The sequence below is a fragment of the Rhizobium sp. BK112 genome (assembly GCF_014193215.1).
Lineage (GTDB): Bacteria > Pseudomonadota > Alphaproteobacteria > Rhizobiales > Rhizobiaceae > Rhizobium > Rhizobium anhuiense.
On record NZ_JACHYZ010000011.1, the window covers coordinates 228,795 to 284,551 of the forward strand.

57 protein-coding genes and 3 pseudogenes (2 of these 60 cut by a window edge) are annotated in these 55,757 nt (G+C 60.1%); 35 read left to right on the forward strand and 25 right to left on the reverse strand.

The window, feature by feature from the left end; all coding sequences use genetic code 11:
* A protein-coding gene (locus FHT75_RS27165; protein ID WP_063474036.1) for a ProQ/FINO family protein crosses the window boundary here: on the reverse strand, window positions 1-341 show its 5' portion. Its footprint begins 133 nt before the window's first position; 341 of the gene's 474 nt are visible here — the first part of the coding sequence; the start codon lies at window positions 339-341; its stop codon lies beyond the left edge, outside the window.
* Window positions 342-618: 277 nt separating this feature from the next.
* On the opposite strand from FHT75_RS27165, the gene panC reads away from it, so the two are divergent.
* A complete protein-coding gene (panC, locus tag FHT75_RS27170) occupies window positions 619-1,548 on the forward strand; it encodes a pantoate--beta-alanine ligase (protein ID WP_063474035.1) in 930 nt (309 codons plus the stop codon).
* A complete protein-coding gene (panB, locus tag FHT75_RS27175) occupies window positions 1,545-2,366 on the forward strand; it encodes a 3-methyl-2-oxobutanoate hydroxymethyltransferase (protein WP_047616670.1) in 822 nt (273 codons plus the stop codon). Before panC ends, panB begins: the two co-directional genes overlap by 4 nt.
* A gap of 18 nt (window positions 2,367-2,384) precedes the next feature.
* On the opposite strand, the gene FHT75_RS27180 is transcribed toward panB, so the two are convergent.
* A complete protein-coding gene (locus tag FHT75_RS27180) occupies window positions 2,385-3,299 on the reverse strand; it encodes a hydrogen peroxide-inducible genes activator (RefSeq protein WP_063474034.1) in 915 nt (304 codons plus the stop codon).
* A 144-nt stretch (window positions 3,300-3,443) separates the two neighbouring features.
* Here FHT75_RS27180 and katG point away from each other — a divergent pair, with 144 nt between their 5' ends.
* Window positions 3,444-5,633 (forward strand): catalase/peroxidase HPI, encoded by a 2,190-nt coding sequence (gene katG, locus FHT75_RS27185; protein WP_063474033.1) that lies wholly within the window; start codon window positions 3,444-3,446, stop codon window positions 5,631-5,633.
* 227 nt (window positions 5,634-5,860) lie between these two features.
* Here katG and FHT75_RS27190 read toward each other — a convergent pair whose 3' ends face one another.
* Both FHT75_RS27190 and FHT75_RS27195 read right to left on the reverse strand, forming a co-directional pair.
* Window positions 5,861-6,418 (reverse strand): DUF3299 domain-containing protein, encoded by a 558-nt coding sequence (locus FHT75_RS27190; protein ID WP_063474032.1) that lies wholly within the window; start codon window positions 6,416-6,418, stop codon window positions 5,861-5,863.
* A 242-nt stretch (window positions 6,419-6,660) separates the two neighbouring features.
* Entirely contained in the window at window positions 6,661-7,119 is a 459-nt protein-coding gene (locus FHT75_RS27195) for an SgcJ/EcaC family oxidoreductase (RefSeq protein WP_063474031.1), read from the reverse strand.
* Between the two features lie 144 nt (window positions 7,120-7,263).
* Here FHT75_RS27195 and FHT75_RS27200 point away from each other — a divergent pair, with 144 nt between their 5' ends.
* The 4 genes from FHT75_RS27200 to FHT75_RS27215 all read left to right on the forward strand — a co-directional run bounded on the left by FHT75_RS27200 (window position 7,264) and on the right by FHT75_RS27215 (window position 11,573).
* Window positions 7,264-8,439, forward strand: a complete 1,176-nt coding sequence (locus FHT75_RS27200) for a sensor histidine kinase (protein WP_245294546.1) — start codon at window positions 7,264-7,266, stop codon at window positions 8,437-8,439.
* Window positions 8,436-9,098: a response regulator gene (locus FHT75_RS27205; RefSeq protein ID WP_063474029.1), complete on the forward strand. Its 663-nt coding sequence runs from the start codon at window positions 8,436-8,438 to the stop codon at window positions 9,096-9,098. Before FHT75_RS27200 ends, FHT75_RS27205 begins: the two co-directional genes overlap by 4 nt.
* Window positions 9,095-11,035: an ATP-binding protein gene (locus tag FHT75_RS27210; RefSeq protein ID WP_063474028.1), complete on the forward strand. Its 1,941-nt coding sequence runs from the start codon at window positions 9,095-9,097 to the stop codon at window positions 11,033-11,035. Before FHT75_RS27205 ends, FHT75_RS27210 begins: the two co-directional genes overlap by 4 nt.
* Window positions 11,036-11,105: 70 nt before the next feature.
* Window positions 11,106-11,573, forward strand: coding sequence for a response regulator (locus FHT75_RS27215; protein ID WP_047616656.1), 468 nt, complete (start codon window positions 11,106-11,108; stop codon window positions 11,571-11,573).
* Between the two features lie 158 nt (window positions 11,574-11,731).
* Here the strand turns inward: FHT75_RS27215 and FHT75_RS27220 are convergent, their stop codons facing one another.
* Window positions 11,732-12,199 (reverse strand): nuclear transport factor 2 family protein, encoded by a 468-nt coding sequence (locus FHT75_RS27220; RefSeq protein WP_183845262.1) that lies wholly within the window; start codon window positions 12,197-12,199, stop codon window positions 11,732-11,734.
* Window positions 12,200-12,336: 137 nt separating this feature from the next.
* Here FHT75_RS27220 and FHT75_RS27225 point away from each other — a divergent pair, with 137 nt between their 5' ends.
* Window positions 12,337-12,708 carry a winged helix-turn-helix transcriptional regulator gene (locus FHT75_RS27225; RefSeq protein ID WP_063474026.1) on the forward strand — a complete coding sequence of 124 codons (372 nt, stop codon included), beginning with the start codon at window positions 12,337-12,339 and terminating at the stop codon, window positions 12,706-12,708.
* A gap of 13 nt (window positions 12,709-12,721) precedes the next feature.
* On the opposite strand, the gene FHT75_RS27230 is transcribed toward FHT75_RS27225, so the two are convergent.
* Window positions 12,722-13,690 (reverse strand): zinc-dependent alcohol dehydrogenase family protein, encoded by a 969-nt coding sequence (locus FHT75_RS27230; protein ID WP_063474025.1) that lies wholly within the window; start codon window positions 13,688-13,690, stop codon window positions 12,722-12,724.
* Between the two features lie 53 nt (window positions 13,691-13,743).
* Here FHT75_RS27230 and FHT75_RS27235 point away from each other — a divergent pair, with 53 nt between their 5' ends.
* From FHT75_RS27235 to FHT75_RS27250, 4 genes are all read left to right on the forward strand, one after another.
* A complete protein-coding gene (locus FHT75_RS27235) occupies window positions 13,744-14,160 on the forward strand; it encodes an acyl-CoA thioesterase (RefSeq protein ID WP_047616650.1) in 417 nt (138 codons plus the stop codon).
* Window positions 14,161-14,190: 30 nt separating this feature from the next.
* The gene (locus tag FHT75_RS27240) at window positions 14,191-15,714 is read left to right on the forward strand and encodes a class I adenylate-forming enzyme family protein (protein WP_063474024.1); all 1,524 of its coding nucleotides are present in this window, start codon (window positions 14,191-14,193) and stop codon (window positions 15,712-15,714) included.
* The gene (locus FHT75_RS27245; protein WP_063474023.1) at window positions 15,692-16,897 is read left to right on the forward strand and encodes a thiolase family protein; all 1,206 of its coding nucleotides are present in this window, start codon (window positions 15,692-15,694) and stop codon (window positions 16,895-16,897) included. The genes FHT75_RS27240 and FHT75_RS27245 overlap by 23 nt, the downstream gene beginning before the upstream one ends.
* Before the next feature lie 151 nt (window positions 16,898-17,048).
* A complete protein-coding gene (locus tag FHT75_RS27250) occupies window positions 17,049-17,798 on the forward strand; it encodes a sensor histidine kinase (protein WP_063474022.1) in 750 nt (249 codons plus the stop codon).
* A 99-nt stretch (window positions 17,799-17,897) separates the two neighbouring features.
* On the opposite strand, the gene FHT75_RS27255 is transcribed toward FHT75_RS27250, so the two are convergent.
* A complete protein-coding gene (locus FHT75_RS27255; protein WP_047616642.1) occupies window positions 17,898-18,356 on the reverse strand; it encodes a carboxymuconolactone decarboxylase family protein in 459 nt (152 codons plus the stop codon).
* Between the two features lie 397 nt (window positions 18,357-18,753).
* Between FHT75_RS27255 and FHT75_RS27260 the strand changes: the two genes are divergently transcribed.
* Window positions 18,754-19,518 (forward strand): SDR family oxidoreductase, encoded by a 765-nt coding sequence (locus FHT75_RS27260; protein WP_063474021.1) that lies wholly within the window; start codon window positions 18,754-18,756, stop codon window positions 19,516-19,518.
* Between the two features lie 43 nt (window positions 19,519-19,561).
* On the forward strand, window positions 19,562-19,975 hold the full coding sequence (locus FHT75_RS27265) for a cupin domain-containing protein (protein ID WP_063474020.1): 414 nt from the start codon (window positions 19,562-19,564) through the stop codon (window positions 19,973-19,975).
* Between the two features lie 49 nt (window positions 19,976-20,024).
* Here the strand turns inward: FHT75_RS27265 and FHT75_RS27270 are convergent, their stop codons facing one another.
* The 6 genes from FHT75_RS27270 to cysE all read right to left on the reverse strand — a co-directional run bounded on the left by FHT75_RS27270 (window position 20,025) and on the right by cysE (window position 27,528).
* Complete coding sequence (locus FHT75_RS27270) at window positions 20,025-21,308, reverse strand: cystathionine gamma-synthase family protein (protein ID WP_063474019.1); 1,284 nt, start codon at window positions 21,306-21,308, stop codon at window positions 20,025-20,027.
* Window positions 21,309-21,381: 73 nt separating this feature from the next.
* Window positions 21,382-22,461, reverse strand: a complete 1,080-nt coding sequence (locus FHT75_RS27275; RefSeq protein WP_063474018.1) for a YihY/virulence factor BrkB family protein — start codon at window positions 22,459-22,461, stop codon at window positions 21,382-21,384.
* A gap of 1,259 nt (window positions 22,462-23,720) precedes the next feature.
* A complete protein-coding gene (locus FHT75_RS27280) occupies window positions 23,721-24,017 on the reverse strand; it encodes a hypothetical protein (RefSeq protein WP_125853679.1) in 297 nt (98 codons plus the stop codon).
* A gap of 41 nt (window positions 24,018-24,058) precedes the next feature.
* Window positions 24,059-24,328 (reverse strand): hypothetical protein, encoded by a 270-nt coding sequence (locus FHT75_RS27285; RefSeq protein ID WP_125853677.1) that lies wholly within the window; start codon window positions 24,326-24,328, stop codon window positions 24,059-24,061.
* Window positions 24,329-25,372: 1,044 nt separating this feature from the next.
* Window positions 25,373-26,284: a protein-L-isoaspartate O-methyltransferase family protein gene (locus FHT75_RS27290; RefSeq protein WP_063474017.1), complete on the reverse strand. Its 912-nt coding sequence runs from the start codon at window positions 26,282-26,284 to the stop codon at window positions 25,373-25,375.
* 395 nt (window positions 26,285-26,679) lie between these two features.
* Window positions 26,680-27,528: a serine O-acetyltransferase gene (gene cysE / locus FHT75_RS27295; RefSeq protein ID WP_063474016.1), complete on the reverse strand. Its 849-nt coding sequence runs from the start codon at window positions 27,526-27,528 to the stop codon at window positions 26,680-26,682.
* Between the two features lie 369 nt (window positions 27,529-27,897).
* Between cysE and FHT75_RS27300 the strand changes: the two genes are divergently transcribed.
* From FHT75_RS27300 to FHT75_RS27320, 5 genes are all read left to right on the forward strand, one after another.
* On the forward strand, window positions 27,898-29,283 hold the full coding sequence (locus tag FHT75_RS27300; protein WP_063474015.1) for an FAD/NAD(P)-binding protein: 1,386 nt from the start codon (window positions 27,898-27,900) through the stop codon (window positions 29,281-29,283).
* A gap of 594 nt (window positions 29,284-29,877) precedes the next feature.
* Window positions 29,878-30,717 (forward strand): transporter substrate-binding domain-containing protein, encoded by an 840-nt coding sequence (locus tag FHT75_RS27305; protein WP_028758973.1) that lies wholly within the window; start codon window positions 29,878-29,880, stop codon window positions 30,715-30,717.
* 118 nt (window positions 30,718-30,835) lie between these two features.
* Window positions 30,836-31,498, forward strand: coding sequence for an amino acid ABC transporter permease (locus tag FHT75_RS27310; RefSeq protein ID WP_047613797.1), 663 nt, complete (start codon window positions 30,836-30,838; stop codon window positions 31,496-31,498).
* 6 nt (window positions 31,499-31,504) lie between these two features.
* Window positions 31,505-32,164 (forward strand): amino acid ABC transporter permease, encoded by a 660-nt coding sequence (locus FHT75_RS27315; protein WP_028758971.1) that lies wholly within the window; start codon window positions 31,505-31,507, stop codon window positions 32,162-32,164.
* 12 nt (window positions 32,165-32,176) lie between these two features.
* Entirely contained in the window at window positions 32,177-32,947 is a 771-nt protein-coding gene (locus FHT75_RS27320) for an amino acid ABC transporter ATP-binding protein (protein ID WP_063474013.1), read from the forward strand.
* Between the two features lie 190 nt (window positions 32,948-33,137).
* On the opposite strand, the pseudogene FHT75_RS35965 reads toward FHT75_RS27320, so the two are convergent.
* Both FHT75_RS35965 and FHT75_RS35970 read right to left on the reverse strand, forming a co-directional pair.
* A pseudogene (locus FHT75_RS35965) lies at window positions 33,138-33,530 on the reverse strand (PIN domain-containing protein).
* A pseudogene (locus FHT75_RS35970) lies at window positions 33,527-33,658 on the reverse strand (prevent-host-death protein); the annotation flags it as partial. The pseudogenes FHT75_RS35970 and FHT75_RS35965, both read right to left, overlap by 4 nt.
* Before the next feature lie 211 nt (window positions 33,659-33,869).
* On the opposite strand from FHT75_RS35970, the gene FHT75_RS27325 reads away from it, so the two are divergent.
* From FHT75_RS27325 to FHT75_RS27345, 5 genes are all read left to right on the forward strand, one after another.
* Window positions 33,870-34,613 carry a GntR family transcriptional regulator gene (locus tag FHT75_RS27325; protein ID WP_063474012.1) on the forward strand — a complete coding sequence of 248 codons (744 nt, stop codon included), beginning with the start codon at window positions 33,870-33,872 and terminating at the stop codon, window positions 34,611-34,613.
* Window positions 34,614-34,616: 3 nt separating this feature from the next.
* On the forward strand, window positions 34,617-35,402 hold the full coding sequence (locus FHT75_RS27330) for a transporter substrate-binding domain-containing protein (RefSeq protein ID WP_063474011.1): 786 nt from the start codon (window positions 34,617-34,619) through the stop codon (window positions 35,400-35,402).
* A gap of 80 nt (window positions 35,403-35,482) precedes the next feature.
* Window positions 35,483-36,154: an amino acid ABC transporter permease gene (locus tag FHT75_RS27335; protein ID WP_047616948.1), complete on the forward strand. Its 672-nt coding sequence runs from the start codon at window positions 35,483-35,485 to the stop codon at window positions 36,152-36,154.
* Entirely contained in the window at window positions 36,151-36,810 is a 660-nt protein-coding gene (locus FHT75_RS27340) for an amino acid ABC transporter permease (protein ID WP_063474010.1), read from the forward strand. The genes FHT75_RS27335 and FHT75_RS27340 overlap by 4 nt, the downstream gene beginning before the upstream one ends.
* Complete coding sequence (locus FHT75_RS27345; RefSeq protein WP_047613813.1) at window positions 36,788-37,513, forward strand: amino acid ABC transporter ATP-binding protein; 726 nt, start codon at window positions 36,788-36,790, stop codon at window positions 37,511-37,513. The genes FHT75_RS27340 and FHT75_RS27345 overlap by 23 nt, the downstream gene beginning before the upstream one ends.
* Before the next feature lie 70 nt (window positions 37,514-37,583).
* Here the strand turns inward: FHT75_RS27345 and FHT75_RS27350 are convergent, their stop codons facing one another.
* A complete protein-coding gene (locus FHT75_RS27350) occupies window positions 37,584-37,757 on the reverse strand; it encodes a hypothetical protein (protein WP_244604819.1) in 174 nt (57 codons plus the stop codon).
* Between the two features lie 48 nt (window positions 37,758-37,805).
* On the opposite strand from FHT75_RS27350, the gene FHT75_RS27355 reads away from it, so the two are divergent.
* From FHT75_RS27355 to FHT75_RS27380, 7 genes and pseudogenes are all read left to right on the forward strand, one after another.
* Window positions 37,806-38,687, forward strand: coding sequence for an alpha/beta hydrolase (locus FHT75_RS27355; protein WP_097543285.1), 882 nt, complete (start codon window positions 37,806-37,808; stop codon window positions 38,685-38,687).
* Between the two features lie 127 nt (window positions 38,688-38,814).
* Window positions 38,815-39,480 carry a class I SAM-dependent methyltransferase gene (locus FHT75_RS27360; protein ID WP_183845261.1) on the forward strand — a complete coding sequence of 222 codons (666 nt, stop codon included), beginning with the start codon at window positions 38,815-38,817 and terminating at the stop codon, window positions 39,478-39,480.
* A gap of 465 nt (window positions 39,481-39,945) precedes the next feature.
* Window positions 39,946-40,392 carry a 3-hydroxyacyl-ACP dehydratase FabZ gene (fabZ, locus tag FHT75_RS27365; protein ID WP_174824469.1) on the forward strand — a complete coding sequence of 149 codons (447 nt, stop codon included), beginning with the start codon at window positions 39,946-39,948 and terminating at the stop codon, window positions 40,390-40,392.
* Window positions 40,392-40,517 (forward strand): annotated as a pseudogene (locus FHT75_RS36300) (FAD-dependent oxidoreductase); the annotation flags it as partial. The gene fabZ and the pseudogene FHT75_RS36300, both read left to right, overlap by 1 nt.
* 198 nt (window positions 40,518-40,715) lie before the next feature.
* Window positions 40,716-41,984, forward strand: a complete 1,269-nt coding sequence (locus FHT75_RS27370; RefSeq protein WP_246712971.1) for a GMC oxidoreductase — start codon at window positions 40,716-40,718, stop codon at window positions 41,982-41,984.
* 73 nt (window positions 41,985-42,057) lie between these two features.
* Window positions 42,058-42,363 (forward strand): hypothetical protein, encoded by a 306-nt coding sequence (locus FHT75_RS27375; RefSeq protein WP_246713320.1) that lies wholly within the window; start codon window positions 42,058-42,060, stop codon window positions 42,361-42,363.
* Window positions 42,347-43,072 (forward strand): SDR family NAD(P)-dependent oxidoreductase, encoded by a 726-nt coding sequence (locus tag FHT75_RS27380; protein ID WP_183845259.1) that lies wholly within the window; start codon window positions 42,347-42,349, stop codon window positions 43,070-43,072. The genes FHT75_RS27375 and FHT75_RS27380 overlap by 17 nt, the downstream gene beginning before the upstream one ends.
* A gap of 17 nt (window positions 43,073-43,089) precedes the next feature.
* Here FHT75_RS27380 and FHT75_RS27385 read toward each other — a convergent pair whose 3' ends face one another.
* From FHT75_RS27385 to FHT75_RS27395, 3 genes are read right to left on the reverse strand one after another with little or no spacing between them, the layout of a single operon-like run.
* Window positions 43,090-44,343, reverse strand: coding sequence for an acyl-CoA reductase (locus FHT75_RS27385; protein ID WP_183845258.1), 1,254 nt, complete (start codon window positions 44,341-44,343; stop codon window positions 43,090-43,092).
* Window positions 44,327-45,367 (reverse strand): long-chain fatty acid--CoA ligase, encoded by a 1,041-nt coding sequence (locus tag FHT75_RS27390; RefSeq protein WP_183845257.1) that lies wholly within the window; start codon window positions 45,365-45,367, stop codon window positions 44,327-44,329. The genes FHT75_RS27385 and FHT75_RS27390 overlap by 17 nt, the downstream gene beginning before the upstream one ends.
* 6 nt (window positions 45,368-45,373) lie before the next feature.
* On the reverse strand, window positions 45,374-46,570 hold the full coding sequence (locus FHT75_RS27395; RefSeq protein WP_183845256.1) for a DegT/DnrJ/EryC1/StrS family aminotransferase: 1,197 nt from the start codon (window positions 46,568-46,570) through the stop codon (window positions 45,374-45,376).
* A 492-nt stretch (window positions 46,571-47,062) separates the two neighbouring features.
* Between FHT75_RS27395 and FHT75_RS27400 the strand changes: the two genes are divergently transcribed.
* Complete coding sequence (locus FHT75_RS27400; RefSeq protein WP_028758662.1) at window positions 47,063-47,947, forward strand: glycosyltransferase family 2 protein; 885 nt, start codon at window positions 47,063-47,065, stop codon at window positions 47,945-47,947.
* 60 nt (window positions 47,948-48,007) lie between these two features.
* Here the strand turns inward: FHT75_RS27400 and FHT75_RS27405 are convergent, their stop codons facing one another.
* From FHT75_RS27405 to FHT75_RS27425, 5 genes are read right to left on the reverse strand one after another with little or no spacing between them, the layout of a single operon-like run.
* Window positions 48,008-49,390: an AMP-binding protein gene (locus FHT75_RS27405; protein WP_183845255.1), complete on the reverse strand. Its 1,383-nt coding sequence runs from the start codon at window positions 49,388-49,390 to the stop codon at window positions 48,008-48,010.
* The gene (locus tag FHT75_RS27410; protein WP_007637453.1) at window positions 49,391-49,630 is read right to left on the reverse strand and encodes a hypothetical protein; all 240 of its coding nucleotides are present in this window, start codon (window positions 49,628-49,630) and stop codon (window positions 49,391-49,393) included. It lies immediately after the preceding gene.
* Window positions 49,631-49,639: 9 nt separating this feature from the next.
* Window positions 49,640-50,293 carry an acyl-ACP--UDP-N- acetylglucosamine O-acyltransferase gene (locus FHT75_RS27415; protein WP_183845254.1) on the reverse strand — a complete coding sequence of 218 codons (654 nt, stop codon included), beginning with the start codon at window positions 50,291-50,293 and terminating at the stop codon, window positions 49,640-49,642.
* An 11-nt stretch (window positions 50,294-50,304) separates the two neighbouring features.
* A complete protein-coding gene (locus FHT75_RS27420) occupies window positions 50,305-51,279 on the reverse strand; it encodes a transketolase family protein (RefSeq protein ID WP_183845253.1) in 975 nt (324 codons plus the stop codon).
* Window positions 51,272-52,177 carry a transketolase gene (locus FHT75_RS27425; RefSeq protein WP_244604821.1) on the reverse strand — a complete coding sequence of 302 codons (906 nt, stop codon included), beginning with the start codon at window positions 52,175-52,177 and terminating at the stop codon, window positions 51,272-51,274. Before FHT75_RS27425 ends, FHT75_RS27420 begins: the two co-directional genes overlap by 8 nt.
* Before the next feature lie 264 nt (window positions 52,178-52,441).
* Between FHT75_RS27425 and FHT75_RS27430 the strand changes: the two genes are divergently transcribed.
* On the forward strand, window positions 52,442-54,586 hold the full coding sequence (locus tag FHT75_RS27430) for a TonB-dependent siderophore receptor (RefSeq protein WP_183845252.1): 2,145 nt from the start codon (window positions 52,442-52,444) through the stop codon (window positions 54,584-54,586).
* A 246-nt stretch (window positions 54,587-54,832) separates the two neighbouring features.
* On the opposite strand, the gene FHT75_RS27435 is transcribed toward FHT75_RS27430, so the two are convergent.
* A complete protein-coding gene (locus FHT75_RS27435; protein ID WP_183845251.1) occupies window positions 54,833-55,003 on the reverse strand; it encodes a hypothetical protein in 171 nt (56 codons plus the stop codon).
* A gap of 268 nt (window positions 55,004-55,271) precedes the next feature.
* Here FHT75_RS27435 and FHT75_RS27440 point away from each other — a divergent pair, with 268 nt between their 5' ends.
* Window positions 55,272-55,580, forward strand: coding sequence for a hypothetical protein (locus tag FHT75_RS27440; RefSeq protein ID WP_183845250.1), 309 nt, complete (start codon window positions 55,272-55,274; stop codon window positions 55,578-55,580).
* Between the two features lie 163 nt (window positions 55,581-55,743).
* Window positions 55,744-55,757 carry the start of a transcriptional regulator GcvA gene (gcvA, locus tag FHT75_RS27445; protein ID WP_183845249.1) on the forward strand. It continues 958 nt past the right edge of the window, so the window shows 14 of its 972 coding nt (coding positions 1-14); its start codon is at window positions 55,744-55,746; the stop codon falls past the right edge of the window.

Below are 55,757 nucleotides of genomic sequence, written 5' to 3' on the forward strand. Positions count from 1 at the left end.
CGTTTTTGCGCGACCAGCCGGTCTTCGGGCGACAGTGGCTCGACGGGTTCGCCGTCAAGGCCATGGCGCATGGAATCGGGCTGGGCGCTGGCGAAATAGTAGCGCCGGCAGTGGACATAGGCCGCGGTCGCCCGCCGCAGGGTCGTGACGCCGGCATCGGGCTTCAGGAGCGGACGGAACTCGTTGAAAAGACCGACGGCAAAGGGACGGATCGCATCTCCCGACTTGGCCGGAAGGACGCCGACCGGCCGGATCAACAGCATGTTGATCGCGTTTGCCTTCTCCACGTCGAGCTCGGTTGCCGCAATCGGTCCGCGGCTGATCTTCCAGGGCTTGTCCATGCGTCCTCCATGTAACGTCCATAGCGACCGACTGTGATGGTATCTTGACGGACAGGGCGAGTAACGGAAGTCGCACATCGTCGGTTCCACTGCAAGCCGGTGAGGAGCGGTATGGGAGCCCGTGTGGTGAAATGGCGTTTCCGGGGTCGATATCGCCTGGTGTCATCGGCTGCCGTTGCATCTAATCGTTTTTATCGAGAAATATGCATTGACCTGTCACATCGATTACACTTCATATCCGCGCCCAAGATGGAGTGACCGGCCGCGGGGAGGATATATGCGGGTTTTCTCGAGTATTGACGAGCTGCGCCACACGCTCGATGCACTGAAGCGGCAGGGGCGAACCGTCGGCCTCGTTCCGACGATGGGCTATCTCCATGCCGGTCATATGGAGCTCGTCGCGCGTGCGCGCGCTGAGAACGACATCGTCGTCGTCTCGATTTTCGTCAATCCACTGCAGTTCGCCCCGGCGGAAGACCTCAGCAAATATCCGCGCGATCTGGAACGCGATGCCGCCATGCTGAAACAGGCCGGCGTCAATTTCCTCTTTTCGCCTGGCGTCGAGGACATGTATCCCCGCCCGATGCTGACTGTCGTCGACGTTCCCGATCTCGGCTGCGAACTCGAGGGGGCGGTACGCCCCGGGCATTTTGCCGGCGTCGCCACTGTCGTCTGCAAGCTTTTCAACATCGTGCAGCCGCAGACCGCCTATTTCGGAGAGAAGGATTACCAGCAAGTCGTCATCATCAAGCGCATGGTGGACGATCTGGCCGTGCCGGTGCGGGTAATATCGGTGCCGACGGTCAGGGACGCCGACGGCCTCGCCTTGTCGTCGCGCAACGTCTATCTCAGCGCAGCGGAGCGGCGTGCCGCCGTAATCGTTCCTCAGACCCTCGACGAGGCGGAGCGTCTGGTCGCCGGCGGCCTTACCGATCCGGGGAAGCTCGAGGCCAAGCTCACGGCGTTTCTCAATCGCGAGCCTCTGGCAAAGCCGGAGGTCGTCGCCGTCAGGGATGCCTCGACACTGCAGCCGGTCACGTCGATTGCGGAACCCGTCGTCATCGCACTCTTCGTTCGGGTCGGCTCGACACGGCTTCTCGACAACAGGGTTATCGGTGACAACAGGATTGCCGGGGGCAACAGGGTCGCCGGGGGCAACCGCATTATCGGCGGGCGGAGCTTGCCGGGAAAGGGAGTGGCCAGATGAGCGCCGCCGGAATTCAGAAGCGCCTTACGCCAGCCCGAATCTTGGCGATGAAGGGCGGCAAGCCGATCGTCTGCCTGACCGCCTATACGACGCCGATGGCGCGGCTGCTCGATGAGCATTGCGATCTCCTGCTGGTCGGGGATTCACTCGGCATGGTGCTCTACGGCATGGAGACCACCATCGGCGTCACGCTCGACATGATGATCGCGCACGGCAAGGCGGTGATGCGCGGCGTCGGCAAGGCCTGCGTCGTCGTCGACATGCCGTTCGGCAGTTATCAGGAATCGAAGGAGGTCGCCTTCCGCAATGCCGTCCGAATCCTGCAGGAAACCGGCTGCGATGCCGTCAAGCTGGAGGGCGGCGAGGAGATGGCTGAGACCATCGCCTTTCTGACGAAGCGAGGGGTCCCGGTCATGGGGCATATCGGTCTGATGCCGCAGCAGGTCCAGACCGCAGGTGGCTATCGTTCCGTCGGCCATTCCGAACACGAGACGTCGAAGATCCGGCGCGACGCACACGCCATCGGCGGCTCGGGCGCCTTTGCCGTCGTCATCGAGGGCACGGTGGAGCCGCTCGCCCGCGAGGTAACGGCCGCCATGCACATACCGAGCATCGGTATCGGCGCCTCTTCGGCCTGCGACGGCCAGGTTCTGGTCTCCGACGACATTCTCGGGCTCTTCAACGATTTCACCCCGCGTTTCGTCAAGCGCTACGACGAACTGGGCAAGAGGATCGCGGCGGCCGCCGCTGCTTATGCGGACGAGGTCCGGTCGCGACAGTTTCCGGCAGCCGAGCATACATTCAAGCGGCGGCCCTGAAGCGAGCCGCCCGGCCCATCACCGGACGATAGACTGTTGGCGCATCGTCTCGGCCGACCGGCGGACCGCCTCGGAAACCTGCAGCAGCTGTTTGGCCATCGGTGTCGAATTGCGCCAGACCATGCCGATCGTGCGCGACGGCTGCGGAGACGGGAATCGGGAAATCGACACACGCGCCGAGCGTGTTTCCACCGGAACGGCCATCTCCGGAATCAAGGTGATGCCGATGCCGGCGCTGACCATCTGCACCAGAGTGGAGAGCGAACTGCCTTCCATGACTTCGCGGGGCCGAGCCGGCCCTATCTTGCAGAAAGACAGGGCCTGATCGCGGAAACAGTGGCCTTCCTCGAGCAGCAGCAACCGCATTTCGCGCAGCGCCTCGCGTTCCGGCACCGGTTTGCCCTCGTCCTCATGTCGCCTGACCAGCACGAACTCTTCCTTGAAGAGCTCGAGTTCCGTGAGGGAGGGTTCCGACACCGGCAGCGCAACGATCGCCATATCCAGCTGACCCTGTGCCAGTTCCTGAACCAGCTTCGCCGTCTGCGTCTCGCGCACCTCGATCTGGATGCCGGCGAAGGTCCTGTTCAGGTCGTTGATGATGACAGGCAGCAGATAAGGTGCGATCGTCGGTATGATGCCGATGCGCAGGCGCGTCAGGAAGGAATTGCGCGAGGCGCGCGCCAGCTCCCCCAGTTCGTCCACAGCGCGTAGGATATCGCGGACCCTTAGCGCGAAGGTCTGGCCGAACGGAGTGAGCTTCACCTCGCGCGCACTGCGCTCGAAGAGCTCGTTGCCCAACTCTTGCTCAAGTTCTTTGATCTGCATTGAGAGCGCAGGCTGGGAGATGGCACAGGCGTCGGCAGCACGTCGGAAGCGGCCATCCCTTGCCAGGGCTTCAAAATAACGCAGCTGTTTCAGGGTAAGATTCTTCATAAGCTCAGCTTATCGCAACGATCAGTAAATCCAACTTAAAATTATTAAACGCTTCCGATATGAAGACTGCAGGGGAGAGAGCGGGCGCCGGCTCGGCTCATCTTTTTCGACGGGCAGACAAATCAAGCAATGAAGGAGACGATTATGGACAACCCCACTGACAGCGCAGGCAAATGTCCTGTTGCACATACGCATAAGGCTCCGACTGCCAGGACGAATCGTGACTGGTGGCCGAACCAGCTGAATGTTCAGATTCTTCATCACAATTCCGGCCGCGCCGATCCGTTGGGCCAGGCCTTCGATTATGCCGAAGAGTTCAAGAAGCTCGATCTCGACGGCCTGAAGAAGGATCTTCAAGCACTGATGACGGATTCGCAGGACTGGTGGCCGGCTGATTTCGGTCACTACGGCGGTCTTTTCATCCGCATGGCCTGGCACAGCGCGGGCACCTACCGCATCACCGACGGCCGCGGTGGCGCCGGCCAGGGCCAGCAGCGTTTCGCGCCGCTCAACAGCTGGCCTGATAATGCCAACCTCGACAAGGCCCGCCGCCTGCTCTGGCCGATCAAGCAGAAATACGGCAACCGCATCTCCTGGGCCGACCTTCTGATCCTCACCGGCAACGTCGCGCTCGAATCCATGGGCTTCAAGACCTTCGGTTTCGCCGGCGGCCGCGCCGACGTCTGGGAGCCGGAAGAACTCTACTGGGGTCCTGAAGGCACCTGGCTCGGCGACGAACGCTACAGTGGCGAGCGCGAGCTGGCCGAACCGCTCGGCGCCGTGCAGATGGGCCTCATCTATGTCAACCCCGAAGGCCCGGGCGGCAATTCCGATCCGCTGTCTTCCGCCCGCGACATCCGCGAAACCTTTGCCCGCATGGCGATGAACGACGAAGAGACCGTGGCGCTGATCGCCGGCGGCCACACCTTCGGCAAGACGCATGGCGCCGGCGACCCGTCCCTGATCGGCCCCGAGCCGGAAGGCGGCGCGATCGAGGATCAGGGCCTCGGCTGGAAGAGCTCGTTCGGCACCGGTGTCGGCAAGGATGCCATCACCGCCGGCCTCGAGGTCACCTGGTCGCAGACGCCAACCAAGTGGAGTAACTACTTCTTCGAAAACCTCTTCGCCTTCGAATGGGAACTGACGACGAGCCCGGCCGGCGCGAAGCAGTGGCAGGCCAAGAACGCCGAAGCCTCCATTCCGGATGCCTACGACGCCTCGAAGAGGCACCTGCCGACCATGCTGACGAGCGATCTGGCACTGCGTTTCGATCCGGCCTACGAGAAGATCTCGCGCCGCTTCCTCGAGAATCCAGACCAGTTTGCCGACGCTTTCGCCCGCGCCTGGTTCAAGCTGACCCATCGCGACATGGGACCGAAGGTACGCTATCTCGGCCCGGAAGTTCCGGCCGAAGACCTGATCTGGCAGGATGTGATCCCGGCCGTCGACCATCCGCTCGTCGACGACAAGGACATTGCCGACCTCAAGGAAAAGGTTCTCGCCACCGGCCTCACCGTGCAGGAACTGGTCTCGACCGCCTGGGCGTCAGCCTCGACCTTCCGCGGCTCCGACAAGCGCGGCGGCGCCAATGGCGCGCGCATCCGCCTTGCCCCGCAGAAGGACTGGGACGCCAACCAGCCGGCGCAGCTCGCCAAGGTGCTCGGCGTTCTCGAAGGCATCCAGAAGGACTTCAACGCCGCCCAGACCGGGGCTAAGAAGATCTCGCTCGCCGACCTGATCGTTCTCGCCGGTGCAGCAGGTGTCGAGAAGGCGGCAGCGGCCGGCGGCAACGCCGTCAGCGTGCCCTTCACGCCGGGCCGCATGGATGCCTCCGAAGCCCAGACCGACGCGCATTCCTTCGCAGCGCTCGAGCCGCGTATCGACGGCTTCCGCAACTACGTGAACGACAAGCGCCATCAGTTCATGAAGCCGGAAGAAGCACTCGTCGACCGCGCCCAGCTCCTGACGCTGACCGGACCTGAGATGACCGTCCTCGTCGGCGGTCTGCGCGTCCTGAAGGCAGGCAGCCCCGAGCACGGCGTCTTCACCTCGCGTCCCGAGACGCTGACGAACGACTTCTTCGTCAACCTGCTCGACATGGGCACGCAGTGGGTTCCCCTCGCCGGCAAGGAAGGCGTCTATGAAGGCCGCGACCGCAAGACCGGCGCTGCCAAGTGGACCGGCACCCGCGTCGACCTGATCTTCGGCTCGCACTCGCAGCTTCGCGCCTTCGCCGAAGTCTACGGCCAGGCCGACGCCAAGGGGAAGTTCGTCGGGGACTTCGTCGCCGCTTGGACCAAGGTCATGAATGCCGACCGCTTCGACCTCGTCTGATCGGTAGCATTTTGCCCGGGCGCAGTTTCGGCTGCGCCCAGGCATTTCTTTTTTGGGTCGGTTTGCGCTTCCACTGCAGCCCTTCTTCTCCCTCATCTCTGTGCTCGGGCTCGACCCGAGTGATGTCACGGAGATCCACTGCGCCCAAGTCCTTAGGCGCGCGAGACGTCCTTGCTTTGATTGGAGTCATTCACCGCGCAGACGCGGGGTGGCGCCACATGTGCGTTTTAGCGAGGCAGAATGCCGAAAGGCGAGAGTGACAGCAGATCGGGATCGGTCGTGGCCGTCGCCGTCGCTACCTGGGCATAGCTCATGCTGTAACCGTAGGTGAGGACGCGGTTACCGTCGATCATGAAGAATTGCGCCTCATCCAGGCCGGGCTGCAGGGCACCCGTCACGGTGACGGTCTCGTACATTCTTGTAAGGTGCAAAGGCGCTTGCGGAACGACCCGAACCAGTTGGTTGGGCGGAGGGGAAGGCATGTGGCTGCAGGCTCCGGCCCAAGGCACCAGCATGAATTCGTAGACAAGATCGCCATCCTGGTCGATCGGCAGAACGAAGCCCGTCAATTCGATCGGATGTTCCTCGCCGTGCCAGGCGAGTGTTTCGCCCTGCGGACCGCTCACCGGCTTACCCGACAGCGGCACCGTCGCCTTGGGCTGATCGGCCGGCCGTAAAGCGCTCCAGAAGATAGGCTGCGCAGCAGCGAAGGCGTCAGAAATCGGCCATGCGGAACAAAATGCGAGCGCCGCGAACGTCAGGAGGAAAGGCCTGTGTTTCATCATTGCATCTCCACCGCCGGCCGCTTTGACCACCTTGCCGCTGCCGCGTGGATGCTACTCCCGATCCCGCTTAGCCGTCAAAGCTTCGGGCGCGGATTACTCAGGCTTTGCAAGGAATAAGGAGAGGGCGTGCCGTGGCCACCCTCCGCCGTTTCGTCGCACTGCGATGCCAATTGTTTTGGGGAAACTGGTGCGTCGGGCCGATCTCACAGCTGTGGGGGAGATGACCGGCAGGCCATGAGGCCTTACTTCTCCGGCATCATCGAGGAGTGGTGCGAGGTGATCAGCCAGTTCCCGTCCTTGAACTCATAGGTATAGGTGTAGCGGGCGGGAACCTTCGAGCCGTCCTTCATGGTGAAGGTGTAGGTGCCGAGGTCGACGGCCCAGTTGCAACCGATCTTGATGTCGCGACTGTCGACATGGCCCTTGGGCTCATTCGCCAGGAAGTGTTCGAAATAATCGATCCGTTCGGCCTGGGTCAGGCGAGGTTTGTTCGACAGCGTCGCGAGAAGCACGGAATCTTCGCTGTAGTTCTTAGCGACCTCCTGAGGGCTCAGCGTCGCAAGCGAGGTATTCCAGCGATCGAAGAGCTTGGCGATTTCCGCCTCGCTTGTCGGCGCACAGGCTGCGGTTTCGGCAGCCGCCGCGGCCGACTGGACCTGAACGAAACCGAGAACGAGAGCGGCAGCAATGATGGTACGCATTTTGACTTTCCTATGTGGCGGCTCCGGCGGACATCGCATCGGTCGACCGCATGACCAGCAATTTAAGTATCCTGTGCTGCCGCCTCATCTGCCGGATGGCTTCGATCCGATCTGCCGAACGGCATAGATGACATTCCCGCCGGAATGACTATCGTGCCGGCGTCATTCATCTTCGGAGCAGTCCTGTTGGGCATGGAGCACGATACAAGTCCGACGCATTCGCCAAACGTTGCGGAACTGCGAGCCCTTTACCGGGCCGCGGAAGCGCGGGCGGCGCGTCTGCGTTTCATCATCGAAGTGCAGAACCTGCTCGATGCCGCGGCATTCGAAACGGCTGCCCGGGACGTTCTGTCCCGGCTTGCCGACTTCGCGGGAGGATCGCTCGCCAGGCTCGTGTTCCCCTCATTGCAGGGAGAGGCGCCCGTGCAGCTGACGGTGGGCAAGTCGACGAGCCCGGAAAGCGACACCATCCTGTTTGCCTCGCAGGACGGCTCCGATCTCTGTTTGACGATTGTCGGCTCGTCGAAGGCGCGCGCCATCGATGCCGATGACCGGCAGACATTGGAGGTGGCGGCCGGGCAGCTCGCCGACGCCTACAATCTCAATCGGCAGGCAGCGGAAAATCAGGCGCTTCTCGGCGATCTCCAGCGGCAGCGAAGTGAACTCGCCGCCCTCGTCGCCCAACTGATCCAGGCGCAGGAACAGGAGCGGCAGCGGGTGGCGCTCGATCTTCACGACGGCTCGGCGCAGCTGGCCACCGGCCTCAGCTACCGCCTGCAGGACCTTGCGGCCCGCATCGGCGAAGCGCATGCCCTGAAGCCGGAGATCGACCAGCTCGCTGCATTGGCGCGCCATTCCGTTGCCGATCTGAGGGCTGCTATCGCCGATCTTCGCCCGCCCGAACTCGATGATCTCGGTGTCGCCGCGGCGCTGCGCACGCGTCTCGATGCGATCGACGGTCTCGAAGTGATCGCCGACCTCGATGCCGCCTCCGACCGCTGGCCGACATCGACCGGGATCATCTTCTACCGCGTCGCGCAGGAAGCGATCACCAATGTGATCAAGCACGCCGAGGCGAGCCGCTTGGTCGTGCGTCTCTTCGAGGACGATAAGGGCGAAGCGCATCTCGAAGTGATCGACGATGGCAAAGGCATCGGCGCGTTGCGCCATCCCCAGATGCGGGGCGGGCGGCTCGGCATCGTCGGCATGCGTGAACGGCTGGCGCTGCTCGGCGGCCGGATCGAGATCGGAGCCGGGTCTTCGGGCGGCACGCATGTCCACGCCGCTGCCCCCCTTGCGCAGGGGACGCCATCAGCATGACGGCATCGATCCTTGTCGCCGACGATCACGACATCGCCCGCGCCGGCCTTATCGCCATGATCGGCGGCCAGGATGATTTCCATGTCGCCTGGGATGTACGCGACGGCGTCGAAGCGGTGGAAGCAGCAGCTCAGCACAAGCCGGATCTGGCACTCCTCGACATCCGCATGCCGCGTATGGACGGCCTTGCCGCGACGAGGGAGATCCGGCGCGTGTCGCCCGGCACACGCGTCATGATCATCACGATGCATGACAGCCTCGACTACCTGGAAGCGGCGATCGAAGCCGGCGCCACAGGTTACCTGCTCAAGGATGCCAGCCGGGAAGACATTCTCCGCACGATCCGGTGTGTCCTTCAGGGGGACGCCTTCTTCGACGGTCCGCTCGTCGCCAAGCTGCTGCGCCGCGCCGCCACCAAGCCGCAGACCAACAGCAGCGCTTTGGAGACGCTGACGATCCGGGAGCGCGAAGTCCTGGCGAAAGTGGCCGAGGGCCTGACCAACAAGGAAATCGCCAGGGCGCTGAAGATCTCGCCCGGCACCGTGAAGATCCACGTCGAGCGCATCATCGGCAAGCTGGATGCCGGGGACCGGACGCAGGCCGCGGTCATGGCCGTGCGCGGCGGGCTCGTCGCAACATCCCGGGAAGAGCAGCCATGACCGCTACGCGCCGGCGGGCGTTGCGTTTCGCCGACCTTCCGCTCAGAGCAAAGGGCATCGTCATCATCACGGTGCCGCTGGCGCTGCTGCTGGCGGCGCTGGCCTCGGTCTTCGTGGCCGACCGGCAAAGCCGGATTGCCGAGGATCAGGTGCGGGTGACGCTGGAGATCCAATCGGGCATTCAGGAGATCCACGCCTCGATCGCCGAAGCCGCCACCGCGATGCGCGGTTATCTGCTGACCGGCAGAAGTGATTTTCTCGATCCTTTCGACCGCGCCGAGGATAGGCTGCCCGTCGTGCTCGACGAGGTCGGCGGCCGATTGCGGGATGGGGAGCAAAAGATGCGCCTCGACCGCATCCGCGCCCTGGTCGACGCGAAAGTCGACCGTCTCCAACTCCTGAAACAGGCCGATACCCTGCGCGCCGGCGGACGCGAGGACCTTGCGGCCAAGCTCATCGAGGGCAAGCAGGTCCTCGATGAGCTGAGACAGGAGATCGACGCGATGAGCCGGCGGGAGGCGGATCTGCTTCACTCGAGAACCGAGGCCGCGGACCGGGTTCGCACTCTGTCGCGAAGCCTGATGATCGCCGCCGGCTTTCTTGGTTTTGCCGGCGCGCTCGTCGCCGTCTTCCTGTTTTCGGCAAGCATCGTGCGCCGTGTGCATGCGCTGAAAGCCGAGGCGCATCGGCTGTCGCAAGGCGAGGTCGTGACGGTGGCGGACCCCTTCCGCGATGAACTGGGGAGCCTCGGACAGGCGCTCGAAGATGCGAGCGTCCTTCTGAAAAGACGCGAGGCCGATCTGACCGAGAGCGAGGAGCGCTTCCGGCAACTGGTCGAAGGCGTCAGCGACTACGGCATCTTCGGGCTCGATACGACAGGGCGGGTGGTGAGCTGGAATGCCGGCGCCGAGCGGATCACCGGTTATGGCGCCGAGGAGATCGTCGGTCAGCATTTTTCCCGCTTCTATCCCACCGAAACCAGAGATAGTTTTCCGGCAGAAGAGCTTGCCAAAGCGACCCGTCATGGGCGCACCGAAGCGGAAGGCTGGCGCGTGCGCAAGGACGGGTCACAATTCTGGTCGCACGTCGTCGTGACCGCACTCCATGACGAGGCGGGCCGGTTGCGTGGCTTTTCCAAGATCACGCGTGACATTACCGAGCGCAAGCAAATCGAAGAGGCCCTGCTTGCCGCCCGCGAGGATGCGATCCGCGCGAGCAATGCCAAGAGCGAATTCCTGTCGCGCATGAGCCACGAGCTGCGCACGCCGCTGAACTCCGTGCTCGGTTTCGCGCAGCTTCTGGAAATGGACGTCACCGATACCGAGTCCAAAGAGAGCGTCGCGCAGATCTTGAGGGCCGGCCGACATTTGCTCAGCCTGATCGACGAGGTTCTCGACATGGCGAGGATCGAGGCCGGGCGCATGGATCTCGCGGTCGAAGCACAGTCCGTCGCCGAGGTGATCGACGAAGCCGTGTCGCTTGCAAGACCGCTCTGCGGCAAGCAGCAGATCACGATCGAGGTCGTCGAGCCGGCCGAGCCGGATCTTTCGGTGCTCGCCGACCGACGGCGGCTGCTGCAGGTGTTCCTCAACCTTCTCTCCAATGCGGTGAAATACAATCGTCCCCAGGGAAGCGTAACCGTCAGCCACCGCGCGATGGATGGCGGCTATATCCGCATCGAGGTCAGCGATACCGGCCCCGGCATTCCGGCCGAACGGGTCTCCCGGCTGTTCACCCCGTTCGATCGGCTGGGAGCCGAACGGATCAGCCAGGAGGGAACCGGTCTCGGACTGGCGCTGTCGAAACATCTGACGGATGCCATGGGCGGAACGCTCGGCTTCAGCAACCGGGAAGGCGGCGCCACGTTCCATATCGATCTGCCGCGCGTGCCGGCGTCGGTAGAGGCAAGGCAGGCTGCGATGCGAAGCCCACCTTAATGGCATCGCCTTTGATTTGGCCGCGCCGCTTGATATCAGTTCGGCATCGCTTCAACGAAATATTGGGTCCATGACAGATTCCACCGATATCGTGCGAGGATCGACGATCCTGATCGTCGACGACGAGCCCGCCAATGTCTCGCTGCTGGAGCGCATCCTCAAGCGCGAAGGCTTTACCGCGCTGATCAGCACCACCGAACCGCGCGAGGCCTTGCGGCTTTTCCGCGAACATCCTGTCGATCTCGTTCTTCTCGATCTGATGATGCCCGATCTCGACGGCTTCGCCCTGCTGGAGACCTTTGCGAGGCTCATTCCCGAAAACAGCTATCTGCCGATCCTGGTGCTCACTGCGGATGCGACCCTGCCGACGCGCAGACGGGCGCTTTCGCTCGGTGCGAAGGATTTTCTGACGAAGCCCTTCGATGCGATCGAGGCGGTGCTGCGCATCTTCAACCTTCTCGAAACACGTATCCTGACACTGGAACTCGCCAAACACGGACTGGCGACGCCGAAATCGGAGCGTCCGCGGATTGATTGATCGGAATCGATTGATGGTGCCAGTTATCTTGGCGTATGGGCGTCAGGCCATTGGCGAATGTTGACCCAGCAGCGCAGCGGAAATCGGCAGCAATGAAACGGCTGAACCAGGCGCGTGGCGCCAATGACGGGGCCGGCCGCAAGCCGGCCCCCTAGAATTCAGAACATCGTGTTCTTGTTGGCAGCCTCGCTCGGAACCGCCTGGATCACGTCCCAGTGCTCGACGATCTTGCTGTCCTTGACGCGGAAAATATCGACGATGGCCTGGCCGCGGTCGTCGGCGCCGTTCGTCGCATGCACATGCAGCCAGACGAGATCGCCATCGGCGGCGCTGCGGACGATCTCCGCCTTCGATTGGGCATTGTCCTTGAAAAAGCCGAAGAAGAAGGAAATCAAAGGTTTCTTGCCGTCGGGAACCTGCGGATTGTGCTGCCGGTAGTCGTCGGCGACGACCGAGGCGGCTTCCAGATCGTGCTTGTTGAAGAAGCGGTCGTAGAACTCCACCACCAGCTTCCGGTTGGCTTCCTCGACCTTCAAATCCCGCGAGGCCGATTCAGCAAAAGCGCCGGCCGGCGCGGCGACGCCCGCCAGAATGACGAGTGCGAAAAGCAATTTCCCGAGTGTCATGTATCAAGCTCCTTGGTATGGATCGGCGATCTGGTCTAGAAAGCAGACTATGAGAACTGGTCTATGAAACCTCGACATGTCGAGCAAGGAGGCAGGTTTTGGTGGCAAGGTCAGCCGATAGTGACCGAGGAGGCAGCATGCCCAGGGAAACGGACGAGCCGAAACAGCGGCCTGGGGCGGGATGCCCGATCAGAGGCGTGCTCGATCGTATCGGCGATCAATGGAGCCTGCTCACCCTCGAGGCGTTGGAAGACGAGAAGAAGCGTTTCAACCAGCTGCTGCGTGAGATCGGGGACATCTCGAAACAGATGCTCTCCAAGACGTTGAGGCATCTGGAGCAGGACGGCTTCATCAGGCGCACCGTCTATCCGGAGGTGCCGCCGCGCGTGGAATATGAGCTGACGGAGCTGGGGCAATCCTTTCTCATCCCCATGAAAGCCCTGATCGGATGGGCTGAGCAGAACCGCACGGCAATCAAGAGCGCGCGGCAGCGATACGAAACCCCTTAGCGGGGAAATCCTGTCAGGCGAGCAGAACCTTTCCGCCGGTCCGGAACGGAAGGGCGGATTGCAGCGCCTGGCCGACCTTTTCCAGAGGAAACACCTCCCGCACCTCGGTCGCGATGACCTTCGAGGCGATCTGCGCAGCGATCTCGGAATAGGCGCGCTGGACCTCGCTCATCGCTTCGGAATGGACCCATTCCCGCAGATGACAATAGGAAAAGACGATATCGGGATGGGAGGCCCAGAAGGAAGCTGGGATGCTCTGGCCCGAAAGCAGGCCGTAATGCACGAAATGCCCGCCCGGCCTCAGCGCATCGGCGAGGAGGGAGGCGCGCGCGCCGCCGACGCAATCGAGCACCGCGTCGAGCCCGTGTCGACCGGTGAGACCGGCAGCGAGGTCGCTGTCCGCCCTGTCGACGATGACCGTCTCGAGGCGGCCGCGCAGGCGCGAGAGCGAGGCTTCGCTGCGAACGATTGCCACCGGCTCCACGCCCGCGGCATTGGCGAGCCCGATCAATACCGATCCGATCGAAGAGGCGGCGGCATTGATGGCGATGCGCATGCCGGATCTCAGCCCGATCTTATTGTGCAGCATCAGCCAGGCCGTCATCGGGTTGACGTAGCTGGTCGCCGCCTCGAAGTCGGTGAGCTCATCCGGAACGCGAAGGCACCAGCCGGAATCGGTATCCTTGAACTCCTGCCATCCGCCGGCGCTGCGAACCGGCAGCACGCGTGTTCCCGGTGAAAGCCCATGAACCTCCTCGCCGCACTGTTCGACCACCCCGAACGCCTCGAAGCCCGGAATGAAGGGCAAGGTCGTGCGCCCGGCATAAGCGCCTGAGATGGTGATGATATCGGAGGGATTGATCGACCGCGCCAGCAGGCGCACCCGGACCTGGTCGCGCCGCAGCGGCGCCAGTGCTACCCGCTCGAGCTCAACGACCTCCTGAGCCGGCCCGAATTTTCGCACGACCGCCTGATATTGCATTGCATCCCCCACACACTCCCGGTTAGATCACGCCTTCGAATTTGGGTGATCGAATGAGTGTTGACGACAGGCCTTTAGCATCCTTCCGGGTCTCGATGCGAGACATCGACATTTATGGCCATGTCCACAACTCCGTCTATCTCGATTATTGCGAGGATGCGGTCGTCGAGTTCCTGCGGCACCGGCAAATTCTCAGCCATTTCCGCCATACCTCCTCCGGCGTTGCCTATCACGTGAAGAAGGCGGAGATCACCTTCCACAACCCGATCGACGTCGATGACGTCGTCGAAGCGAAGGTCAGCATCGAGAAAATCGGGCGATCGAGCCTCTCATTTGCAATCGAACTCTTTCGCCAGCGCGACGGCGCCCATTGCGCATCGGCTTGCCTCGTCTGGGTATGCGTCAGTCTTTCCGACAGCCGCCCGACACCAATACCGGACGCGACCAAAACCGCTTTGTCTCTGGGTTAGTCGCCGATCAATCAAGCCCAGTGGGTATTTATGCCGATCCATGCGCAGCTTCTTCGACATGTAACGGAGACACCGGACAAGCCGGCGCTGGTGATTGACGGGCATTCCCTGAGCTACGGCGAGCTTTATTCCCGCGCCAAGGCAATCTATCGGTTTCTCCAGAAGCTCCCCCGCTCGAACCGCCGCATGCTCGATCTACCCGGTGTGGACAAGCTTGCCGCTCTCAGCCTCGGCAACCATATCGGCTTTGCCGAATATTTTGCAGCTGCTACCGCCTTCCCGACTGCTTGCGCGGTGATCGATCCGATGATGCCGCCGGAAAGGATCGAACGCATTGTCGAGCGCCTGGCGCCGGACGTGCTTGTTGTCGACGATGCTGCAGGCCCAAGCGCCGAAATCGGCCGCAGGTTCGGCATACCGGTGATCACGGCCAGTGCGGAGCCCTTCGACCTCGCCGCGACGGGAGACGACCTGCCTGTCGATACCGACGGAATCTTCCTGATCGGTTTTACCTCGGGCACCACCGCCGAGCCGAAAGCCTATTATCGCTCACGCGAGCAGTGGCGCCGAAGCCTCGACCGGGGGCGCGTCGTTTTCCAACTGGAAGACGCACCCTCCACCATGTGCCCGGGAGCCCTCGCGCATGGGCTGGCGCTTTACGCCCTGGTCGAAGCCTTGGATGCCGGGGCGACCTTCCATTCGGTCAGGAAATGGGAACCCGGCACGGTCGCGCGTATTCTCTCTTCCGCGCAGATAGAACGGATGGTTGCCGTGCCGACGCATATAGCGGGCATCGCTCGGGCCTGGTCGACGGAGCCCGCTTTGACATCGCTGCGCGACGTGCTGACCGCCGGCGCAAAACTCGATGTGAACGGCGTCGACTCCATGCGCCGCCTCTTTCCGAAGGCGCGCATTCGCGAATATTACGGCGCCTCCGAGATCGGCTTCATGACGGTCTCGACCCTCGTTGGCGGCGCAGTCGATTTTCCGATCGACCGGGTTGGACAAGCCTATCCCGGCGTCGAAATCTCCATTCGTGATCCGAATGAAAACGACGTCGGGAGCGACGTGCCGGGCACCATTTTCGTCAGAAGCGACCTGATCGCCGATGGCTATCTCTGGGGCGACGACGGTCAGGCGTTCCGGGTCACGGAAGCCGGAGCGACGGTCGGAGATCTCGGCGAACTCGATGCAAACGGCATGTTGCGGGTGATCGGCCGGGCGGGCGGCATGATGATATCAGGCGGCAACAACGTTTATCCTGCCGAAGTCGAGAGCGCGTTGAAAGCCTGCCCAGGGGTCGAAGATGCCGTTGTCTTCGCGCTACCGGACGCCTATCTGGGTCAGCGGATCATTGCTGTCGTCTCGGGAGAGATGAAGGACGCGAAAATCCTGGCCGATCATTGCGCGCGAGAGCTCGCCAGGTACAAGATCCCCAAGCAATTCTACCATATCGGAACCTGGCCGATGACGAGCAGCGGCAAGATCTCGAGGGGGCAAGTGGAGACATCAGTGGTTTCTGGAGGCGATCTTGTCTTACGCCTATCAGCCTGACGATGATTGGCAGCCGGTCGTGGTTGCCGCTTACCGCACCCCGATCGGCCGGGCTTTCGGATCGCTTGCGACCGTCGCGGCGGAAGACCTGCTTGCGCCGATCATCCGTCGCATTGTTGCCGAAACGGGAATTGCGCCCGAAACCATAGACGACGTGCTGGTCGGCAATGCCGCAGGCGGCGGCGGAAACATCGCGCGGCTGGCAGCCCTCACCGCCGGCCTGCCCATGGTGGTTCCGGGTATGACGATCGACCGGCAATGCGGCTCGGGCCTGGAAGCGATCATCATGGCAGCCCGGCTGATCCAGGCGAAAGCGGGCTCGTGTTTTCTGGCCGGCGGCGTGGAGAGCGTCAGCACCGCGCCATGGCGCGTCGAAAGACCAAAGGCGAATGGGGCGCTGCCGCGCTTTTACGGCCGCGCCCGGTTTTCGCCTGAAACGATCGGCGACCCGGAAATGGGAATTGCCGCCGAAAACGTCGCACGTCAGTTCGGCATATCGCGCCAGCGACAGGATGAATTCGCCCTGCGCAGCCACCGGCTCGCCGTGCAGGCGGCCGAGGCGGGCATCTTTCGACCCGAGATCGTTGAAATTTCCACCAGCCACGGCCTGATAGAACGGGACGAGTGCCCCCGCGCCGCGACATCTCCTGAGGCGCTTGCAAACCTCCGGCCAGTCTTCCTGCCGGATGGTTCGGTGACGGCAGGCAATGCCTGTCCGCTGAACGACGGCGCCTGCCTGGTGCTTGTGATGAGCCGCGGAATGGCAAGAAGCATGGGCATCGACGAGGGCCTGGCCTTCATCGACAGTGCCGCTGCCGGTGTGGATCCCAATCTGCTCGGCATCGGGCCGGTCGCCTCGACCAGGAAACTCATGCAGCGTCAGCCCGGGCTCTTGCTCGCGGGCATCGATGCCATCGAATTCAACGAGGCCTTCGCGGCCCAGGTTCTGGCGTCGCTGGATCAGCTCGAAATCCCGGCCGACGCGGTCAACAGGAGCGGCGGCGCCATTGCCTTGGGCCATCCATTCGGGGCCTCCGGCGCCGTCCTCGTGACCCGTCTATACAGCCAGATGATCCGCGACACCGGGGGAACCTTGATGACAGGCGCGACCGGGCTTGCGATGATCGGTATTGGCGGCGGCATCGGACTGACTGCCATGTTTGAGGCTGTCGAGCTTTCCTGAACCCAAGGGGCAACAGCGTCCGGCGCGAGACCATACGACGGTATTGCCTGCCCTCACCCTTGAACCAATCGACTACAGCCCGGCTCGTATCATAGCCTCCATCTGCTCGGGAACGACATGTCTGTCGATGGAGCGGATGAGGAGCAAAAGCATGTCGGATTCAGATACGAATATCCTCGCCGGTGAAGCTTACTTTTCTCACACGCGACCGGAAGCGATCTCCCTCAATGCAAATCCTGCGGATGCGATACTCGGCATCGTCCACGACTTGGGTAACCTGATCCAGGTCGCCACCTCCGCGCTGAACATGATGTCGCGCAGTCCCGACATCGAGATGGGCTCGACCCTGGTGCCGGTCTTCGCCAGTGCCAGGATCTCGCTTCAGCGGGCGGGAACGCTCGTTCAGCAGACGATGCGCCTTGCGAGTGACGGCAATGCCGCGGCCGAGCCAATCGACATCCGGGCTTGCCTGATGGAAATCGAAGCCCTGGCGAGAGCCACCTGGGACCGTGATATCGCGTTCGAGATATATGCGAGCGAGACACTTCCCATGCTCAGATGCAGCCGCGTGGGGTTGCAAAGCGCCATCATGAACCTGCTGCTCAACGCGCGCGACGCCATGCCGGATGGCGGTGTGATTTCGATCGCAGCCGCCGCCATCGACGGCGAAGGCGAAGGCGCCGGGATTGAATTGCGGATTTCGGACAACGGTCTCGGGATGACAGAAGATGTGCTGCACCGGGCGACCGATCCTTTCTTCACGACGAAAGCATCGGGGCTTGGAGGCTTCGGCCTGCCGATGGTCAAACGCTTCGCCCAGGAAGCACGGGGAAATCTCCATCTGGAAAGCGAGCCAGGCCGAGGCACGGTCGTGACGCTGCGATTGCCCGTCGAACGCTGATCCATCACTTTATTCCGGCAGATCCCGGCGAGCTGGAAAGAAACCAGTCAAATAGCCGGACGAAGTCTTTCGCCCGGCTCATTCGTCGTTCAGCTGCTATCAGGCGGCGGCGCGTTTGTGATCCGCCGGATGCTGAAGCCGGAAGCCGATCGCCAGCCTATTCCAGGCATTGATCATCGCGACGCCGATCGAAAGCGCCAGAAACTCGTCATCCGAGAAGTTGGCGTGCGCCTCTTCATAAATATCATCCGGCGCATGGCTTTTGGTGATCTCGGTGAGAGCCTCGGCCCAGACGAGCGCGGCCCGCTCCCGAGTGGTGAAGAGCTGCGACTCCCGCCAGGCGTTCAGAAGCAGCAGCCGGTCGTCCGTTTCGCCGAGCTTCAGCGCGTCTTGGCGGTGCATATGCAGGCAGTGAGCGCATCCGTTCATTTGGGACACGCGCACTTTGACGAGCTCGAGCAACTTCGGATCGAAGCTCTTGGCAATCCAGGCTTCAACCGCCACGAGACCATCGATGCCGCTATTTCTATAAGCCATGAAGTTCAGACGCTTGATCATTCTTGTCTCCATCGTGAGAGGATTGATGGTGCAAGCCAAGGTTTGCAGGCCAGTGAATACGCCTTGCCCTCCAGGTCGGCTAGCTGCCCCGACGGTAAGTTCGGCCGATGCCTGTCGACGTGACACGTTCCTCCATTTCGGCCGGATGCATGGACCGCAGAGCCAGCTGCCCTACTGCGTTCGCATAGGGTGACAGCGACCGAGGGAGAATGGTTTGGGACTGCGATCAGGCGCATTCTCCAATCCATCGGTTTACCGGCCGCACCGGAGATCTTGCGTGCGACGGCGCCGACGAAGTCGCTTCGCTCATCGAGGACGCGGTGGGCACGCCGAGCAGCTGCCTGCTCACCTTCAAGTCACCAGAGGATTATCCTCACCAAGGACAAGGAGACTACCCATGAAAATCGTCGTTATCGGCGGCACCGGCCTGATCGGCTCGAAGACCGTGGAAAGATTGCGCAACAAAGGGCACGAGGTGTTGGCGGCTTCGCCGAATTCGGGCGTCGACACGATCACCGGCAAAGGCCTGACGGAAGCGCTCGCAGGCGCACAGGTGGTGCTCGATCTCGCAAATTCACCCTCCTTCGAGGACAAGGCCGTTCTGGAATTCTTCCAGACCTCGGGCCGCAACCTGCTCAAGGCGGGGGCTGCTGCCGGCGTGAAGCATCACATCGCTCTGTCGATCGTCGGCATGGAACGGCTGCAGGGCAGCGGCTATATGCGCGCCAAGATGGCCCAGGAAGAGCTGATCAAGAGCTCCGGGCTACCCTACACCATCGTGCACTCCACACAGTTCCATGAATTCATGGCTGGCATCGCTCAGTCGAACACCGTCGGCCAGGCGGCGCATCTGTCGCCGGCCTATCTGCAGCCGATCGCCTCTGACGACGTCGCCGACGTCATGGCCGAGGTGGCGCTCGCCCCGCCTGTCAACGGCACGATCGAAATCGGCGGGCCGGAGAAAATCCGCCTTACCGACATCGTAACGCGTCTGTTCAAGGCGACGAACGATCCGCGCCAGGTGATCGCCGATCCGCACGCCCGCTACTTCGGCGTGGAGCTCGAGGACAATTCGCTCGTGACCGGCCCCAAGGCGCGGCTCGGCCGGATCCGCTTCGACGACTGGCTCAGCCGTCAGCCGGCCCAGAAAAAGAGCGCCTGATACCGGGCGTCCGACCCATTCCCATCAACGTAGGAGACCAGACATGCTCACCAAAATGATCTCGGCGGCGGCGCTCGCCGTTGTCCTTACCACAGGCACTCAGGCTCACGCGGCAGGCGGCGACGCGAAGGTAAGCGTCGTTTACGACCAGAAGCTCCCCAATGTTCCCGGCAAGAGCGTGCGGGCGGTGCTTGTCGAATATGGGCCAGGCGGCTCCTCGCCCGGCCATACGCATCCGGCTTCGGCCTTCATCTATGCCACCGTTCTCGAAGGAGCGATCACCAGCAAGGTGAATGACGGGCCGGAAAAAGTCTACAAGGCCGGCGAAAGCTTTCCCGAATTTCCCGGCGATCATCACAGCGTCAGCAAAAACGCCAGCAAGACAAAGCCGGCGCGCCTGCTTGCGGTCTTCGTGCTGAACACCGACGAGACGGAGCTGACGATCGACGACAAGTGACGCCATGCGTGATGCCCGGCGGCGCCGGGCATCACTTCCTCGCCGTGTCTCAGGCCGCCTGCAGCGCCAGTTCCAGGTCGGCAATCAGATCATCCGGATGTTCGATGCCGATCGACAGGCGGATCGTCGATTCCAACACACCGATGCGCTGGCGGACATCGGCAGGCACACCGGAATGCGTCATGGCGGCCGGATGGCTCGCAAGCGATTCCGTGCCGCCGAGGCTGACCGCGAGCTTGAAGATCTGTAGCGCGTTCAGGAATTTGAACGAAGCGGGCTGACCGCCGCGAATATCGAAAGAGAAGGTGGAGCCGGCGCCGGTGCATTGCGCCCTGAAGGTCCGGCCGGCCGGCGATTCCGGATCGTGGTAGGGCAGGTAGTGGACCCTCTCAACCTTCGGATGATCACGCAGAAAATCGGCAACGGCCCGCGCGTTGCTGTTTGCCCGCTCCATGCGCAGCTGCAGCGTCTCCAGCGAACGGCCGAGCATCCAGCAGGAATGTGGATCGAGCTGCGTGCCGATCGCGCCGCGCAGGGCCTTGATCTGCTTGATCACTGCCTTGCGACCAAGAACGGCGCCGGCGATCAGATCGGAATGACCGCCGACATATTTGGTCAGCGAATAGAGCGAGATATCGGCGCCGTGCTCGATCGGCCGCTGGAAGACCGGTCCGAGCAGGGTATTGTCGCAGACGATGATCGGCATATGGCCCTGTCTTGCACCGATCATGTCGGCCACCCGCCGGATCATCGCGACATCGACCAGGCTGTTGGTCGGATTGGCAGGCGTCTCAATCAGGATGACGGAGACGCGGCCTTTGCCCATCGCCTCTTCCGCCGCCTTCTGCACCGATCCTTCGCTGACGCCGTCGGCAAATCCAACGGCGGCGGTGCCGAGGTTGAGGAAGGTCTTCGCCAGCAATGTTTCCGTTCCCCCATAGAGCGGTTGCGAATGCAAGATCGCATCGCCAGGCCGGACGAAGGCAAGCAGAGTGGTGGCGATCGCCGCCATGCCGGATGAAAACAGCACGCCGCTTTCCGTCCGTTCGTAGACGGCAAGCCTGTCCTCGACGATCTCGCTGTTTGGATGGTTGAAACGCGAGTAGACGAGGCCGGCCCCTTTCCCCTCGGGCGGCTCGCGGCGGCCCGACACATAATCGAAGAAGTCGCGGCCATCCTCCGCGGTATTGAACACGAAGGTGGAGGTGAGGAACACCGGCGGCTTGACCGCCCCTTCCGAGAGTTCCGGATCGTAGCCGTAGTTCAGCATCTGTGTTTCGGGATGCAAGGCATGATTGCCGATATGGGTTTTGGAAGGATGCGGGGCGGTCATCATCGTCTCCTGTTTCGGGACTGCAGAAACGGCAGAATACATCAAAACTATATGAGAGGAGCAATCATCGCGGTCAGCTCATGGTCTCGCCCAGAGTGTCCGCGACATAGGCGCCACGCGCTCCCATCGGCAGCGGCGTGCCCGTCGTCGTGTCCTTTGCGGTCTGATGCTCCAGTTCGGCGTTAAGCTCCCCTCCGACGATAAGAATGACGACGGAAAGCCAGATCCAGATGAGGAAGCCGATCAGCGCGCCGAGCGTGCCGTATGTCGCGTTGTAATTGGCAAAATGATCCAGATAGAAGGAGAAACCGAGGGACATGGCAGCCCAGGCGACCGTGGTCAGAACCGCGCCCCACGTCATCCACCGGAGCGTGGCAGGCTCGCGGCTGGGGCCGAAGCGGTAGACCGATGTGACCGCCACCGCGACGACCAGCAGAAGCAGCGGCCATCGCATGAGAAGCGCCATATGCTCCTTGAATTGATCGAGCCAGAGATAGGAGAGGACCACCGGCATGACCCCGACGAGCGCCACCATGACCACCATCAAAAGCATCGCGCACAAGGTGAAGCAGAGACCTATCAGGTTCAACCGGACAAGCCCCCGCTTCTCCTCCTCCTCATAGGCGACGTTCATCGCGTCGAAGATCGCCAGCGTGCCGCTATGCGTGCTCCACAGGGCGATGCCGAGACCGACGAAGAAGGTCATGCCGAGCGTGGCGTCGCGCCGGTTGACCAGTTCCTTGATCTGGTCGGCAAGAAGATCGAACGCGCCGGGCGGCAAAAGCGCGGCCAATTCGCGAAGGTGTTCGGATATGATGATCGGATCGGCAACCAGCCCGTAAAGAGAGACCAAGGCCGCCATGGCTGGAAACAGCGCCAGCAACAGATAAAAGGTCACGCCCGCCGCAATCAACGTCACTCGGTCGGCGAGGACTTCGTGGAAGACACGCCAGAACACGTCGCGCAGACCGCTGAGAGGAATGGCCTCGGGCACACTGGCACTGCGGCCATGATCGTCACCCCGGTGGCCGGTATTCGCAGACGGGGCGACCGAACTGCGCTCTTTTGCCTGCATCAAGACAAGCGCGCCGATCCCCGCGGCCATCACTGTCGCGGCAATGGAGAGCCTCTTGAGGTGAAGCACATCGGACATGAGGATGTTCTCCGGTCTGGTGCTGACATAACGCAGGCCGCCGCTAAAGGATGCAAGCCGTTGCTTTCCTACGGACATTTGATGCGGGGGCGACGTCAGTCTGTTCCCAGGCGGGTCAGGCTGCAGGGGAATGGACACGAAAGCGGGAGCAATTCGGAAAGCCATAAGTCATTGATATCGCTTCAATCACATAAGACTACGGAAGCAAAATCGGACTTTGGTTTCGTTACCGCGTTGCCGGCTGCCTGTCCGAAAGGGCTGCCAACTAGGGTTTCTTGGCGGCCACGAGGCCATAGATTGGCGCTCGGCTCACATCCGGAGCGCAATTTGGATCCAAAATCCACTCGCCACCATCCCGATTCCGGCACCTTTCGGCGACCGGCATCCGCAGATGAAGCGTTGATCACAAGCCTGGCAAAAGAATAGCGCCGGCGACGATGGCCTGCAATAGCCGCTTGCGTTTTCACCCGACAAATATCGGGTCAGAGCATCCACGACCGATTGCTTTCCCCCGGCACAGCTCACGACCAAGCGTCGTCGAGACCGAGACGCTGCCTGCTCACGGACACGATCTTGAAGGCCTCGTTGTCGCGTACCAGATTGTCGGCAATTGACAGAATACGCCCAGCGATCGACGAACACGCAAGCATCTGCGCAGCAAGAAGGCGAAGCCAGCTGCCCACTCAGGATGGCGAGCAGTTCGCAGCCTGGCCTCATTCAGCCATCGGCGCCCCGACCGTCGCCGGCGGCGCTGCTCCGGCAGTTCAGTATCAGGCGCCCGTGGGCACCCCCTTCGCACGGCGCAGGATCATCTCGAGGTATAGTGGCCGGGATTGACGCAGGTCTTCCCCAGACTGCCTGAGAGCAAGGGACTTCCCCATCAATACGCGCACCACTGTCGGGCGCTGCTCCATCTGCCATGGCGGCGCGGCCTTAGCGCCACATATGCCTATCCCACGAGAATGAACCGGGGGCTGCCGTTTCACACATGCATTCGGCTCGCCACCGCGGGCAAATCGCTGAACGTCACCGCAGCTTCATGTGCGCTAACGAAGGTCTCATCCGCGAACTGCCGATCCCCTGCCCCGCAATCCTTCCACTCAATCACATAAGGACCCGACTGCAGATGACAGCTGCGCCGCTGGACCGCATCACACCGAGACGGCAGCCTCAATGGCGGGACGGCAATCCCTGCGCCCGGACAACTGCCTGATGGACCCCGTTGTCCGCGGACAACGGGATGATCAACGTGATTCCAATCAGATCATTTGCGCGAACGGCCCCACAGCAATTGATGGCGCGACCGACGAGATACCCCTGATGTCACCTTGCCAGCCGGCATCCTGGACGCGCAGCACCATGACCGCCGTGGCGGCGCCGCCAGCCATCGCAGAGCGGCGCCTTGTCGAACAGCTTCGTGAATGTGCGCAAAGAATTTGGTAAAGATCGGACCAGCCGGCAGATCTGCCCGCTCGTTCCACAAGGGACGGAATGCGGCCCATTCGAAAAGCCGCGCAGTTGCCGGCGTAGTGATTTTTCTCGCCGAAAGCTTCCACGGATGATCGTCGGCTGGCTCAGCGACGAGGCGGAAACGAACTCATCCACCGCGCGGTGGGAAGCCACTGGACCAATTAACAAGGCCGAAGCGAAAGTGGCTTGATGACAGCGGCAGCATCCGCATGCGGTGGAAGCCGATGGGCCGGTCCCTGCCGCAAATGACCAGTGTAAGGTGGTCAGTTTGGCGACCGCTTGTCGAATATTCGATCAATGCACCCATCAGCTGGACGGCGATGCGTAAGGTCACGCGCTCGACCGAGCGAAAGGCCCAACCAAGACAGACCAAGAGAGGATCGTCATCGTCGACCACCGAGCCGCCCTCACCTTCGCGCACCCCGGCGCTTGAGGCGCAGCAATGCGATCACTGATGCTCTCACCGATCGCTTCACCCCGGACCGAGCCGACCTCCGTCGTCTCGCAGCGAAGCGCAGCCCTTCCTCCGGCATCGCACCTCGGCTGGTTGTCCGCGGACAACACCATGCCAGCCCCATCACCTGCGAGAAAAGCTGCACCTGCCCGACCGCCTTCGTCCGCAGCGTGATCCACATAAAGAGCGGCGCAACCGCCAGGCTTGAATTTGCCGCATTGCGGCACTACCTCGTGACGGACTGAAGCGCTTAACCCCTCCGAGCAGCTTCGGTCCGACGGACAGCATCTCTCCTCCCCGGCTGTCGGTCACAATCGAAGCCCGGCGCATCTCTCCCGCGCCGGGCTTTTGTCGTTTTGGCCGCCTTCCGTCGCCGGCCAGTCAGCAACGCTTCCCAATTTCTCCATTCTTGTGGACGCTCCTCAAGCGATAGGCCGTGAACCGGTGAAGCCGGCGGAAGCGACTTAGTACCCGTCGCCTGCTGATCTTCACTGGCATCTGAACGCCGCCTTCCCAGAGGAGCCTCGAATGCCTCGGCGAGACCGCGCGCGCTCGGATCGGCCAGCAGCTCGTCCGTGGACGCGCCGTATCCAGATCCATACGGACCAGAGCAATCCCGCTTCGTCCTCCGCGGACACGGCCGTGGCTCGGACACCTCGGCGCACTTGGCCAATCTCAAAGGCACCGGCAGTAAAATCTCACCGGCAAGCATTCCGGCGCCAGGGCAGGGGAGACCGTGACGCGCCTGCACTCAGCTTAGGGAGGGTGAGTCAGACGTCGGCACTCCAAGCTTTGTCATCACCCATGCCGTCCTGGGCAGAGTGTTTGGGTGTGGCGATACCATTGCCGGCCAGAAGTGTGACCGGCTGATTGCGCCGCCGAAGGGCAGGGCGGCATCGAGGGCGTTTATCTCCCGGCACGGCGATGTGCTGCATCGCTCCCATTCCTCACGAAGATGGAGCGGTCGACTCGGGCGGAACGGATGTTTCAAACGTCGTCATAACAAAGCGCCCATTGGTCGCCGATATACCAGCAGCGTCCAAGACGCGGATCCGCCTTCCACAGCAGGCTTTTGACGAACTCGATACCGCCGCGCTTGAAGGCGGCCGTCAGCGCTTCGATTTCGTTCTCGTCGATCGTCAAACCGCCCTCGGCGCAGACGAAATAAGCCGTGCTGATCCACCGCGCCGCAAATCCATTCTCGCCGCGCTCGATGCGAAGCGCGGCGCCGTGGGATGCGTGACGGCCGCCATTCGACGGTCGGCCCTGGCGCGGCACGCCAAGCGGCAGCACTAGGCGCCCTCCGGGCCGCAGCCCTTCGATCCATGATGCCGCGGGACGCGTGACGGCGAAATTCACATAGATCGCATCCACCTCTTGCTGCGGCCATTGAGTGCCGTCGGCGATGATGACGCTGACATTGGCTCGGTCGGCAAGCGCCGTTTGAGCGTGGCCGGCCAGATCGGCGTCCATCTCGACGGCATAGACATGACCGGCAGCACCGACCAGCTCCGCGAGGATGGCGCTATAATAACCGGTGCCGGCACCGATATGGACGATACGATCACCGACCTTGACGTCGAGTTCGCCCAGGAGCCGGGCATGCAGTGAGGGACTGCCGTTGTTGACGCCCTTGTCGGGCTGCAGGGCGAATAACACATCCTGATAGGCCAGAACCAAATCGGAGGAGGGGAGGGGGCGATATCCGCCACCCAGATTGGCGATCTGCCATGGCGGAGCACCGAGAAATTTCTCGCGTGGCACAGCGGCAAAGGCAGCTTCGATCCGCGGGTTCGTCATCCCGGCGGTCGCCGCCACCTGATGGGCATAAGCGCGGCGGATCACCGCAAGGTCGTCGGCCGTGAACATTGCACTGGGCATGGGCAAATCTCCGGACATGGCTCCGATCTGTTCTGTTTTACGTCTTTGCGGCGCCAGATCCATCACTAGCGGTATTGGACCCCTAGCTATAGCGTGAGGGAGGCACTTCCATCCCATTCCGCAGTAGCGGAACTAATTGGCTAATTAAGTTCATTATACCGATCAATTAATCATATTTTCAGTGAACTGCAGAGATGCGGGATATCTATGCGCCGTCGCCGAACTGGCCGTGGAGATAAATGCGGTTGATAGTCGCTCTGCGCTTTCTTTTATAGGTCAATCCGGGGCAGGGGAGACAATGACGGCCGATGCCCTTTGGGACCTCCGCCTTCGCGATCTCCCGTCGAATCCCTTTCGGACCGCCGCGCAGTAGGGATGCTCGATCCAGGACAGCGTATATCCGCACCGCGCCCTTAGATCATATACTCCGGTTCGGACACGGTTTGGTCCATGGTGATACCCGGCAGGTTGAAGTGACGCCTGCCCACCTGCTTTGCCGGAATACCGGCAACCGATGTGTAATCGGAAACGGCATTCACGACCACGCTGCCTGCACCCACCTTGGCGCCGACGCCGATTTCGATATTGCCGAGGATCTTGGCTCCCGCTCCGATCAGGGCGCCGCGCCGCACCTTCGGGTGCCGGTCACCGGTTTCCTTACCCGTTCCTCCCAATGTGACGTTCTGGAGGATCGATACATCGTCTTCGACGATAGCTGTCTCGCCGATGACCAGGCCGCTCCCATGATCGAGCATGATGCTCCGGCCCATCTTTGCGGCGGGATGAATGTCGACGCCGAAAACTTCGGAAATGCGGCTTTGAATATGGCGCGCCAAATGGAGGCGGTCATGGTGCCATAGCCAGTGGGCAACGCGTTGGCCCTGCAGAGCCACAAAGCCTTTGAAATACAGGAAGGGTGTCAGGATTTCCGTGTTTGACGGATCACGCTCCTTGATCGCCGTCAGGTCTGCGGCGGCATCGGCGACAATATTGCGATTGCCGATGAACGCCTGGGCGATCACCGCCAGCAGCTCGTCATGGTCGAGGTCGTGATTGGCCAGTTTGATCGCGACCCGCTGTGCCAGCGCCTGGGCGAAACTCGCATGATAAAGCACGGCGGAATTCATGGCGCGCGTGAGTGCTGCATCCTTGGCCGAAGCATTGACGGCCTCCGCGCAAAGAGCCTCCCATATGGCGGCAACCTGAGGCGAGGGGGATGGCTCGGTCGACAGATTGCTCAAGCTGACCAGTGGAACCGTCATAGCACCTTCCTTCTACAGGCGAACGTCGTGACGTCCGGCATGAGGTTAGGTGAATCCGGCCCTCGATAGATGGTCTATAATTACGTGGATCTTCGCAGCAGCTCCAAAATTCCTCTCTTTTTTCGTGAGAAACGGGAAATTATTTCCAAGTCGCCGCATCACCCGTCACCAGTGCTCGGGAAGAGCTTGAAGCGAGCAGCCGCAAGGAAGCCAAGGCTCGCCAGACACCAAAGCCGGGCCGTCATCACTTGAAGTCGAATAGTGCTTGCGTTCCGGATATAAATTTCTATGGTTTTAGTAGAGAATTATGCGGCCGGTCGGTTCTGATGGATACAGAGCCGAGCGATCCAACGCAGAAGGAGCCAATGAATGACTCTTCTCTCCTCACGTTCTTCGAATTCGGAGAGCCGAGATGCCGACCATCTCGCAAGGATTGCGATCATCGGCCGGGGCTTTACCGGGATCATGACCGCAATCGCTCTTTTCAAGAGAGTCGATCGGCCCTTCCATCTGGTGATGTTCGATCCGCGCGCGAAGATCGATATTGGCGAGGGCATCAGTCAGCCCGCATCGACGGTGCTAACCAGCCGCGTTCGCGACCTTTCCGTCGATCCCGGACTCCCGGACGATTTTCGCCGCTGGCTGGAAACGGATGACACATGGCGCGATCGACTGATCTCGGATCCTGCCGGTCTCGAACACGCCTTTGTACCCGGAGATATTTTCAGCACCTATGTGTATAAACGCTTTTCCGAAGCCCTGACGCATCGGCCTGATGTGATCGTCCAGTTTGGCTCGGATGCGGTCACGGCGATCGACAGGCATCTGGACGGGGGATATTCCGTTTGCCTTGGAAGAGAGCAACTAACCCGCTTCGATGCCGTGTTTCTCGCGACCGGTTACGGCATGCGGGACAATACAGACGTGGCGCCTGCCGGCGGAGTGCGAAGCGCCGTCGTGATCGGCGGCGGCATCCATGCGGTCGACAGGGCGCTCGGTTTGCTGGCGGATGCCAAGATTTCCCATGTCACGTTGATCTCGGAATCGGGCTTCCTGCCTCAGTCGCATGCTCCCGCCGCCGTCGGAGCTGTTGTCACCGACCAACCCATGCCGCGGACGCTGCGCGGCGCGTTCCGTTTCCTGCGTGAGGCCGCCAGCAAAGCCGATCTGGAAGGTTCGGGATGGCAAGGCATTATGAACGGCTTTCGTTCACGTGCGCGCGATCTTTGGGCGGGATTGACGGCACAAGAGCGAGCGCGGTTCAAACGCCACGTGAAGGCCATTTACGACAGCCATCGCAACCGCTTGCCGCCGGAGCACTATCAGCGCCTGCATCATGCGATCGCCAGCGGCGCGATCGCCGTCAGGAAGGGCAAAGTGAATTGCATCGCCACCAACGGCGTGCTGTTTTCAGCGCCGGCCGGGCTCGAGGTCCTTCCCGCGGATCTGACGATAGACTGCCGCTTCCGGCCGTCCGGGACCGATAGCCCGCTGGTTCGCTCGCTTATCGTTGCAGGCCTTGCAACGCGGGACGAACTGGAGATCGGCATCGTCGTCGACGAATTCGGGCGGACCAAGGCGAGCGCGTTGCACGGGCTGTTTGCGATGGGGCCACTCGGCCTGGGCAGTCTTCCGGATATCGATCTGGTGCCTCAGATCGTCTTGCAGAGCCATGCGGCTGCGTCGTTGCTCAACAGCTGGATCGGCGAAACGGCCAAAGCGCGGCACGTCGCCAAAACCTTTGGCGACGCGTGAACGTTATCTGCGTCAGGCCGTTCGCGATGCCTGGATGGCTGTCGGTGACGCAAGCGGCGGCAGCTCCGGATTGGAGCGGAAATCCTCTCCGACATAATCGGTGTCGATTGGCATCATAGAGCGCGTTGACGATCTCGATGAACTCGGCGGCGCGCTTATAACGTTCCTCCGGCTCGGCAGCATCTTTCCAAAATCAACGTGCCTTGCGAGCGGCAGCGGCGTTGATTCATCGGGGGAAGGGCGGGAGCCTCCGGGCCAGCTCGATCTAGCCGCGACCATATGGCGAGAAAGCGCAAGGCAGCCGGATCGCGAGGCGCCGGCTCCGAGGGCTGCATCTTCGACCTCCATCAACCCACCGAAAATGAGACTCGCCAATGTCCGCCAAGTCGCTGGCGGCAAGGTCATGGCGGTGAACCTCTGAAACAAGAGGGAAATGCTGCACTGCCGAAAAAATCGCCACGCGCGCCACTGCGCGTTTTTTCGGCATGCCCCATTGACAATTTCTCCTTGATGGCACTTGATAAGTCCATCCAATAAAATAGACATGTGTCCGGTATATTGGATTAACTGGAAACATCCATTAAGGGGAACGCCATGACCATTTCCTTTCGCACCGGCGTGCTGTCGCTGATCGCTGCCGCCCTGTTGTCCACGCCTGCGCTGGCTGAAGGCAGCAAGCTCGATGAAGTGCTGGCCCGCGGGCACCTCGTCCTCGGCACGGGCAGCACCAATGCGCCCTGGCACTTCAAGAGCGCCGACGACAAGCTTCAGGGCTTCGACGTCGACATGGGCCATATCATCGCCAAGGCCCTCTTCGGCGATCCTGAAAAGATCGAGTATGTGAACCAGTCCTCCGACGCCCGCATCCCGAACATCACCACTGACAAGGTCGACATCACCTGCCAGTTCATGACCGTTACCGGCGAGCGCGCCCAGCAGGTTGCCTTCACCATTCCTTATTATCGCGAAGGCGTGGGCCTGATGCTGAAAGCGGACGGAAAATATGCCGATTACGCCGCCCTCAAGGCCGCCGGCTCCTCCGTCACCATCTCCGTCCTTCAGAACGTCTATGCCGAGGCCATGGTGCATGCCGCCTTGCCGGAGGCGACCGTCGATCAGTACGAATCCGTCGACCTGATCTACCAGGCGCTGGAGTCGGGACGTGCCGATGCAGTCGCCACCGACCAGTCGTCGCTCGCCTGGTACATGACGCAGAATCCGGGCCGCTATAAGGATGCCGGCTACGGCTGGAACCCGCAGACCTATGCCTGCGCCGTCAAGCGCGGCGATCAGGATTGGCTGAACTTCGTCAACACCGCCCTGCACGAAGCCATGACCGGCGTTGAGTTCGACTTTTACGCCAAGTCCTTCAAGACCTGGTTCGGCAAGGATCTGACGCCGCCGCAGATCGGCTTTCCCGTCGAATTCAAGTAACATCCATGCGGAGCGGGACTTGCTCCCGCTCCGCTCGATTAAAGAGTGAGAGTGTGACGTCGTCCGAAAACTGTTCGCACTTTTCGGCATCACGCTCTGATCTGAAAGGGCAGCCCGTATGGGTTACACTTTGAATTTCGCGGCCGTCTGGCGCAATTTCGATTTTCTTTTGAGCGGGCTTGCGCTCAGTCTCGGCCTCGCGGTGATCTCGATCCTGATCGGAGCCGTGATCGGTCTCGTCGTGGCCTTCGCACTGACCTCCAAGAGCCGCTTTGCGGTCGTGCCGGCCCGGGCCTATGTCACCGTCATTCGCAACCTGCCGATTCTCGTCCTGGTGCTTTTCGCCTTTTTTGCGCTGCCGCAGATGGGCCTGCGCCTCGACAAGATAAAAAGCTTCGTCCTGGTTCTATCCCTCTATTCCGGCGCCTATCTGGCCGAGGTGTTCCGCGCCGGACTGCTGTCGATTCCCAGAGGACTGACGGAAGCGGGCCTTGCCATCGGCCTGACGGGCATGCAGATCCGCAGTTCCATCATCGCGCCGCTGATGCTGCGCAACGTGCTGCCATCGCTGTCTTCGACGATCATCTCGCTCTTCAAGGACACCTCGCTCGCCGCCGCCATCGCCGTGCCGGAACTGACCTTTGCCGCCCGCAAGATCAATGTCGAGAGTTTCCGCGTCATCGAAACCTGGATGGTCACATCGGCCCTCTATGTCGCGACCTGTTTCCTCATCGCCGCCGTGATGCGTTTCGTCGAACGCCGTCTGGCCCTGCCGAGATAGACCCTGATGTCCCACACCTTTCTCGAACAACTCTGGATTGCCCGCTACGTCATCATGAACGGCATCGGCGTGACCGTGTCGATCTCGCTGCTGGCCATCCTCGCGGGCTCCGTGCTCGGCGTTTTCGTCGGCTTGGCGCTCGTCTACGGCGGCGTCATTTTGCGTCTGGTCGTGCGCGCCTATACCGATATCATCCGCGGCACGCCGGTGCTCGTGCTGGTGCTGGCGAGCTACTACGTCTCCGCCGCCGTCGGCCTCGATCTCGGGCCGTTCTCGGCAGGCGTGCTCGCCCTTGCTATCTTCTGCTCCTCCCATGTCGGCGAAATCGTCCGTGGAGCGCTTCAGGCGATCCCGAAGGGACAAACCGAAGCCGCCAAGGCGATCGGCCTGACCTTTACCCAGACCTTCACCTCGGTGCTGTGGCCGCAGGCCATGCGCCAGTGCCTGCCGGCCTGGGTGAATACGGCGGCCGAGATGGTGAAGGCCTCGACGCTGCTCTCCGTCATCGGCGTCGCGGAGCTTCTCCTGCGTACGCAGGAAATCATCTCCCGCAATTTCATGAGCCTCCAGTTCTATTTCCTGGCCGGTGGTCTCTATTTCATCATCAACTATGGCATCGAGCACTTCGGCAAATATGTCGAGCGCAAGACCGCCCTGCCGTCCTGAGGAGTTCCCCCGATGGCCAAGACCATTCTCGACATCAAGGGTCTGCGCAAGACTTACGGCATCCACGAAGTCCTCAAAGGCGTCGATTGCGCCGTGGAGGAAGGCGAAGTCATTTCCATCATCGGCTCGTCCGGCTCCGGAAAGACCACCCTGCTGCGCTGCATCAACATGCTGGAGGAATTCCAGGGCGGCACGATCAGCCTCGATGGCGAGGAGATCGGCTACCGCGCGGAAGGGACAACGCGACGACGCAAGAGCGAGAAGGAGATTGCACGACAGCGCGCGCTGACCGGCATGGCGTTTCAGCAGTTCAATCTCTTCCCGCATATGAGCGCCGCCGAAAACGTCATGCTCGGCCTCGTCAAGGTCAAGAAAATGACGAAGCCGGACGCTCGCGCCATCGCGGAGAAATGGCTCGATCGTGTCGGCCTTGCCGCCCGCGCGAACCATTATCCCGGACAGCTTTCCGGCGGCCAACAGCAGCGTGTCGCGATCGCCCGCGCCATCGCCATGTCGCCCAGGCTGATGCTGTTCGATGAGGTGACCTCGGCACTCGATCCGGAACTGGTGGGCGAAGTGCTGCAGGTCATCAAGGGGCTTGCCGCCGACGGCATGACCATGCTGCTCGTCACCCATGAGATGCGCTTTGCCTATGACGTTTCGTCACGCGTCATCTTCATGAACCAGGGCGTCATCTGCGAGGAAGGCAATCCGAAGGAGATGTTCGTGCATCCGAAGACCGAACGGCTGGCGGAATTCCTCAAGACCTCGAGTTTCAACTAGAGCAATTCCAGCAAAAGTGCGAAGCGGTTTTGCGCCCGGAATTGCGTGAAAACAAAGAGATAGAGCATTTCCATGATTCGGAGAAAACCGGAAATGCTCTAATGCATGTCGCCCAAAGGTGCGTAGCGGTTTTGGGCAAACGATTTGCATAAATAAAGAAAAATCCCACGGCGCTCCGCTCTGCGGATCGTCACGGGCGCTCGGTCCAAGGATCGACAAGCTCGATCCCAAAGCCCTCTAATCCTTTATATTGCGGGCGGCGAGGGTGAGATCATGAGTAATCGCGGTGGCGGCAATCAGGCCGTCCATTGACGACAAGCCGCGTCCGCTTCGCTTTGCGAACCCCATCAAGTCGCCCCAGCCTATCGCAACCGGCTGGCAGGTCCTGGGCAAGCCATTCGGCCAGCACGTCGCGATTCCGACCGCTTGCCATCAATGCAACGCCACGCCGGATCTCCGCGATCGATACGACGCTGATGAAAGAGCGATCCTCATCGAGACTGTCCAGCCATTGCAAGGCATGTGTATCGGGACGCGGCCGTGTCACCTCGGAAAGCACATTCGTGGCCGGCAGAAGTCTCACAGCTGGAGATCACGCGGTTCGTCGCGCTGCCGTTCGAGATCCAGATCGGCGCCACGCAAAAGCGATTGCATCAGAAACTCTGCAAGGGCTCCCTTGCGCGCGGTCTTCCGCTGCCATTCCCCGGCCGAACCGGTCTTGCCGCAAGCAGCTTTTCGAGAGTGAAGGGGCTTTGTGGGCTTTGGGCGGCCGGCGCCGATCCGGATTGACAACGAGTTGCCGACACTCGCTCAATTTACGTTCAGTCTGCATTCCCAGGGTGCAAATTCCAGCCGCCGAATCCGAGATATCCTGGAAATCCTGAACGCAGAATTTTGGCACGCGCTTTGCTTTCTGTCTTGTATGCAAGATAGCCAGACATCCGAGACCACGCAGAAGACCATCGAGGAAACGATCGTTTCCGGGATTCTGTCAGCCAAGATCCGGCCCGGTACGCGGCTCAGCGAAAACCAGCTGGCAACCCTTTTCGGCGTGTCCCGCACCCGCGTTCGCGAAGCCATGATGCGCCTGGAAACACGCGGCATCGTACATGTCAGTCCGAGACGGGGCTGGTTCGTCGTCGAGCCGTCTGCCGAAGAGGCGATCGCGGTCTATGAGGCGCGGCGCGTCATCGAGGCCGGATTGCTGCGCAGCATGCGCGTGCTGACAGACGAGGGACATAAAGCTCTCGACGCGCATTTGAACGAGGAAAAAAGCGCCATGGCTGCCGGCGACCGCCAGCGCCTGACCTATTTGATGGGCGATTTTCACATCCGCATCGCAGAATTGAGCGGGAACGCCATCATCGTCGACATCCTGCGCGATCTCACCGCGAGGACGATCCTCATTTCGATGCTCTATCAGTCTGAATTTCATGCGACACAGTCTCACGACGGGCATTGCCGCATCTTCGAAGCGATGCAGGCGGGCGATTTCGGCAGAGCTGCGGAGCTCTCCGTCGAACATCTCGACGAAGTGGAAATGGGCCTCGACCTCACCGCGCGTCCGGATCCGCTCTCGGAACTGCGCAATTCCCTGTCCCTTCCTCCCAGAGCCGTATCCCCAACCGTCAGACCCAAAAAATCACAACTTCAAAGGAGCAATTGAAACATGCTGACAAGACGATTCTTCTTCGCAATCGCGACCCTGGCTGCAACCTTCGGCTTCGGCTCGGCGTCCTATGCCGATGCTCTCGCCGACATCACGGCGCGCGGGACGCTGCGTGTCGCCGTCCCGCAGGATTTCCCGCCCTTCGGTAGCGTCGGCACCGATATGGCGCCGATGGGCTACGATATCGATGTAGCCAATCTCATTGCCGAAAAGCTGGGCGTCAAGACCGAACTCGTGCCGGTCACCAGCGCCAACCGCGTCCCCTATCTGCAGACGAACAAAGTCGATCTGGTCATATCGAGCCTCGGCAAGAATGCGGAGCGCGAAAAGGTGATCGATTTCTCGGCAGCCTATGCCCCCTTCTTCAATGGCGTGTTCGCGCCGGCCGATCTTTCGATCGCCAAGGCGGAGGATCTTGCGGGCAAGAGCATCGGCGTCACGCGCGGCGCCGTGGAGGACCTCGAACTGACGAAGATCGCGCCGGCCGATGCGACGATCAAGCGCTACGAGGACAATAACGGCACCATCTCCGCCTTCCTGTCCGGCCAGGTCGACACCATCGCCACCGGCAACGTCGTGGCCGCTGCGATCCTCGCTAAAAATCCTCCCAAGCGCCCTGAGCTGAAGTTCCTCATCAAGAATTCGCCCTGCTACATCGGCCTCAACAAGGAGCAGGCGGCGCTTCTGGAGAAGGTGAACGGCATTATCGCCGCCGCCAAAACCGATGGATCGCTCAACGCCATATCGCAGAAGTGGCTCGGCGCTGATCTCCCGTCGGATCTCTAAGGACCCGGTCTTACCAACGTCATCCCGCGCCCGCACGCGGGATGACGTGACGCTCGGTCACCGCAAGAGGGGACAATTCCTTGAGCTATCATTTCGAATTTGGCTGGCTGCTGCAATATTACCCTGAGATCATCAAGGGCATACTGGTCACCCTGGAGCTTATCGCGATCGGCGGTGTGCTCGGCATTGCCCTCGGCATCTTCTGCGCCTGGGTGCGCGCACTCGGCCCGGCCTGGCTGAAACCTGTCGTTGCGACCTATGTCGAACTGATCCGCAACACGCCCTTTCTGATCCAGCTCTTTTTCATCTTCTTCGGTCTGCCGTCGCTCGGCCTCCAGCTTCCCGAACTGACGGCCGCCAATCTCGCGATGGTCATCAACCTCGGCGCCTATAGCTGCGAAATTATCCGTGCGGGCATCCAGGCGACCCCGAAGGGCCAGTTCGAGGCAGGCGAGAGCCTCGCCATGACGCGCTTCGAAACCTTCCGCCATGTCGTTCTCGTGCCGTCACTGCAGCGCATCTGGCCGGCGCTATCGTCGCAGGTCGTCATCGTCATGCTCGGCTCATCGGTCGTGTCGCAGATCGCCGCCGAGGATCTGACCTTTGCGGCGAACTTCATACAATCACGAACCTTCCGCGCCTTCGAGGCCTACATCGTCTCGACATCAATCTATCTCGTCCTGGCAATCCTGCTCCGGCAGCTGCTGGGAGTGGTCGGCGGGTTCATTTTCCCGAGGAGGGCGGCACGATGATCGAGTTCACACTCTGGGACATCCTGCGCAACCTGCTGCTCTCCACCCGCTGGACGATCCTGCTTTCGCTCGTCTCGTTCATCGGCGGCAGCGTGGTCGGACTGGGGCTGCTGTTCCTGCGCATCAGCAAGCGCAAGGCATTCAGGGCAATCGCGAAATATTATATCGAGCTCTTCCAGGGCACGCCGCTGCTGATGCAGCTCTTCATCGCGTTTTTCGGCCTCGGCCTCTTCGGGATCGACGTGCCGGCCTGGCTTGCCGCGGGTTTGGCGCTCATCCTGTGGAGTGCTGCCTTCCTCGCCGAGATCTGGCGCGGCTGCGTCGAAGCGGTCGCCAAGGGGCAATGGGAAGCCTCCGCCAGCCTTGGCATGGGACGGCTGCAGCAGATGCGCTACGTCATCTTGCCCCAGGCGCTGAGGGTCGCCATACCGCCCACCGTCGGTTTCTCCGTTCAAATCGTCAAGGGTACGGCGCTGACCTCGATCATCGGCTTCGTCGAACTGTCGAAAGCCGGCACCGTGGTCACCAATGCCACCTTCCAGCCCTTCACCGTCTACGGGCTCGTCGCCCTCATCTATTTCGCCCTCTGCTGGCCTTTGTCGAAAAGCAGCCAGATCCTGGAAAGGAAGCTCAATGTCGCTCATCGAAATCACTGAAGTCCGCAAGAGCTATGGAACCACCGAGGTGCTGAAGGGCATCAATCTCGATGTCGAGGCTGGCGAAGTCATCGCCATTATCGGCAAGAGCGGCTCGGGAAAATCGACCCTGCTTCGCTGCATCAACGGCCTGGAGACCATCACCGACGGCTCGATCTCCGTGGCCGGCGCGCAGCTCCTCGATGACGAAGTGCATCTGAAGGCCTTGCGCCTCAAGGTCGGCATGATCTTTCAGCAGTTCAACCTCTTCCCGCACCTGACGGTCGGCGGCAACGTCATGCTGTCGCAGACCGTGGTCAAGAAAACCCCGAAGGCCGAAGCCGAAGCCACCGCCCGCAAGATGCTGGAGCGGGTGGGGCTGGGCCACAGGTTCGACGCCTATCCGGACGAGCTCTCGGGTGGCCAGCAGCAGCGCGTCGCCATCGCCCGCGCGCTCGCCATGCAGCCTGCAGCCCTTCTCTGTGACGAAATCACTTCCGCGCTCGATCCGGAACTGGTCGCCGAAGTTCTGGCCGTCGTGCGCGAGCTTGCCGCCGAGGGCATGACACTGCTGATGGTAACCCACGAGATGAAGTTCGCCCGCGACGTCTGCAACCGTGTCGTCTTCATGCATCAGGGCCGGGTCCACGAAGCAGGCCGGCCGGAGGAAGTCTTCGCCAATCCGCAGACGGCAGAGCTGAAGCAGTTCCTCGGTGTCAGTTAAGAAACGACGACATGCTCTCGCTTATGCCGGCCGGCGTCGTCGGCCGGCAGGATGAGAACGCACTGAGCCACTAGCGTAGCTCTTCATCCAGTTCCGCGTCGACGGCATCCAGAGCCGAAAAGGGCAGCATTTCTCCGCGCCGGGATTCCTCTTCCGCCCGCAACAGCGAGCATAGGGCATAGCGGCCATCTTCTTCGCGTGCCATATCTTCGCGAATAAGGGCGTCCAGATATTCACTCGGCATCGTGTACTGGCTCTTCCCGTTGGCGCGCATATCGACAAGGCGATTCTCATGACCATTCCTTCCAGCGTCTATTCAATGCCCGGAACGTGTTTTTTCGATCTGACTCCTGTCGCGGGCGGCGAGCCCTATCGCATATTCCTGTCCATTCCGGCAGAGAGACCACCAGCGGAAGGATGGCCGCTTCTCGTGTTGACCGACGGCAACGCCACTTTCCCCTTCGCGGTCGCCAGCTTGGTCACGCAGGCACCTTATCCCACGGGAACGAATGTCGGCTGGGGGGTGATCGCGGCGATCGGCTATCCGTGCGACGCGCCCTATGATCCACTCCGCCGGTCTTGGGATCTAGGGCCTCCGCCGGTCAAATCCTATCCGCCCTTCGTTGAGGGCGGTCCGCCGGTTGTCATCGGAGGGACCGGCAAGCTGCTCGATTTCATCGAGCACGAGCTTATACCGCGGATTGCAGAGATGGTGATCCTGGATCCCATGCGCCGATCGCTTTTCGGACATTCCTTCGGCGGCCTCTTTACTCTCTATGGCCTGTTCGAGCGTCCAAGTCTGTTTGCCAATTGGATTGCCGCCAGCCCAACCATCTATTGGGAGAACAGTGAAATTCTCAAGAATGAGGCGAACCGCCAAGTCATACCGGGAAAGGCATCCTTCCTGCATTTGTCCGCCGGAGAACACGAAGGCGATGAGCTGGCACCCTTCCAGTACCGGAACGAGGATGCCGCGACACGTCTGGAGAAGAGGAAGATCGAGCGGACCGTCCTCCTGGCGCGGGAGATGGCGGAGCGATTAAACGGCACCGCCGACGGATTGCGTACCGAATTCGAGCTGTATGCCGGCGAGACCCATATGTCGGTTCTTGCGGCGGCCGTCAATCGCGCGGTGAGCATTGCGTTCGCCGTCCAGGATTTGGCCGACAGATAACGCTCTCTGCAAAGGCTTCATCGGCGAAATGGCCTCCCCTCGGGAGTTGGTGGGGGCACTCCATATTGACAGAATCAGAGCAATAACACATCGAAGAAATGGTAAAAATCTGGCAGGGGACTGGGTAATGGATAGTCTAATAGCGCTGATGACGGACCCTGCAGTGCGGGCACGCGTCGACAACGAATGGGATAAGCTGGAGACAGATTTTGCCGCAGCTTATGCCGCGATGCCAGTCAAGTACATGTCCCGAACAGAATTGTCCTTTCATTCCTACGTGAAGCTTTTGGGATTTCTCAGTATCGACGTGGCCTCACTCGAGGGAGACATCGTTGAGATCGGCGTCTGGAAAGGCAAGTCTCTCGCCTTTATGCAAAGGCTTTCGTCGCCTTCGACAAAACTCGTTGGAATCGATCCATTCGAATTGCCAGGACAACTTCAAGAAGTCGATTATTTTCGCAATGTTCTTTATAGAACCTGCATTTTGGTAAGAGGCTACTCGCAAAATGCCATCGAGCGCACGCTTCAGGCCACCAAACGGTTCAAGATTTTGCATATCGATGGCGGTCATGCGAGCGAGAATGTATGGGCAGATTTCCTTCTTTATGAGCGATTTGTCGTACCTGGTGGGTATATCGTCTTCGACGACTATGGCGATTTTGCCCATTCACCAGAAGTAGGACCCGCCGTAGATAGAATAGGTGCAGCGGGCCTTTTCGAAAATTATGATGTTTTGGGTCAATTGCCGGAGTACGAGAGCAGCTATGTCCTGCGAAAGCGAAAGGGCGAGTGAAATTCCCCGCTTCTCGAACGCCGGCGAGCATTCTGTCTTTACCCTCAGCCAGCTTTCGCGAGCTGCCTAAGACGCCTTAACACTTTCAATCCTCGCATCGGCCCGAAAATCGATTCCGATTTTCGGGCCGATGCGCTGGTAGGCGCACCATTGCAATCCATGACATCGACGGTTATCGCATTTTCGGTATAGCTGACGGCACTCCGGAAGCATGAGTTCGTTTGCTTTGATAAGCCGTTGTTCTCGTTCTCAATGAGAGCCACACTGGCTGGTGAAACCAGCCTATAGGCGCCTTTGCAGCGCAAGTTGGGCGGGGTTTCTGCGCAAGCCTGCGGCAGGGTTGGCTTGCTAAGTCGCAGTACGCCTTCACTTCGCGAGTCAGATCCATGAACATTGCTTATCCAGGATCGTGCTGCCGCATATGCTGAATTTAGCTGTCAGACAGGAGTAAGAACATTGGGATTCATGTTGAACGCGGAAGCGCTGAAGGATTATCAGCCAAATCGATATCCTTTCCTGATGATCGACTGCGTCACCGATGTCGAGCCAGGTAAATATGCAAAGGGCTACAAGAACCTCTCCAACAACGAGTGGTATTTTCCCATCCACTTTCCCGGCCGTCCGAACATGCCCGGCGCGCTGCAGCTTGAGGCGATGGCGCAGATGCTCACCGTCGCGATCACCACGCAGGAAGGGCTGAAGGGGATGGTCACTCATGCGCTTCAGCACACGGTGCGGTTTCGCAAGGAAGTTCTGCCGGGAGAGTGCCTGCAGATCGAAGCTTACGTGGACAGCTGGCGACGCGGCATATGTAAGGGTCACGCGACGGGCTATACCAACGGCACGATCGCTTGCGAGGCCGATATGTTGATTACGATACCGGAAATCCTAGAGCAGTTTCTTCCGAAGTAATGGACCGTTTCCACTTCATCATTGTCGGAGCCGGGGCCGCGGGAGCGGCAGCGGCCTGGCGGTTGACGTCGAAGGGATATCGGGTGCTGTGCCTTGACCGCGGCCCGCGGATGGAGCCCTCCAGTTACCCATCCACAGGCCCGGACTGGGAGATCCGAAAGAGGGCGGAGTTCAACCCAGCAATTGCAGAACGGCAGAACCGTTTCGATTACCCGGTTGATGACGCAGATTCCCCGATTGCGGTATGCAACTTCAACGCTGTTGGTGGTTCAACGGTGTTGTATTCCGGTCATTTTCCACGGTTTCTTGAGCCTGATTTCTCGTTGAAGACCAATGAGGGCCTCGGTGAGGACTGGCCGCTGAGCTATGCCGAACTGATGCCGTATTTCGCATTGAACGAACGGCAGATGGGCATGTCCGGTCTCGTCGGCGATCCCTATTATCCGCACATCGAGGAGGCGCTTCCGCCTGTGCCGCTTGGCGTGGCGGGTGCCCGGCTCGCTCGGGCGTTCAATGAAAAACGCTGGCACTGGTGGCCAAGCTTTGCCGCAATCGCCACGCGGGACAAGGGCGGGCGCAGTGCCTGTCTCAACCTTGGCCCTTGCAACACGGGCTGCCCGCAAGGGGCCAAGGCGAGTGCCGACAATACCTATCTGACGGATGCGTTGAGGCAAGGACTAACGATTGTTCCCGAATTCGCTGTGTCGCGCGTCCTTGTCAAGGACGGTGTGGCCTATGGTGTCGAGGGTTTTGATGCGAACGGCGAGCGCCATGCGTTTCACGCCGACAACATCATCCTTGCTTCAAGCGCTATCGGTACGCCGCGCATTCTCCTCAACTCGAGGAATGCCGAGCGCCCGACAGGGATCGGCAATACGATGGGTCTCGTCGGCCGCAATCTGATGATCCATCCGCTTGGTTATGTGGAAGGCATCTTTGCCGAGCGGATGGACACGGACGCCGGCCCGCAGGGGTGCATGCTTTACAGCCTGCAGTTTTACCGTTCGCAAGAGGCGGGGCATAAGCTTGGTTATATGATGCATGCATTGCGGGGGACAGGCCCTGTCGAGACGGCGATGTCTGCGCTCGGCAAACGCAAGCTGCGTTTCGGGAGCGATATCTATGGCGATTTCGATGCGCTCTACGGCAAGCAACTCCTTGTGGCGATCATCTGCGAAGATCTGCCGGAGGTGGAGAATAGGATCGAGCTGGACGAAACACGACAGGATCGTTTCGGAGATCCGGGCATCAAGGTTCACTACAAGCTGCACGAAAATACGAAAAAGATGATGGTGCGCGGCATGACCCGCGGGCGCGAACTCATGGCGGCGGCGGGAGCCGTGAGAAGCTCGGCCTATGGCCCGGTCCGCAACGCCGGATGGCATCTGCTCGGAACCGCGCGGATGGGCGACGATCCGCAGCACTCCGTCGTCGATCCATCGGGAAAAGTTCACGATACCGACAACCTCTACGTGATCGACTCCAGCGTCTTCGTCACCGGTTCCTGCGTTAATCCTGCCAATACCATTCAGGCAGTTGCCCTTCTCCTTTCGGATCGTATCGATGAACGTGTCAGACAGACCATTCTATAAACTGCTGGCAAGGATGTTTCCCGGTGAACCAGAAAGGTCGGTCCCGGCATTCGATGCAATTGCGGCCGCGCGCTTGGAAGAGCGGTTTGCCGGTCTGGCCGAGATTGATGCATTGATTCTGAAGGAGACGGAGGCCGCATGGCCGGAGGACGTCAATGTCCTGCTCAAGGCGCTGCGAAGTGGCGCACCGGATCTGGTCGATCATTTCACAGAGCAAGCGGTGGTCCTCTATTTTTCGACGCCGGCCGTCTCCAAGGCTCTCACCGGCAAACCGGTTCCGCTTTTCCCGAACCGGACCATTATGGACGATATCGACTATGATCTCCTGGAACCGGTGATCGCCAATTGCGGAGGGCTTGCAGATGCCGAACGATCCTGAACGCGTTGCGGTCGTAACAGGCGGCAGCAGAGGTATAGGTCTCGCCGTTGTTCGGAAGCTGGTCGGGGACGGTTTTTCAGTCGCTGCCTGCAGCCGCCATCCGTCTCCCGCACTTCCGACGGGGGATGAAGGCGATGTCCGCTTCTTCCAGCTCGATCTCGCCGACCCGAATTCGGTGAAGGAATGTGCGCAGGCACTTCACCGGCAATACCAGCGCATCGATGCGCTGGTGAATTGCGCTGGTGTCGCTGCCGGCGGGCTGTTTTCGATGGTTTCGATCCAGGATCTGAAACGGATATTCGACGTTAATTACTTCAACCAAATTCTGTTTTCTCAATATGTGGCGAAGAGAATGGTACGCGCGAAGGCAGGCTCCATCGTCAATATCGCATCGACCGCCGGACTGCTTTCAGACGCGGGAACGCTCGCTTATGGGGGCAGCAAAGCTGCGCTGATCCACGCCACAAAGGTGATGGCGACCGAGCTGGGGCCATTCGGGATTCGCGTCAATGCCATTGCGCCCGCGGTGGTCGAAACCGACATGGCTCTTCAGATGGACGAAAAAGCAAGAACAGCGTTGGATGAGCGTTCGGCATTGGAGGGAGTGGTCGAAGTGGCCGACGTGGCCGAACTTGTCGCCTATCTGGTGTCCGATGCATCATCAAAGATGACCGGACAGATCCTGCGGCTGGACAGGGGGCTGCATTGAATCGCGAGCTGAACCGCTCAGTTCTGGAAACTCGCTAAAGCCGTTGCGGATATTGCTGCATTCTCGCGCCCTTCCACTATTTCGACGCGCCGGGATAGAAGCGACAGAATGTCCTTGCCATCCCAGAAGGGGTTGATATCGAGCGCCTTGCCGATAGGGACGATGCGGTCGATCGCGTGATTGGCAGAACCCGACTGGAGAGCGAGGAAGAGCGCCTGCGGTTGCAGTCCGAAATAGGTCAGTGTCTGTTCCTGCGGGCGAAGAAACGCTGCGATGTCGGAAGGCGCCTGTACGTCAATTTCTGCAAACTGGCCGAAGCGCAGCCGCGTTTCCTTCGGCAAGGATTGGCCGATACACCAGATATCCGGCGAATAGCGGTTGAGCGCCAGGGTTCCCCCGGTCGTGCGTATTGCATTCATCAGGTCGAGAAACTTGTCCAGTCGTGCGACCGTATCCAGACGAAAGTCCTGGCGATGCAGCTCTTCGTCGAGATGATGCCAGAAATCGACCTTGGCTTTGGCGATCGCGGCCGGTTCCCCAAGCCAGAAGATCTGACTTGGCGAGGAGCAGGCATTCTGGTCGACCAGATAGGTGTCGTTGAAGAAATCTCGCGCCAGTTTCGTCTTCTGTTCCGTCTCAAGCGCGGAATAGGCGCTGGCGTCGATCGCGGCCGATGATGTCCGGTCCGGAAAATAAAGCTCGACGGATCGAGGCTTCTTCGGCAGCGAGCGGAATTCGGCGACGGTCGCGTCGCCTCCCCAAACTGTCAGGCCATCAACCGCTGCAACGATCTCCTTGAGCTTGGCACTTCCCCGCGCCGTCTGGATGAATACATTGCCAACTGCGATCGATCGGAATGTTTCCGACTCTGCAGCGCCGTCGAATGCCCGCAAGAAGATATCGTTCTGTGGAAACGCCTTGCTCGGCATGCGCACAATGTTCGAATTGCCGGACAGCATGCCGAAGACCAACGAGAAGGCGAAATTGACGGGAATATTGGATGGCGCGATATGGGCCACAGTACCCCATCCACTGCGATATTCTGCATCTCGATATTGCTGCGAGAGTGTCCGCAGATTCGCCTTGCGGCAGAAATAGGCGAAGGTAACGAGGTCCGGATAATGCCGGGCATCGTTGTCCTTCATCAGACGACGGGAAAGCTCATGCAGAAAATCGACAACCCGCTCATCGAAGAAAGCGTGGCGTGACGAAAGATCGAATTGCTTCAGCCAGTCGCCCGCTTCGAACCTGTCGTCACGAATTATAGGCATCGCTGCATCCTCGAATTTCCGCCTTCTGCAGTCGGCCGTTGATTTTGACGATCGTGTTTCGATTGCCGCAGGAGCAGGATGCGCCGTCGAGCGTGAAGCCGACATCCTCAGTCAGCAACGAGTGGCCCGGATAGCTCTTCTGGATGGAGGAGAAGACCTGGATAAGGCCTTCCCGGCCGTGCGGGAGCGCATCGAGCGACGAAGTATCGCGAATGAGGGCATCGGAGCCGGGTGCGGCATGCATATTGCCGTGTTCGCACTCCATGAAGATCGTACCCGTTTGCTCGACCATGCCGTAATAATTCCGTATGTCGCTACAGCCGGTCCATTCGCGGACCTCGTCCTTGAACATCGCATCCGAGATCTTCTGATCGGCGAGTTTCTTCCATCCGCCGCCGTGCAGCAGGAAACTGTTTGACAGGTTGAGCCGCACATTCTGGCGGCGCAGCATCTGAACAAAGTTCAACCAGACGATAGAAGTGAAACCGAAGATGAAGATGCGGTTGTCGCGATTGCTTTCGGCGAAGGCCTGCACGCGATCGAGGTCGACGGAAAGTTCGTCGTCGAGCGCGAAATCGCGTCCTCTTGAGAACATGCTGAAACCATTGATCGCTGCCGTGCGCGCGGAAAATTTCCGACGATCGGCAACAGTGTTCTCCGCATCGATGACAAGCATCGGGAAGCGGCTTTTCGAGAAGGCGATCGAGAAGACCTCGACGAGCTTGCGCGATTGTGCCTGTGACGTTTCCTTGTCGAGATAGATCCTGGAAACCTGTCCGGTCGTGCCGGACGAGGTCATGATTTTGACGACCTCACTATCGGGGACGCTTTTGAGGTCGAAGTTCTTGAAGGCCCGGACTGGCAGATAGGGTGTTTCGGCGAGCGACGTCGCCGCGCGGTCGCCGAACATCGTGTGCACATAATGACCGTAAAGATCGCAATAAGCCTTGTGGTGCTCGGTCAACAAATTGATTTCGTTCAGGAACACAACAGGATCATTGGCGAGTTGGTCGTCGATAGCCATGGCGTTTCAGCCTCTTCGTCCCATGGCTGCCGTAGCAAGGCCGACCGTGGGCAGCGACGCCGAGTGATATTCCTCGTAGGTGGCGATCATGACGTTGAATATCCGTGCCAGATCGCTGGCGGTCAGCGCGCCGAAGAACGGCAGGCAAAGGACCTCCTTCGCCGCCTGAGTCGCTACCGGCAGGTTGGAAGCCTGCGCGGAAGGCTGGTTCTTATAGTGCGGGGCATCGCTGCAAAGCGGGTAGAAATATTTGCGCGCGAGCACGTTCTTTTCGCGGAATCTGCTGTAGAGGATGTCGCGTGTGAAGCCGGATTGATCGGGATCGATGCGTACCGGCAGATATTGATAGCTCGGCGTGACACCGGCCTGTGGCTCGAGGATGGTGACGCCGCGCATGGCGGAGATCAACGTGCGGTATTGCTCGAGCAATGACCGGCGACGTTCCCATTCATCCTTCACCATGTCGAGTACGGCAAGGCCGACGCCCGCTTGCAGTTCGTTCATTTTGCCGTTGAGGCCGGCGAGCAGGATTGTTTCTTCGTTGGCAATGCCAAAATTCCGCTGAAGGTAGATCGTGCGCTGAAGTTCCGCATGCGGTGAAATCAGCGCACCGCCTTCGACGGTATGAAAAAGCTTCGTTGCGTGAAAGCTGTGCATCGTGATGTCGCCGAAGAGGCTGATCGGCTTCCCGTCGACACGCGTGGCAAAGGCGTGAGCAGCGTCGTAGATGACTTTGATGCCGTGCTTTGCCGCGAGCGCATCAATGGCCTTCACGTCGCATGCAATGCCGTAGACATGAACGCCGAGGATGGCGCAGGTGCGGTCCGTGATAAGGCTTTCGATCCGAACCGGGTCGATGGTCAGCGTGACGGGATCGATATCGCAAAATACCGGCGTCAGTCCGCAGGCATCGATGACGTGTACACTCGCCGGAAAGGTGAAGGGCGTGACGATGACCTCGCCGCCGGCAGGCAGGTCGAGGCTTTTCAGCGCGATCTGCAGGGCGACGGTGCCGTTATTGAACAGGCTAACGAAGGGAACGTCGAGAAAGTGGGCAAGCCGTGATTCCAGTTCACGGTGCTGAGCACCCATGTTGGTCAGCCAGGCGGTAGCCCAGATGTCGGCGAGGGTACGGTTGACCGTTGCGAGATCGGGAAGGAGCGGCTTCGTTACTGGAACAATGGGTAGTTCGTTCGCCGTCATTTCACTGCTCCATATCACGATATATGCCACAAGGCGGAAACCGGGCCTTGATTGTCTCCGCAGACTAGGGGGGTTAGCTTTCTCGTGGCTTGCGCGCGGGATGCCGGACGGTCAGCAAGAGGGCAAAAGACTCGCACAAGGTTAAATTGGAAAAATCGGCGGCGAGATGGTTTGAGATGGGCCGTTTCCGCGCAGAAACCGCTTCCGAAAGTGCAGTCCGCCTGATGATCTCACACGCTTCGAGTGGTCGCCGTATCGTCGTCAATGAGGCGCCCGTGGAACATGCCGCAGCGAGCTGCTCTTCGACAACAAGCGTTTTGAGCAGACAACGACTGCCGGAAATCAGGGCACTGGCCGTGCCGCCCCATCGACAGTCGCCAGGCATCGACTTCATCCGACATTGAATCTCGTGCTGGGGAACTGCGCGCGCCGCGCCAGCGTCATGCCACTTCCAACCACTCACGGGTGAGACAACCGCAAAAAGGACCAGCAATGCCCCGAGTATCGATCTGCATCCCCGCCTACAAGCCGGATTTCTTTGAGCAAGCCTTGAAGAGTGCCATCGGGCAAAGCTATGGCGATACGGAGATTATCGTTTCAGACGATTGCCCAACGGATGCAATCGCAAATATCTGCGAGCGATATCAGCAGCATCTCTCCTATAGCCGAAATCCGAAGCCGAGCGAGTTTTCCAATGTCATCCGGCTGGCCAATCTTGCGAACGGCGAATACATCAAGTTTCTGTTCGATGATGACATTATCAACCCATTCTGCGTTCAGTTCCTGCTCGAGACACTGGAGGAGAGCCGCCATCTCGGCACGAGGCTCGCCTTTTCGCCGCGTTACCTGATCGATGGGAAAAACCGCATCACGTCGCTGGTCAATCACTTCGGCATCGCCGACCAGGCAAAGGTCATCGACGGCGGCGCCTTCATCCGTGTGACAGCTGTCAATCACATGAACCTGATTGGCGAGTTCTCGAGCGTGATGTTCCGAAAGGAAGATTGCTTCGACGAGAACGGCGCATTCCGCCTGTTTCGCGTCGATGAGGATGGGATCTTCCGCGGCATCCTTGATCTATCGGCATGGATCGATCTCGCCAAACGCGGCCCGATCATCGGACATCCGCATCCGCTTTCCTATTTCCGCCAGCATGCCAATTCGACCTCAAATCACGAGATCAATCCGCTCTTCATCAACGGCATTCTTTACTATGAGGAAGTAATGAAGATGGCCTTCGAAAAGGGCTATATGACAAGAGAGGATCTGCCGGCCTCCATGCGCCGTCTGCTCGAGCACTACGGCTACTGGCAGAACGCTTATCCGCAGTTGAGGGCCCGGATCGTCGACTTGCAGGCCATGCTGGCGAAGCTCTGATATTGCCGATAGGCTGCTGCAGGACAGATGCGGCTCTGCCGCCTTTGATTTCGCAGAGGTCTACAGGAAACGCTCGGACAGCGTAACGTAGTCCGGCTTTCCGGCGGAGGTGAGCGGTAGGGTTTCGGAGACAACCACCCTTGCAACAGACGGGTGGAAATTGAAGTTATCCTTCAATGCCGTCTGCGCTCGCTCCGCGTCCGGCTCCCTGATGCAGACCATCAGGCGGTTTTCGGCACCGATGACGATGCAATCAAGCCCGCCGGACTTCAGCACGGACTCCGCATGATCGAGATTGACTGAAATTCCGTGCAGTTTGATGAAGCGCTTCTTACGGCCCACGATTGTGATGAACCCGTCCTCATCGATTTTGGCATAGTCTCCGGTATAAAGTTTACCGTGGAATTCGTCGCCCTTTTCAAGGTCTTGAGCGGAGGTCGCATACCCCATCGACACGTTCTGGCCGACATAGAGCAGCTCACCTTCACCGATCGGCTCGCCCGTTTCCGCGATCAAAGCTCGACCGCCGGGCAGCGGAATGCCGACGCTTCCCAGCTTCTCGATCGCCTGGCCGGGGGGGACATAGGAAATGCGCGGGGCAGCCTCGGTCTGGCCATACATGGTGAAATAGCGCACGCCATGATCGGCGAAATACTGCCAGAAATGGCGAGTCAGTTCCGGTGCCAGGCGCCCGCCGGCCTGCGTCACGCAGACGAGATTGCCAAGGCAGGCCTCGCTCAGGCGAATGCGCCGCAATGTTTCGAATGTGAAGGGCACGCCGGCAAGGTCGGTAACTCTCTCCTCTTCGATCATTTGCCAAATGCTCCTGTCGAGGATGGACTTATCAGTCAACACCATGCAGGCGCGCGCAAATATCGTATTGTGGAGAACGGAAAGCCCGTAGGAGTAATGAAATGGCAGAAGGCTGACCGTAATGCGTTCTCCGGTCATGCCGAGATATTCGACGATCGAACGCGTGCAGGCATCGATATTGTTGGCCGTCAGTCGCACGCATTTAGGGTCGCCTGTCGAACCCGAGGTGGGAATGAGCAAGGCAAGATCTTGATGCAGCGTCGTGTTTACGACCGACGACCGCTCGAACAGAGCCTTTGTGCCCAATCGCCCGTTTGGCGCATAGTCTTCCAGCGCCATCTCTGCGGGAGCGACGATGTAACGGGGGGTATAGGCTCCCACGGTGCGTTCCAGCGAGTGACGGGTCAGTTCACCGTCGACCAACATGGGCACGAGGCCTTTCCGCAAGGCTCCCAGATAGGCCGCAACGGTTTCGGGCGACCGATCGCACAGAATCAGTACGATCGCCCTGTCGGCCTTGGAGAATAGCGCATCTCCGAATCCGAAAACGTCGTTGTAGCTGTAGCGGCGTCCATCGGCGATCAGGAACGTCCTGTCATCGGCGCCATCCGAGAGGCTTTGCCAGAACATTCAGAACGACACGCCGTATTTCTCGAGCGTCTTCAGGCCGGTCTTGTACGAGCCGAAATCGACCACGTCGTCCATATCAAGCATGATGTCGAACGTATCCTCAAGAGATGCGATAAGCGCCATGTGACCGACCGAGTCCCAAGCGCGGATGCTCTGATACTGGAGGCCGTCGCTCAAATCCTCGGCGCCAATACCGAACGTTTCGATGAAAGCGGCATCGTATTTTTCTTTGTTGCTCATGTCTTGCTCCTACTTGAACACTTTTTTGTCTTCGTTCCTGCGAACGACGCGCGCGGGATTGCCCAGCGCAATGACTTCATCCGGAATGTCGATATGCACGACCGAGCCCATGCCGACAATTGACGAGTGTCCGATTTGCACGCGTTCCTTGACGAGTGCGCCCATGCCCAGATAACTCAACGTCCCGACTTGCGTGCCGCCGCCCAGATTGACCATGGATGAGACGACGCAGTTTTCTCCTACCACAATGTCGTGGCCAAGGATCGAAGCTGTATTGACGGCAACGTTTCGACCGATCTTTGCCGTCGCCTGGATGGAGACATGCGGCGCGACGATCACGCCGTCGGCAATCTCCGCATACTCGGAAATGAAGGCATCGGGGGAGAAGATCGATTGAAGCACAAGGCCCAACCCTTCCACCTTCTCGAGAAGAGCTTTCCGGGCAAAAGGTTCACCGACTGCGATCGTTACTTTGGCGCCGGGAACGTGATCCCCCACGGCGACGACCGGAAACCCAAGCACCTCAGTCGCCGTCGGATGATCAACGATGAATGCACAATGATGCGGTTTCTGCAGGCCTCGGCGGATTGCCGATTGCAGTATGTCCATGGTTTCAATGCCGAGGCCGCCCGCCCCGTAGATGTACCAATGATCCAGACTCATGCTTCGATTTCCTATTGCAACAACTTTTCCTGCAGGAAACCGGCGATACCCTCGCCATCCAAGCGCGCAGCCTTCAGCATGAAGGCATAGTCACCAGTCTCGACGAAGCGATCCGGAATGCCGTGCGTCACGATGCGCGGAAACGGCATGCCCGAAGCATTGTAGTGATCAAGGATTGCGCTGCCGAGACCGCCAACCGTCGTGTGCTCCTCGATGACGAAAACCGTGCTGGCATGGCGAGCGACGTCAGCCAGTGCGACCGCATCCAGCGGCTTGATCGTATGCATGTTGAGGACGCCGACTTCCAGACCGGCTTCACTCAGCTTTTCAGCGGCCAGAAGGCAATGCCCGACCGTGGTGCCGCTCGAGATCAGCATCACCTCGCGTGGCGGCGTCAGCCAAACGGCCTTGCCGATTTCGAACGTGTAGTCTTCCGTATAGACGACCGGTGCATTGGGCGTGCCGGTCAGGCGGATATAGACCGGTTGGTCGAAGCCGACACAAGCCTCCAACGTCTTGTAAATTTCCGAGCAGTCGGCCGGCGATATGATCGTCAGGCCCGGCACAGTACGCATGACCGCGACATCCTCCAGGCCGAAATGGGAGTTGCCGAGATAAGCCATCGCCAGACCGCTACCAAGTGCGACGAGCTTCACCGGCTCGCCCATATAACCCATGTTCATGCGCACCTGTTCGCTTGCCCGCATTGAAGCAAAGGGCGCAAACGTCGAGGCGAACACGTCGAACCCCATGCGAGCGAGACCGGCAGCGCAGCCCACCATGTTCTGCTCGGCAATACCGGTATTAAGGAATTGGTCCGGATGTTCCTTGGAGAATCGGTCTAGACCGGAAGACCGCCCAAGATCGGCGCTCATCGCGATAATGTTCTCGTTTTCGGTCGCGAGCGCTGTCAGCGCCTGGCCATAAACAGCCCGCGGCCCGATGCGCGACCATGTGCGTGCATTACGGCTCGACAACTCAACCACGGAATTCTCCTTCCGTTTCCAGCTCCGACCCAGTGCTCTCGCCGAGCGCCTTCAGGCACTCTTCATAGACAGTTCCCGTGATGCGATTGTGATGCCAATCGTTGTTATTCTCCATGAATGACAATCCCTTGCCTTTCACGGTACGGGCGACGATGGCGGTCGGTATATCCGCGACCTGCTTTGCCTGCTGGAGTGCCGACAGGATCTGATGGTGATCGTGGCCATCGACATTGATGACGTTCCAGCCGAAAGCTTTCCAGATGTTCGTCAATGCAATTCTATTGCTATAGGTGGCATTCGGCCCGTCGTTGCGGAACCCGTTCTCATCAATGATCGCGGTAAGGTTGCCGACGCCCATTTCCGAAGCGGAAGCGGCGCTCTCCCAAACGGACCCTTCATTGCATTCGCCGTCGCCGAGAAGCACATAAACACGACGGTCTTGTTTGCGCTTGCGCATACCAAGGGCGATGCCCATGCCATAGGCAAGGCCCTGGCCCAAGCTGCCATTGGAGCTTTCGATGCCGAGCGCGACCTTCTTTACCGGGTGAGCGATCAGATCGCTGCCGTTTGTCTGAAAGGTCGCAAGCTTTTCGGCGTCGAAATAGCCGAAGTGATGCAGCACCGCCAGATAGCCCAGCACTGCATGCCCCTTGCTAAGAATGAAGATGTCGCGACCGTCCCATTGAGGTTCATGGGGGCGATGCGAAAGCACGTCGCCGAAGAGCGTATTCAACAGCTCTACCATGCTCAGGCTACCGCCGATGTGCGCCGACTGTCCGCACCGAAACGCGGTGTCGACGATTATACGACGAACCCGCGCACAGGACTCCTCGAAGCTTGTATTGATCATCAGGCTAGCTTGCATCTTTCGGAAGCGGTTTAGATCGGAATGGTCCATCTCAAACCATCCCATTGCCGATCCTTCCAATTGAAGCTTGTGCGGGTCTGTTGCCGCTTCGTTGCCCGCCCCCAAGCCCGATCGAGACTGCCGGGCGCGCGGCCCGTGTTGCTCCAAAACCTCAAGGTTCGACTGGGTGCAAAGATGGTCACAAACCGTGATTATTAAGTTGACTCCAATTCTCCTGTTTGAGTAAACGCAACCTTAGCAGTGGCCGGAGGGGCGGCCGTCACACTGCCCGATATTGGTCTGACAGGGGATAGTATGACAGTGGGACTACAGGGAAAGTTGCGCATGCTCACAAGCCGATTGGTTGCGAGCAGCGCGTTGATAACGGTGTCATTCGGATCGGCAGGCATCGGCTGGGCACAGGACAATTCGGCCGAAGAGGCGACGCAATTGGCCCCGATCGTCATAACGGGCAAGTCGGATCGTGTGGTTGGCCCGGATCGCACCATCGTCGCCAAGAATACCGCCACCGGCACCAAAACAGACACTCCGGTCATCGATGTCCCGGCCTCCGTATCGGTGGTGACGCAAAAGGAGTTGGAAGAGCGTCATGTGGACAATCTTCAGCAGGCGGTCGCTTATACTGCCGGCGTCTTTTCGGATGAGTTCGGCAACGACGACCGGTACGATTATATAAGAATTCGCGGCTTTGATCAGACGGCGCTCGGCACCTATCGGGATGGTCTGGCGGCGCGTATTCCCGCGTGGTTCACGGCCAGCCGCCTTGAACCCTATGGTCTTCAGCGCGTCGAGGTCCTGAAGGGATCGACTTCGACCCTCTTCGGTCTCAACGGTCCGGGAGGACTGGTCAATGCGATCACCAAGCGGCCCTTGGATGAGAAGCATGGCGAAATCTACACCTCCTATGGTGATGGCACCAAGGAAGTAGGCGCGGATTTCGGCGGGCCGATCGATCCCGACGGCGTGTGGAGCTACCGGCTTACCGCACTTGCCAAGGACGGTGATCAGGGCTGGGATCATTCGAACGACGACCGCACCTACGTTGCACCGGCCCTGACGATCAAACCGGAAGAGGGGACCTCGCTCACCATCCTGACCGACTATTACAAACGCGATGGAACGGGCGCGCGCGGATTTCCCACGGACGCCGATATCGATATCGACACCTTCCTCGGCGAGCCGGACTTCAATCGCTTCAATACGGAGCAGGCCGACATCGGCTATCAGTTCGAACACGAGATCAATGAAAATCTGACCTTTCGCTCGAATGCCCGCTATACGCATCTCGAGCTCGACTATGCCGAAGTCTATGGCGCATCACTGGATCCGACCGCCGATCGAACGGCGTTCTCGGTCGACGGCATGTCCAACCGTTATGCCATCGACAATCAGCTGCAATATGATGCGACATGGAACGGGATCGACAGCAAGACGCTGGTCGGCGTCGATTACACCAACGACAATACGCGCGAGAACATCCTGTTCGGGACGGCCGGACCGATCGATATCAACGACCCCGTCTATTGCGGTCTCTCCTGCATCAATCTCGGCCCGTACGTGAACTGGCGCGTCAAGCAGCAGGCGGTCGGGATCTACGCACAGGAGCAACTGACCTTCGACGACCGATGGATCGTTACCCTGGGCGGACGATGGGACCATGTCCACACGACTGCGGATTATCTCGACAGCGGGACAAGCGACGACGACACGGCGTCAGCCTTCACCAAGCGTGCCGGGCTGACGTATAAATTTACGCCGAATCTCGCAGCCTATGCGAACTATTCGGAAAGCTTCCAGCCGCTCGTCGCGCAGACCGCAAACGGATACACCGTGACGGGCTCGCTGAAGCCACAGGAAGGTGAACAATACGAGATTGGCCTCAAATATCGCCCTGATGGGTTTGATGGCCTCTTCACCTTGGCGCTGTTTGATCTTACCCAAACGAATGTGCCGAGCTATGTCACCCCTCTGGTTCAGGAGCAGATCGGCAAGGTGGGTGTGCGCGGCATCGAACTCGAAGGCAAAGCCGCAATCAACGACAGGCTTAATCTCACGCTTGCTTATTCCTATTGGGACGCCGAAATCCGCGAGGACGGCACCGGCGGCAACATCGGTAACCGGCCTTCACGCGTGCCGCGGCACTTGGCATCCGCCTGGCTCGACTACACGATCCCCGGAGACGGAAAGCGCGGCGACCTGACGCTCGGCGGCGGTGTGCGTTATATCGGCCAGTCCTATGGGGACGATGCAAATACCGTGTCGGTTGCCGCCTACACGCTGTTTGATGCCGCGGTCAGCTACAAGGTGACCGAGGACGTGACGCTTGCCGTCAACGCGACGAACCTGTTCGATCGCAAATATATCGCCAGCAGCTACTACGGAACTGAGTTCTACGGCGATCGGCGCAAGGTCGTCGGCACGCTGAAGTATTCCTGGTAAAGGTGACGGACGCCGCCTTGTCCGATCAAGGCGGCGTCCGCAATCTGAACGTCGAAGTTATAAGGATCGCTGCGCTGTAGCCAGTGTTCCAAGGCATCTATACCGAACGCCATGGTGAATGCTCATCTTTCGATGAACGGCCGCCCTTACCGTCTTTGACCATAGAAGCTATTCGCTATCGGTGCTGCCAGCGCCCTATCGTCGGAAGAAGCCGAACATCGCACCGGTATCCTGCTGGTGCCTGCCTCATGACCGGGGGCAGTAAGGCTTGCCCTCCGTCTGGTGCCAGCGCAGGCGCTTAAACCAGTTGGAGGCAGTCGCATCCCGCATCTTGGCGAGATCGAGCACCGTCAGCGTTCGGCACTCTGGCGAGAGCAGGAAATGCTGGCCCTTGGGCGTGTCGTCGGGGTTCGCCACGGCTCAACCACTCCGCCATCCGGAAGGCGGCTGGGCGTATTTCCAAGCCATCGACCAACACACTGACGGTCGACACCTCGGCGCGGGAGCGATGGGCAATGGCAGCGGTGGCGATGAGGGTCATGTTCAGACTCCAGAGGTCGACGGCAGGCACAGCAGATCGGCGGACGAAAAGGCCGCGGGAGATCAGAGCTGTATTTGTATCATCCTGAACATGATCCAGGTTCTTATCTGGACTTCGCGTCGAGGTCGACCGAAGGAGGTCTAAATGGTTAATTTTGGCGAGAGATCGAAAGCCTTTTGCTGGATATCCGTGCGACCCGCGATTGCTTTCGGCCCATTGCAGGCATGTGGAAATGAATGCCCAGATGTCGGGGCTTTCTTCCCAGAAGCCCATTGGGGCCTGATTTCAAAACTCGAATTCACATTTCGTCAGATGAGGAATGTTCTGCGGGTTGATGCCTATGTCCCGCAGGCGTTGCTCAGTAAGACGACGCAGGTCTCGCTTGAGGTAATGCAGTGTCCGCCGCCGGCGCGTTTCATCGTTGAATCGACGCACCAGATCGTGCATTTTTGAATTAAAAAAATTGATGGTAATTTTTGTCGAGTTCATGTGGCATATTCCTTGCCGTTATCGCGGCTACCTGATATTTCTCGAATAATTGACATACTCGCATATTGAATGCGAGCAGGGAAACGAGTATTCTCGTTCAGAATTTCAAACTTTCTTTGAAGCAAAAATGAGCATAATTCC

Coding starts and splice junctions, on each gene's coding strand:
- panC (WP_063474035.1), top strand. CDS start 619: ATGCGGGTTTTCTCGAGTATTGACGAGCTGCGCCACACGCTCGATGCA.
- panB (WP_047616670.1), top strand. CDS start 1,545: ATGAGCGCCGCCGGAATTCAGAAGCGCCTTACGCCAGCCCGAATCTTG.
- FHT75_RS27180 (WP_063474034.1), bottom strand. CDS start 3,299: ATGAAGAATCTTACCCTGAAACAGCTGCGTTATTTTGAAGCCCTGGCA.
- katG (WP_063474033.1), top strand. CDS start 3,444: ATGGACAACCCCACTGACAGCGCAGGCAAATGTCCTGTTGCACATACG.
- FHT75_RS27190 (WP_063474032.1), bottom strand. CDS start 6,418: ATGATGAAACACAGGCCTTTCCTCCTGACGTTCGCGGCGCTCGCATTT.
- FHT75_RS27195 (WP_063474031.1), bottom strand. CDS start 7,119: ATGCGTACCATCATTGCTGCCGCTCTCGTTCTCGGTTTCGTTCAGGTC.
- FHT75_RS27200 (WP_245294546.1), top strand. CDS start 7,264: ATGACTATCGTGCCGGCGTCATTCATCTTCGGAGCAGTCCTGTTGGGC.
- FHT75_RS27205 (WP_063474029.1), top strand. CDS start 8,436: ATGACGGCATCGATCCTTGTCGCCGACGATCACGACATCGCCCGCGCC.
- FHT75_RS27210 (WP_063474028.1), top strand. CDS start 9,095: ATGACCGCTACGCGCCGGCGGGCGTTGCGTTTCGCCGACCTTCCGCTC.
- FHT75_RS27215 (WP_047616656.1), top strand. CDS start 11,106: ATGACAGATTCCACCGATATCGTGCGAGGATCGACGATCCTGATCGTC.
- FHT75_RS27220 (WP_183845262.1), bottom strand. CDS start 12,199: ATGACACTCGGGAAATTGCTTTTCGCACTCGTCATTCTGGCGGGCGTC.
- FHT75_RS27225 (WP_063474026.1), top strand. CDS start 12,337: ATGCCCAGGGAAACGGACGAGCCGAAACAGCGGCCTGGGGCGGGATGC.
- FHT75_RS27230 (WP_063474025.1), bottom strand. CDS start 13,690: ATGCAATATCAGGCGGTCGTGCGAAAATTCGGGCCGGCTCAGGAGGTC.
- FHT75_RS27235 (WP_047616650.1), top strand. CDS start 13,744: ATGAGTGTTGACGACAGGCCTTTAGCATCCTTCCGGGTCTCGATGCGA.
- FHT75_RS27240 (WP_063474024.1), top strand. CDS start 14,191: ATGCCGATCCATGCGCAGCTTCTTCGACATGTAACGGAGACACCGGAC.
- FHT75_RS27250 (WP_063474022.1), top strand. CDS start 17,049: ATGTCGGATTCAGATACGAATATCCTCGCCGGTGAAGCTTACTTTTCT.
- FHT75_RS27255 (WP_047616642.1), bottom strand. CDS start 18,356: ATGATCAAGCGTCTGAACTTCATGGCTTATAGAAATAGCGGCATCGAT.
- FHT75_RS27260 (WP_063474021.1), top strand. CDS start 18,754: ATGAAAATCGTCGTTATCGGCGGCACCGGCCTGATCGGCTCGAAGACC.
- FHT75_RS27265 (WP_063474020.1), top strand. CDS start 19,562: ATGCTCACCAAAATGATCTCGGCGGCGGCGCTCGCCGTTGTCCTTACC.
- FHT75_RS27270 (WP_063474019.1), bottom strand. CDS start 21,308: ATGACCGCCCCGCATCCTTCCAAAACCCATATCGGCAATCATGCCTTG.
- FHT75_RS27275 (WP_063474018.1), bottom strand. CDS start 22,461: ATGTCCGATGTGCTTCACCTCAAGAGGCTCTCCATTGCCGCGACAGTG.
- FHT75_RS27290 (WP_063474017.1), bottom strand. CDS start 26,284: ATGTCCGGAGATTTGCCCATGCCCAGTGCAATGTTCACGGCCGACGAC.
- cysE (WP_063474016.1), bottom strand. CDS start 27,528: ATGACGGTTCCACTGGTCAGCTTGAGCAATCTGTCGACCGAGCCATCC.
- FHT75_RS27300 (WP_063474015.1), top strand. CDS start 27,898: ATGACTCTTCTCTCCTCACGTTCTTCGAATTCGGAGAGCCGAGATGCC.
- FHT75_RS27305 (WP_028758973.1), top strand. CDS start 29,878: ATGACCATTTCCTTTCGCACCGGCGTGCTGTCGCTGATCGCTGCCGCC.
- FHT75_RS27310 (WP_047613797.1), top strand. CDS start 30,836: ATGGGTTACACTTTGAATTTCGCGGCCGTCTGGCGCAATTTCGATTTT.
- FHT75_RS27315 (WP_028758971.1), top strand. CDS start 31,505: ATGTCCCACACCTTTCTCGAACAACTCTGGATTGCCCGCTACGTCATC.
- FHT75_RS27320 (WP_063474013.1), top strand. CDS start 32,177: ATGGCCAAGACCATTCTCGACATCAAGGGTCTGCGCAAGACTTACGGC.
- FHT75_RS27325 (WP_063474012.1), top strand. CDS start 33,870: ATGCAAGATAGCCAGACATCCGAGACCACGCAGAAGACCATCGAGGAA.
- FHT75_RS27330 (WP_063474011.1), top strand. CDS start 34,617: ATGCTGACAAGACGATTCTTCTTCGCAATCGCGACCCTGGCTGCAACC.
- FHT75_RS27340 (WP_063474010.1), top strand. CDS start 36,151: ATGATCGAGTTCACACTCTGGGACATCCTGCGCAACCTGCTGCTCTCC.
- FHT75_RS27345 (WP_047613813.1), top strand. CDS start 36,788: ATGTCGCTCATCGAAATCACTGAAGTCCGCAAGAGCTATGGAACCACC.
- FHT75_RS27350 (WP_244604819.1), bottom strand. CDS start 37,757: ATGCCGAGTGAATATCTGGACGCCCTTATTCGCGAAGATATGGCACGC.
- FHT75_RS27355 (WP_097543285.1), top strand. CDS start 37,806: ATGACCATTCCTTCCAGCGTCTATTCAATGCCCGGAACGTGTTTTTTC.
- FHT75_RS27360 (WP_183845261.1), top strand. CDS start 38,815: ATGGATAGTCTAATAGCGCTGATGACGGACCCTGCAGTGCGGGCACGC.
- fabZ (WP_174824469.1), top strand. CDS start 39,946: ATGTTGAACGCGGAAGCGCTGAAGGATTATCAGCCAAATCGATATCCT.
- FHT75_RS27380 (WP_183845259.1), top strand. CDS start 42,347: ATGCCGAACGATCCTGAACGCGTTGCGGTCGTAACAGGCGGCAGCAGA.
- FHT75_RS27385 (WP_183845258.1), bottom strand. CDS start 44,343: ATGCCTATAATTCGTGACGACAGGTTCGAAGCGGGCGACTGGCTGAAG.
- FHT75_RS27390 (WP_183845257.1), bottom strand. CDS start 45,367: ATGGCTATCGACGACCAACTCGCCAATGATCCTGTTGTGTTCCTGAAC.
- FHT75_RS27395 (WP_183845256.1), bottom strand. CDS start 46,570: ATGACGGCGAACGAACTACCCATTGTTCCAGTAACGAAGCCGCTCCTT.
- FHT75_RS27400 (WP_028758662.1), top strand. CDS start 47,063: ATGCCCCGAGTATCGATCTGCATCCCCGCCTACAAGCCGGATTTCTTT.
- FHT75_RS27405 (WP_183845255.1), bottom strand. CDS start 49,390: ATGTTCTGGCAAAGCCTCTCGGATGGCGCCGATGACAGGACGTTCCTG.
- FHT75_RS27410 (WP_007637453.1), bottom strand. CDS start 49,630: ATGAGCAACAAAGAAAAATACGATGCCGCTTTCATCGAAACGTTCGGT.
- FHT75_RS27415 (WP_183845254.1), bottom strand. CDS start 50,293: ATGAGTCTGGATCATTGGTACATCTACGGGGCGGGCGGCCTCGGCATT.
- FHT75_RS27425 (WP_244604821.1), bottom strand. CDS start 52,177: ATGGACCATTCCGATCTAAACCGCTTCCGAAAGATGCAAGCTAGCCTG.
- FHT75_RS27430 (WP_183845252.1), top strand. CDS start 52,442: ATGACAGTGGGACTACAGGGAAAGTTGCGCATGCTCACAAGCCGATTG.
- FHT75_RS27440 (WP_183845250.1), top strand. CDS start 55,272: ATGGTTAATTTTGGCGAGAGATCGAAAGCCTTTTGCTGGATATCCGTG.